41 protein-coding genes (1 of these 41 running past the window's edge) are annotated in these 57,671 nt (G+C 71.5%); 19 read left to right on the plus strand and 22 right to left on the minus strand.

What is annotated here, in order from left to right; translation table 11 throughout:
- Together ACW9J6_RS25545 and ACW9J6_RS25550 are read right to left on the minus strand one after the other, a co-directional pair.
- The coding region (locus ACW9J6_RS25545; protein WP_457119164.1) for an ABC transporter substrate-binding protein at positions 1 to 944 on the minus strand (944 nt) is incomplete at its 3' end.
- Between the two features lie 109 nt (positions 945 to 1,053).
- Positions 1,054 to 2,844 (minus strand): peptide ABC transporter substrate-binding protein, encoded by a 1,791-nt coding sequence (locus ACW9J6_RS25550; protein ID WP_457118136.1) that lies wholly within the window; start codon positions 2,842 to 2,844, stop codon positions 1,054 to 1,056.
- A 205-nt stretch (positions 2,845 to 3,049) separates the two neighbouring features.
- Here ACW9J6_RS25550 and ACW9J6_RS25555 point away from each other — a divergent pair, with 205 nt between their 5' ends.
- The gene (locus ACW9J6_RS25555) at positions 3,050 to 4,465 is read left to right on the plus strand and encodes a M20 family metallopeptidase (protein ID WP_457118135.1); all 1,416 of its coding nucleotides are present in this window, start codon (positions 3,050 to 3,052) and stop codon (positions 4,463 to 4,465) included.
- A 21-nt stretch (positions 4,466 to 4,486) separates the two neighbouring features.
- On the opposite strand, the gene flaF is transcribed toward ACW9J6_RS25555, so the two are convergent.
- Positions 4,487 to 4,858 carry a flagellar biosynthesis regulator FlaF gene (gene flaF, locus ACW9J6_RS25560; protein WP_457118134.1) on the minus strand — a complete coding sequence of 124 codons (372 nt, stop codon included), beginning with the start codon at positions 4,856 to 4,858 and terminating at the stop codon, positions 4,487 to 4,489.
- Between the two features lie 131 nt (positions 4,859 to 4,989).
- Here flaF and ACW9J6_RS25565 point away from each other — a divergent pair, with 131 nt between their 5' ends.
- Positions 4,990 to 5,268 (plus strand): hypothetical protein, encoded by a 279-nt coding sequence (locus ACW9J6_RS25565; protein WP_457118133.1) that lies wholly within the window; start codon positions 4,990 to 4,992, stop codon positions 5,266 to 5,268.
- Positions 5,269 to 5,289: 21 nt separating this feature from the next.
- On the opposite strand, the gene ACW9J6_RS25570 is transcribed toward ACW9J6_RS25565, so the two are convergent.
- Both ACW9J6_RS25570 and ACW9J6_RS25575 read right to left on the minus strand, forming a co-directional pair.
- Complete coding sequence (locus ACW9J6_RS25570; RefSeq protein WP_457118132.1) at positions 5,290 to 5,436, minus strand: hypothetical protein; 147 nt, start codon at positions 5,434 to 5,436, stop codon at positions 5,290 to 5,292.
- A 97-nt stretch (positions 5,437 to 5,533) separates the two neighbouring features.
- The gene (locus ACW9J6_RS25575; protein WP_457118131.1) at positions 5,534 to 5,854 is read right to left on the minus strand and encodes a hypothetical protein; all 321 of its coding nucleotides are present in this window, start codon (positions 5,852 to 5,854) and stop codon (positions 5,534 to 5,536) included.
- Positions 5,855 to 6,379: 525 nt separating this feature from the next.
- On the opposite strand from ACW9J6_RS25575, the gene ACW9J6_RS25580 reads away from it, so the two are divergent.
- Genes ACW9J6_RS25580 through ACW9J6_RS25590 form a run of 3 tightly spaced genes read left to right on the plus strand, consistent with a single transcriptional unit; the run spans position 6,380 to position 8,705 of the window.
- Positions 6,380 to 6,895, plus strand: coding sequence for a metallophosphoesterase family protein (locus ACW9J6_RS25580; RefSeq protein WP_457119165.1), 516 nt, complete (start codon positions 6,380 to 6,382; stop codon positions 6,893 to 6,895).
- 50 nt (positions 6,896 to 6,945) lie between these two features.
- Complete coding sequence (locus ACW9J6_RS25585; protein ID WP_457119166.1) at positions 6,946 to 7,722, plus strand: endonuclease/exonuclease/phosphatase family protein; 777 nt, start codon at positions 6,946 to 6,948, stop codon at positions 7,720 to 7,722.
- Positions 7,722 to 8,705 (plus strand): lysylphosphatidylglycerol synthase domain-containing protein, encoded by a 984-nt coding sequence (locus ACW9J6_RS25590; protein ID WP_457119167.1) that lies wholly within the window; start codon positions 7,722 to 7,724, stop codon positions 8,703 to 8,705. The genes ACW9J6_RS25585 and ACW9J6_RS25590 overlap by 1 nt, the downstream gene beginning before the upstream one ends.
- Here the strand turns inward: ACW9J6_RS25590 and ACW9J6_RS25595 are convergent.
- Together ACW9J6_RS25595 and ACW9J6_RS25600 are read right to left on the minus strand one after the other, a co-directional pair.
- Positions 8,677 to 9,399 (minus strand): class I SAM-dependent methyltransferase, encoded by a 723-nt coding sequence (locus tag ACW9J6_RS25595; protein ID WP_457119168.1) that lies wholly within the window; start codon positions 9,397 to 9,399, stop codon positions 8,677 to 8,679. The genes ACW9J6_RS25590 and ACW9J6_RS25595 overlap by 29 nt on opposite strands.
- Before the next feature lie 63 nt (positions 9,400 to 9,462).
- Positions 9,463 to 10,935, minus strand: coding sequence for a phospholipase D-like domain-containing protein (locus tag ACW9J6_RS25600; protein ID WP_457119169.1), 1,473 nt, complete (start codon positions 10,933 to 10,935; stop codon positions 9,463 to 9,465).
- A 292-nt stretch (positions 10,936 to 11,227) separates the two neighbouring features.
- Between ACW9J6_RS25600 and ACW9J6_RS25605 the strand changes: the two genes are divergently transcribed.
- The 3 genes from ACW9J6_RS25605 to ACW9J6_RS25615 all read left to right on the plus strand — a co-directional run bounded on the left by ACW9J6_RS25605 (position 11,228) and on the right by ACW9J6_RS25615 (position 17,112).
- On the plus strand, positions 11,228 to 11,497 hold the full coding sequence (locus tag ACW9J6_RS25605) for a hypothetical protein (protein WP_457119170.1): 270 nt from the start codon (positions 11,228 to 11,230) through the stop codon (positions 11,495 to 11,497).
- A 151-nt stretch (positions 11,498 to 11,648) separates the two neighbouring features.
- The gene (locus ACW9J6_RS25610; RefSeq protein ID WP_457119171.1) at positions 11,649 to 15,047 is read left to right on the plus strand and encodes a DEAD/DEAH box helicase; all 3,399 of its coding nucleotides are present in this window, start codon (positions 11,649 to 11,651) and stop codon (positions 15,045 to 15,047) included.
- A gap of 379 nt (positions 15,048 to 15,426) precedes the next feature.
- A complete protein-coding gene (locus ACW9J6_RS25615) occupies positions 15,427 to 17,112 on the plus strand; it encodes a methyl-accepting chemotaxis protein (RefSeq protein ID WP_457119172.1) in 1,686 nt (561 codons plus the stop codon).
- A gap of 387 nt (positions 17,113 to 17,499) precedes the next feature.
- Here the strand turns inward: ACW9J6_RS25615 and ACW9J6_RS25620 are convergent, their stop codons facing one another.
- Positions 17,500 to 21,339 carry a rhamnosyltransferase WsaF family glycosyltransferase gene (locus ACW9J6_RS25620; RefSeq protein ID WP_457119173.1) on the minus strand — a complete coding sequence of 1,280 codons (3,840 nt, stop codon included), beginning with the start codon at positions 21,337 to 21,339 and terminating at the stop codon, positions 17,500 to 17,502.
- Between ACW9J6_RS25620 and ACW9J6_RS25625 the strand changes: the two genes are divergently transcribed.
- Entirely contained in the window at positions 21,325 to 21,489 is a 165-nt protein-coding gene (locus ACW9J6_RS25625) for a hypothetical protein (protein WP_457119174.1), read from the plus strand. The genes ACW9J6_RS25620 and ACW9J6_RS25625 overlap by 15 nt on opposite strands.
- 714 nt (positions 21,490 to 22,203) lie before the next feature.
- On the opposite strand, the gene ACW9J6_RS25630 is transcribed toward ACW9J6_RS25625, so the two are convergent.
- The 6 genes from ACW9J6_RS25630 to ACW9J6_RS25655 all read right to left on the minus strand — a co-directional run bounded on the left by ACW9J6_RS25630 (position 22,204) and on the right by ACW9J6_RS25655 (position 30,151).
- A complete protein-coding gene (locus ACW9J6_RS25630; protein WP_457119175.1) occupies positions 22,204 to 25,338 on the minus strand; it encodes an efflux RND transporter permease subunit in 3,135 nt (1,044 codons plus the stop codon).
- A gap of 48 nt (positions 25,339 to 25,386) precedes the next feature.
- Entirely contained in the window at positions 25,387 to 26,253 is an 867-nt protein-coding gene (locus ACW9J6_RS25635) for an efflux RND transporter periplasmic adaptor subunit (RefSeq protein WP_457119176.1), read from the minus strand.
- Between the two features lie 340 nt (positions 26,254 to 26,593).
- Entirely contained in the window at positions 26,594 to 27,271 is a 678-nt protein-coding gene (locus ACW9J6_RS25640) for an OmpA family protein (RefSeq protein WP_457119177.1), read from the minus strand.
- Between the two features lie 138 nt (positions 27,272 to 27,409).
- A complete protein-coding gene (locus ACW9J6_RS25645) occupies positions 27,410 to 28,990 on the minus strand; it encodes a caspase family protein (RefSeq protein ID WP_457119178.1) in 1,581 nt (526 codons plus the stop codon).
- Positions 28,991 to 29,376: 386 nt separating this feature from the next.
- Complete coding sequence (locus tag ACW9J6_RS25650; protein ID WP_457119179.1) at positions 29,377 to 29,913, minus strand: OmpA family protein; 537 nt, start codon at positions 29,911 to 29,913, stop codon at positions 29,377 to 29,379.
- Positions 29,914 to 30,016: 103 nt separating this feature from the next.
- A complete protein-coding gene (locus tag ACW9J6_RS25655; protein WP_457119180.1) occupies positions 30,017 to 30,151 on the minus strand; it encodes a hypothetical protein in 135 nt (44 codons plus the stop codon).
- Positions 30,152 to 30,224: 73 nt separating this feature from the next.
- On the opposite strand from ACW9J6_RS25655, the gene ACW9J6_RS25660 reads away from it, so the two are divergent.
- Both ACW9J6_RS25660 and ACW9J6_RS25665 read left to right on the plus strand, forming a co-directional pair.
- Complete coding sequence (locus ACW9J6_RS25660; RefSeq protein WP_457119181.1) at positions 30,225 to 31,097, plus strand: PP2C family protein-serine/threonine phosphatase; 873 nt, start codon at positions 30,225 to 30,227, stop codon at positions 31,095 to 31,097.
- Positions 31,094 to 32,941: a serine/threonine-protein kinase gene (locus ACW9J6_RS25665; protein ID WP_457119182.1), complete on the plus strand. Its 1,848-nt coding sequence runs from the start codon at positions 31,094 to 31,096 to the stop codon at positions 32,939 to 32,941. Before ACW9J6_RS25660 ends, ACW9J6_RS25665 begins: the two co-directional genes overlap by 4 nt.
- Before the next feature lie 29 nt (positions 32,942 to 32,970).
- On the opposite strand, the gene ACW9J6_RS25670 is transcribed toward ACW9J6_RS25665, so the two are convergent.
- The 5 genes from ACW9J6_RS25670 to ACW9J6_RS25690 form a co-directional block, all read right to left on the minus strand.
- Complete coding sequence (locus ACW9J6_RS25670) at positions 32,971 to 33,243, minus strand: hypothetical protein (RefSeq protein ID WP_457119183.1); 273 nt, start codon at positions 33,241 to 33,243, stop codon at positions 32,971 to 32,973.
- 253 nt (positions 33,244 to 33,496) lie between these two features.
- Entirely contained in the window at positions 33,497 to 36,892 is a 3,396-nt protein-coding gene (locus tag ACW9J6_RS25675) for a nidogen-like domain-containing protein (RefSeq protein WP_457119184.1), read from the minus strand.
- Positions 36,893 to 37,290: 398 nt separating this feature from the next.
- Entirely contained in the window at positions 37,291 to 38,343 is a 1,053-nt protein-coding gene (locus ACW9J6_RS25680; protein WP_457119185.1) for an HD domain-containing phosphohydrolase, read from the minus strand.
- A gap of 174 nt (positions 38,344 to 38,517) precedes the next feature.
- Positions 38,518 to 39,408 (minus strand): efflux RND transporter periplasmic adaptor subunit, encoded by an 891-nt coding sequence (locus ACW9J6_RS25685; protein WP_457119186.1) that lies wholly within the window; start codon positions 39,406 to 39,408, stop codon positions 38,518 to 38,520.
- 44 nt (positions 39,409 to 39,452) lie between these two features.
- Positions 39,453 to 41,378 (minus strand): AsmA family protein, encoded by a 1,926-nt coding sequence (locus ACW9J6_RS25690; RefSeq protein WP_457119187.1) that lies wholly within the window; start codon positions 41,376 to 41,378, stop codon positions 39,453 to 39,455.
- A gap of 338 nt (positions 41,379 to 41,716) precedes the next feature.
- Here ACW9J6_RS25690 and ACW9J6_RS25695 point away from each other — a divergent pair, with 338 nt between their 5' ends.
- The gene (locus tag ACW9J6_RS25695) at positions 41,717 to 43,726 is read left to right on the plus strand and encodes a caspase family protein (RefSeq protein WP_457119261.1); all 2,010 of its coding nucleotides are present in this window, start codon (positions 41,717 to 41,719) and stop codon (positions 43,724 to 43,726) included.
- 915 nt (positions 43,727 to 44,641) lie between these two features.
- Positions 44,642 to 45,208 carry a hypothetical protein gene (locus ACW9J6_RS25700; protein ID WP_457119188.1) on the plus strand — a complete coding sequence of 189 codons (567 nt, stop codon included), beginning with the start codon at positions 44,642 to 44,644 and terminating at the stop codon, positions 45,206 to 45,208.
- A gap of 16 nt (positions 45,209 to 45,224) precedes the next feature.
- Here the strand turns inward: ACW9J6_RS25700 and ACW9J6_RS25705 are convergent, their stop codons facing one another.
- Entirely contained in the window at positions 45,225 to 46,148 is a 924-nt protein-coding gene (locus ACW9J6_RS25705; protein WP_457119189.1) for an adenylate/guanylate cyclase domain-containing protein, read from the minus strand.
- Between the two features lie 175 nt (positions 46,149 to 46,323).
- On the opposite strand from ACW9J6_RS25705, the gene ACW9J6_RS25710 reads away from it, so the two are divergent.
- The 5 genes from ACW9J6_RS25710 (at position 46,324) to ACW9J6_RS25730 (ending at position 54,700) form a co-directional block, all read left to right on the plus strand.
- Positions 46,324 to 47,454, plus strand: a complete 1,131-nt coding sequence (locus tag ACW9J6_RS25710; RefSeq protein WP_457119190.1) for a D-alanine--D-alanine ligase family protein — start codon at positions 46,324 to 46,326, stop codon at positions 47,452 to 47,454.
- Between the two features lie 34 nt (positions 47,455 to 47,488).
- Positions 47,489 to 48,853, plus strand: a complete 1,365-nt coding sequence (locus ACW9J6_RS25715) for an MFS transporter (RefSeq protein ID WP_457119191.1) — start codon at positions 47,489 to 47,491, stop codon at positions 48,851 to 48,853.
- 115 nt (positions 48,854 to 48,968) lie between these two features.
- Entirely contained in the window at positions 48,969 to 49,766 is a 798-nt protein-coding gene (locus ACW9J6_RS25720; RefSeq protein ID WP_457119192.1) for an SDR family NAD(P)-dependent oxidoreductase, read from the plus strand.
- A 613-nt stretch (positions 49,767 to 50,379) separates the two neighbouring features.
- Positions 50,380 to 51,996 (plus strand): porin, encoded by a 1,617-nt coding sequence (locus ACW9J6_RS25725; RefSeq protein ID WP_457119193.1) that lies wholly within the window; start codon positions 50,380 to 50,382, stop codon positions 51,994 to 51,996.
- Between the two features lie 1,114 nt (positions 51,997 to 53,110).
- Positions 53,111 to 54,700, plus strand: coding sequence for a porin (locus tag ACW9J6_RS25730; RefSeq protein WP_457119262.1), 1,590 nt, complete (start codon positions 53,111 to 53,113; stop codon positions 54,698 to 54,700).
- A gap of 114 nt (positions 54,701 to 54,814) precedes the next feature.
- Here ACW9J6_RS25730 and ACW9J6_RS25735 read toward each other — a convergent pair whose 3' ends face one another.
- Together ACW9J6_RS25735 and ACW9J6_RS25740 are read right to left on the minus strand one after the other, a co-directional pair.
- Complete coding sequence (locus ACW9J6_RS25735) at positions 54,815 to 55,165, minus strand: SWIB/MDM2 domain-containing protein (RefSeq protein WP_457119194.1); 351 nt, start codon at positions 55,163 to 55,165, stop codon at positions 54,815 to 54,817.
- 163 nt (positions 55,166 to 55,328) lie between these two features.
- Positions 55,329 to 56,345: an aldo/keto reductase gene (locus ACW9J6_RS25740; RefSeq protein ID WP_457119263.1), complete on the minus strand. Its 1,017-nt coding sequence runs from the start codon at positions 56,343 to 56,345 to the stop codon at positions 55,329 to 55,331.
- A gap of 327 nt (positions 56,346 to 56,672) precedes the next feature.
- Here ACW9J6_RS25740 and ACW9J6_RS25745 point away from each other — a divergent pair, with 327 nt between their 5' ends.
- On the plus strand, positions 56,673 to 57,671 hold the 5' portion of the coding sequence (locus ACW9J6_RS25745) for an MFS transporter (RefSeq protein WP_457119195.1). Its footprint extends 150 nt past the window's final position; the window shows 999 of its 1,149 coding nt (coding positions 1-999); it begins with the start codon at positions 56,673 to 56,675; its stop codon lies off the right edge, out of view.

The raw sequence follows: 57,671 nt of genomic DNA on the forward strand, positions 1-57,671 counted from the left end.
TAGGCGATGTCGAGCCGGCCCTTGCCCTCGGCCTCCAGCCGCTTGAGGATCTCGTCCTCGACCTGCAGGTTCCAGGCGAAGTCGTACTCGCCCGTCTGCAGCACCGCGCGGGCCGCCGAGACCGCGTCGCCCCCGCCCTTCATCTCGACCGAGTCGAAGAAGGGGCGGTTGGGCACGTGGTAGTCGGGGTTGCGGGTGCCGCGCACCACGTCGCCGGGCCGGAACTCGACGAACCGGTAGGGGCCGGTGCCGACCGGGGCGAGGTTCGTCGGCGCGTCGCGGGACTTGTCGCCGATATAGGGCTCGAACAGGTGCCTGGGGAGGATCATCCCGTCCGAGCCGACGAGGGGATGGGCCCAGAACGGCGTCGGCTTGTCGAACAGCACCCGGACCGTGAGGGCGTCGACCGCCTCGACGGTGAGGTCCTTGTAGGTGCCGGAAGTGGTGGTGGCCGTCGCCGGGTCGGCCGCGTAGCGCCACGTGAACACGACATCGTCGGCGGTGAAGGGCTTGCCGTCGTGCCATGTCACGCCGGGCTTGAGCTTCCAGACCACCGAGCGGCCGTCCGCCGCCACGGCGCCGTTCTCGCGACTCGGGATCTCGGCCGCGAGGACCGGGACGAGGTTCGCCTCGCCGTCCCAGGCCGCGAGGGGCTCGTAGAAGACCCGCGCCCCCTCCTTGTCCTTGGTGCCGACCGCGAAATGGGGGTTGAGCAGCGTCGGCGCCTGCCAGAACAGGAGCTTCAGCGGCCCGCCGCCGCCCGCCTTGCCGGGCGTGTAGCCGTCGCGCAGGCTGGCGCCCTGCGCGACACCCGCATGGGCGAGGATCGACCCGGCCATCGGGGCGGTGAGGCCGACCGCCAGCATCCGCCGCACGACCTCCCGGCGGGAGAGCCGCCCGGTCTTCGCCGCCTCGATCAGGGTCCTCAGGTGCCGCTCGGTCATCGTGCTCGAAGCTCCGCTCGTGAGGCCGGCAGCATGCCCGCATCACGTGCAATGACGCAAGGGAAGACGACAGCTCCCGGTCCGGTGACGCCTCGCATCGGATCCCGGCTCACGCCTCCTTGTACCAGTCGGCAAAGAAAGACAGAGAATTGTCCCAGCCGCTCAGCGGTCCCTGCAGCTTGATGTTCAGCCCCGAGATCTGCGCCCGATGCAACAGCGGCAGGACGTATTCCTTCACCGTGGCGTCGTTCATCCTGATGAACTGGGCGGCACGCTTGACCGGATCGAGCTCTTCCTGGGTGGCGCGATAGGCCGCGTCGGCCTCGGGGCTGTTCATCCGGCAGATGTTACGGCCCTGCCACTTGTTCTCCTTGGTCGCCGCCTCCCAGGACACGTATTGCAGCATGAACACGCCGGGATCGGCCTGGGTCATGTTCCAGGTATACATCTCCATGTCGGCGTAGAAATGCGGATAGGTATCCGGGTTGGCGACGTCGGAGGAGAAGAACACCGAGGCCGGGATCGATTTCAGCTCCAGCTCGATGCCGGCCTTCTGCGCGACCTGCTTGATGATCGCCTGGGTCTTCTGGCGGGGCGCGTTGATCGAGGTCTGGAACACGAACTTCAGCTTCTTCCCGTCCTTGGCCCGGATGCCGTCCGAGCCCTTCTTCCAGCCCGCCGCCTCCAGGATCTGCGCCGCCTTGTCGGGATCGAAGGCGAAGCTGGTGTTCTTCGACCGGAACTGCTCGGGGCCGTTGAGGACGTTGGCGGTGGCCCGGCCGGTCCGGCCGTAGATGTATTGCTGCACCGCCGCCCGGTTGACGATCAGGTTCACGGCCTCGCGCACGGCCGGGTCCGAGAAGGCCGGATGCTGGGTCTTGAGGGACGACCGCTCACCGTCGACCTCCGTCCAGGGGTCGGTGGCGTTGAGCAGGATGAATTCGAGGTTGCCGCCGTAGGCGATGTCGAGCCGGCCCTTGCCCTCGGCCTCCAGCCGCTTGAGGATCTCGTCCTCGACCTGCAGGTTCCAGGCGAAGTCGTACTCGCCCGTCTGCAGCACCGCGCGGGCCGCCGAGACCGCGTCGCCCCCGCCCTTCATCTCGACGGAATCGAAATAAGGCCGGTTCGGCAGGTGGTAGTCGGGGTTGCGGGTACCGCGCACCACATCGCCGGGCCGGAACTCGACGAACTTGTACGGGCCGGTGCCGACCGGCGCCAGATTCGCCGGCGCGTCACGGGACTTGTCGCCGGCATAGGCCTCGAACAGGTGCTTGGGGATCAGCATCCCGACATTGGCCACGAAGGCGTCGGCCCAGAACGGCGTCGGCTTGTCGAACAGCACCCGGACCGTGAGGTCGTCGACCTTCTCGACCTTGATGTCCTTGTAGGAGCCGATGGTGGTCGCCGCGGTGGCGGGGTTCGCGGCGTATCGCCAGTTGAAGACGACGTCGTCGGCGGTGAAGGGCTTGCCGTCGTGCCACTTCACGCCGGGTTTCAGCTTCCACACCACCGAGCGGCCGTCCGCCGCCACGCCGCCGTTCTGGCGGCTCGGGATCTCGGCCGCGAGGATGGGCGCGAGATTGCCCTCCGCGTCCCAGGCCGCGAGGGGCTCGTAGAAGACCCGGGAGCCCTCCTGATCCTTGGTGCCGACCGCGAAGTGGGGGTTGAGGAGCGTCGGGGCCTGCCAGAACAGCAGCTTGAGCGGCCCGCCGCCACCCGCCTTCGTCGGCTTGTAGCCGGCGCGCAGGTCGGCGGCCTGGGCGACCCCTTCGTGGGCGAGCATCATGCCGGCCATCGGCGCGGTGAGGCCGACCACCAGCATCCGCTGGACGAAATTCCGGCGCGAGAGCCGTCCGTCCTTGACCGCACCGATCAGGCTCCGCAGGTCCCGCTCGTTCATCGGCTTCGCCCTTCAGGTGTTGTGGCCGGCAGCATGCACCAGACGCCCGCTTCCGCAAGCCGGTGGCCGGCGCTTTACAAATCCCGGGCCATTCTCGTCCCCGGGATACTGACGATGCGCTTGGCTCCCGTGCATTCGGGAGCGTTCGCCCGGCGGCCCGCCTCCTGCATAAGGGGCGGTCACGACCCGACCGGGAGGAAATTCGATGGACAACCGCAACGGCGTCTGGCGGCAGGTCGACGCGCATAAGGCGCGGCTCCTCGCCCTGAGCGACCGGGTCTGGGGAACGCCGGAGGTCTGCTACACCGAGGAGCGCTCGGCCGCCGCCCACGCGGAGGAACTGCGCCACCAGGGATTCCGGGTGACCGAGGGCGTGGCCGGCATCCCGACCGCGCTGGTCGGCGAGGCCGGCGAGGACGGGCCGGTGATCGCGTTCCTGGGCGAGTACGACGCCCTGCCGGGCCTGAGCCAGGAGGCCGGGGTCGCCGAACACCGGCCGATCGAGACGGGCGGGCACGGCCATGGTTGCGGGCACAACCTGCTCGGTTCGGCGGCCCTGCTGGCCGCCACGGCGCTGAAGGACTGGCTCGCCGAGACCGGCCAGCACGCCCGGGTGCGCTACTACGGCTGCCCGGCCGAGGAGGGCGGGGCCGCCAAGGCCTTCATGGTGCGGGAGGGCGCCTTCGCGGATGCGGACGCGGCGATCACCTGGCACCCGGCGAGCTTCTGGGAGGTGGCGCCGCCGCTGGCGCTGGCCAACACCCGGGCCGATTTCGTGTTCACCGGCCGGGCGAGCCACGCGGCGGCGGCCCCGCATCTCGGGCGCAGCGCCCTCGACGCGGTCGAATTGATGAATGTCGGCGTCAACTACATGCGCGAGCACATGCCGAGCGACGCCCGGGTGCACTACGCGCTGCTCGACACCGGCGGCATCGCCCCGAACGTGGTCCAGGCCCATGCCCGGGTGCGCTACTCGATCCGCGCCCGCGACCTGCCCGGCATGCGCGAACTCGTCGACCGGGTGCGGCGGATCGCCGAGGGTGCCGCCCTGATGACCGAGACCCGGATGGAGATGCGGGTGGTCAGCGCGGTCTCGGACCTCGTCGGCAACACGCCGCTGGAGGAGACCCTGCACGCGGTCATGGAGGATCTCGGACCCCCGCCCTTCGACGAGGAGGACCGCGCCTTCGCGCGCGCCATCCGGGCCACGCTCACGCCCGGGGACATCGCGGCGGTGTGGCGGGCGATCGGCCTGAAGCCGACGGACGCGCCGCTCGCCGACTTCCTGGTGCCCCTCGACGCGCGGCGCAACCCGGCGATCGGCTCTACCGATGTGGGCGACGTGAGCTGGGTGGTGCCGACCGTCCAGGCCCACGCCCCGACGGTGGCGATCGGCACGCCCTTCCACACCTGGCAGGTGGTGGCGCAGGGCAAGAGCCCCGCCGCCCACAAGGCGATGGTGCAGGTGGCCAAGGCCATGGCGGCGACGGGCGCCGCGCTCGTGATGAATCCGGGCCTGATCGACGCCGCGAAGGCGGACCTGGCGGACCGGACGGGGGAGGGCTACGTCTCGCCCCTGCCGCCGGAGGTCGCCCCGCCGCTCGACATGTCGCGCGGCTGAGGCGGGCCGCTTCTCTCCCGGTCAGGGATTGGGATTGCCGCGCAGGCCGCTGGCGAGTTCGCGGTTGATGCGGATCAGGGCCGCGAGCTTCTCGGCGTGGGGCTCGATCATCACGTCGAAGGTGCGGCTGAACACGAAGGCGCCGAGGCGGGCCATCGAGTCCTTGAGATCCTGCGGCAGCGGCGCGTTGGGCTCGGTGGCGGCCGTCGAGAGCAGCGTCCAGACCTTCTGGTTGAAGCTGAGCGCCTCGTGAAGCGCCGGCTGCTGCTCGTCCCAATTGTCCTGGATCGCCTGGAGACGCGCCGCCGCCTTGATCAGGACGGCCGCCTCGGCCTCGCGGGGCGTCAGCGCCGCCTGGGAAGCCTTGGCATAGGCGTTGGCTCCATAGCTCATCGGGTGCGGTTCCTCCGGACCGGCCATTCAGGGCCGGGGAACACTCGCAGCCGAGCGTTAAACTTGGGTTGTGATCGGGGTGCCATAAGGGCGCCGCGGAACGACCGGGGCTCTGCCCTGAATCCGCTACGATGTCGGATCATGCAGCCGCCGCTATGCTGAATTTCGTGCTCGGCGCCATCGCGGGCGCCCTGATGGCTCTGGTGGCGACGATCGCGGCGGTCCGGAACCCGGACGTTCAGGTCCGCATGGGGCTGGTGCGGCCAGAGGCACCGGTCGTCCCGGTGCGCCGGCCCGAGCCCCTCTGCCCGGCGCCGCCGATCTCACCGAGCCTCGCGGCCATTGCGCCGGTCGGCCAGCCCGAGATGCTGTTCGCCCGCCGCCGCTTCTGGTCGGTGGCGCCGCGCTGAGCGGGGCGTCGCGCGGCGCCCTCAGAAGGTGCTGAGCAGGACCATCACCACGGTGGTGGCGGCCGTCGAGCCGAGGAAGCCGCACAGGGCGGCCGCGAAGGAGTGAGCGCCCGGAACGGCGGCATCGACGCGGGGAGCGGTTTCGGTGAGGGTGGACTCGGTGGCCATCGGGGTCTCCCAGGGGCACGGGTTCGTTGAGGACAGGAATGCCTGCGCGGCGGCGGCGGCGTCCGTGCGGATTCGCACCCGCGGCCACGCGGCGGGGTCAGTCACAGCGGAAGGCGCGCTTCTCCACGCGCACCGAACGCAGGGCGCCGCGCAGGTCGATGGCCGCGAGGCCGGCGCCGCATTCCTCGAAGCGGTCGCGGGCATCCTCGTAGCGGTCCTCGACATCGCCGAGCGTGTCGCAGACCCGGTCGCGGTCGCCGAGGCGGGCGTCCTGGCGGGCCTGGAACCGCAGGGCGGCGGCCTCCTCCATCTTGCGGTGGGCCGGCGCGCAGGTGGCGGGCTGGGCGAGGGCGGGGGCCGCCGCGGCCGCAAGCGCGGCCGTCAGCGGCAACAGGACGAGACGGAGGTGTGGCGTCATCGCTGAAAGCTCGATTGGGATCTGGGGCCGACCGGGGCGGCGCCCGCCCTCGGGGAGGGCGTGCCGCGCAACCCGGAGGCCTCCGAGAAACGGCGACGTCCGGCCAGGGTTCCGGCTTTTTCGCAGCTGCGAGCGCCAGCGGTCCGCGCGCCACGCCCCCTTCCTGGCATGGTGAAGCGTTCGCCTTTCGCCGAATGGAGCGGGGGAGACCGCTCTCTCCGCGTCCGGCGAGCGTGTTCACACTTCGCCTATCGGCATGAAAAAGCTTTTCTTTCGCAATTGCTTGAGCGAACTGAAGAGACCCGCGGGATCCCCTCTCCCGCACGGGAGAGGGGTTCCCCGCGCCACATCCAGGAACCATCGCGTGTCGACGCAAGTATTTGCCCTGTTTTATTTTTCGCGTTCTATGCATCCGCTAGCCGCGCCCGCTCACGCGCCGAAGTAAGACTGCGTAAGCCCGCAGAGACGGGCGGGTCCGGGCGCGCCCACCATCCCCCTGCCCGCCCGGCGCGCTAGCTCCCGCCCATGGCCATCTACTTCACCAGCGACACGCATTTCGGCGATCCGCGCATCCTGCGCATCGACCGGCGTCCCTATCCATCTCTCGCGGAGCACGATGCCGACCTGACCGCCCGCTGGAACGCGGTCGTCGGCCCCGACGACACCGTCTGGCACCTGGGGGATTTCGCTCTCGGCCTAGCCCCGGAGCGGGTCCAGGCGCTCCTCGACGGGCTCAACGGCGTCAAGCACCTCATCATCGGCAACAACGACGGGCCGGACACGCTCGCGGCGACGGGCTGGACCAGCGTCCAGCACTACGCCGAGATGACCCTCGACGGCACGCCTCTCGTCCTGTGCCACTACCCGTTCCGGACCTGGAACCGCATGGGGCGCGGCGTCGTCGACCTGCACGGCCATTCCCACGGCAAGCTGAAGCCGATGCCGCGCCAGTACGACGTCGGTGTCGACGTGTTCGGGTTCGGCCCGGTCACCCTCGCCACGGTCCTGGCCTCCCGCAGCCGGCGGCGCGCCGGCCCGTGAACTCAGGCGCGGCTTCGCCGTTGACGGATCCTGATCCAGGGTCCCGCCGCGTGCTTCGCCTCATCACCTACAACGTCCGCCGCTGCCTGGGGACCGACGGCCGGCTCTCGCCCGCGCGCATCGCCGAGGTGCTCGCCCCCTGCCGGCCGGACGTGGTCGCCCTGCAGGAACTCGATGTCGGGCGGCTGCGCTCTGGAGGCGTGGACCAGGCCCACGCCATCGCCGAGCAGCTCGGCATGCGGGCGCATTTCCACGCCGCCCTGCGGGTGATGGAGGAGCAGTACGGCAACGCCATCCTCACCCGCCTGCCCTCCCGCCTGGTGCGCGCCGAGGCGCTGCCGGGGGCGGCGGGGCGCCCGCACCGCGAACCCCGCGGCGCCCTCTGGGCCGCGGTCGCGGCGGGCGGGGCGGAGGTCCAGGTCATCGCCACCCATCTCGGCCTCGGCCGCCGCGAGCGCACCCTGCAGGCGGAGGCCCTGCTCGGGCCGCGCTTCCTCGGCGATCCCGCCTGCCACCCGCCCCTGGTGCTGGCGGGCGACCTCAACGCCGTGCCGGCCTCCGCCGCCTACCGGCGCCTCGCCCGGCGGCTCCGGGACGCGCAGGCGGTGGCGGGCGTCGGGCACCGCCAGCGCACCTTCCCGTCCCGCTGGCCGATCCTGCGGCTCGACCACGTCTTCGTGAGCGAGGGCCTGCGGGTGCGCCGCGCCGAGGCCCTGAATGGGCCGCTGGCGCGGGTGGCCTCCGATCACCTGCCGCTCCTCGTCGACCTGGAGGTGGTCACCCCGGCGGCGGACCTGCCGCGGGCGGTCGCGGCGGGGGCGGCGTGATGGCGGAGACGAGCGAGCGCCGCCGCCGCTGGACCCTGATCACCACGGCGCTCAGCGTGGCGCTCGGGGCCTTCCTGCTCTACCGGACGCTGAGCGGCTACAGCCTCGCCGACCTCGCCGCCGCCGTGCGGGCGATCCCCGCCGGCCGCCTCCTCGCGGCGGGCGGCTTCGCGGCCGGGAGCTACCTCTGTCTCACGGTGGGGGATTGGCTCGCCCTGAGGGCGATCGGCCGCCCCCTCCCCTACCGCACCGTGATCGTGGCGGCCTTCGTGGCGCTCGGCGTCGGCCACAGCATCGGCCTGTCGGGCCTGAGCAGCGGCGCGATCCGCTACCGCTTCTATTCCCGCCACGGCCTCACGCTCGCCGAGAGCGCCAAGATGGTGCTGGTCTGCGGCCTCACCGTGGCGCTGGGCCTGATGGCGCTCGGCGCCCTCGCGCTGCTGCTCCAGCCCGGGCTCGCCCAGGGCGTGACGGGGCTCGGCCGCCCGGCCCTCACCGGGGTGGCGCTCGCCGGCTTGGCCGGCGTCGGGCTCTACGTGGCGGCGGCCTTCCTGCGGCGCCGGCCGGTCACCCTCTGGCGCTGGTCGATCGAGGTCCCGTCCGGGCCGGTCGCGCTCGCCCAGGTGGCGGTGGGGTCGGTGAACTTCGCCCTGGTCTCGGCCTGCCTGCACCAGGTGCTGGGGGCGGTCTCGGACGTAGCCTATCTCGCGGTCGCCTCGGTCTTCGTGATCGCCAACGCGGCGGTGCTCGTCACCAACGTGCCGGGCGGGGTCGGGGTGATCGAGAGCGTGGTGGTGCACCTCCTGCCGAAGACCGACGTGATCGGGCCGCTCCTCGCCTTCCGCTTCGTCTACTTCCTGGTGCCGCTGGGGCTCGGGCTCCTGGTCTTCGCCGGGGCGGAGGTGGTGTTTCGGCGCCGGGGTGCCGGGAGCCCTGCCGCCCCGCCCGCGGTCGTCACGCCGGCGGCTTCTCCCACTCCATGATGTGGAAGTAGGGCACGCGGCGGTAGCGGGCGGCCTTGGCCGGATCGCCGCCGACCGGCTCGGGCTCGTCGAAGTGGCGAAGGATCAGGCCCCGCCCGAGCAGCAGCCCCAAATAGGCGGCGAGCGGCCGGTGCCAGTTGAGGATCCGAATCCCGCGCCACGCCGCCCAGTAACGGCGCGCGTCGAGGTAGTGGTCGATGCGGTAGCGGGGCTCGCCGTCGGCGTCCCGCACCCAGCCGTCCGGTGCCCCCGCGGTGATGAAGCTCGTCAGGTTGGCGATCAGCAGCGTGCCGCCGGGACGCAGAGCCGCGACGACCCGGGTCAGCGCCTCGGCCACGTCGTCGATGTCGATCAGCGTCAGGTAGCTCACCGCGAGGTCGAAGCTGCCGGCGGGCAGGTCCATCTCCTCGGCCCGGGCGAGGCGGTACTCGCCCTCCGGATCCTGCCGCCGCGCCGCCGCGAGGAGATCGGCGGTCGGGTCGATGCCGAGGGTGCGGATGCCCTCCGCCCGCATCATCCGGCAGAAACGGCCCTCGCCGCAGCCGACGTCGAGGGCCGTGCGAAAGCCGCGCCCGCGGATCCGCGCCAGCATCGGCGCGTCGAGGACGAAGCGGCGGCCGTAATCGCCCGCCTCGCCGATCTCGGTGATCCAGGCTTCCGCCGAAGCATTCCAGCCGTTCGAATCGGAGGTCATGAGGGCGCTCCCGACGAGGGCGGCCTCCATAGAGCAGCGGCTTCCGCTTGGGAAGCCAGCCCCTCAGCTCCCGAACGGCCGCTCCGGGTCGAGGAGGTCGCCGCTGCCGAGCAGCGGCTCGACGAGGCCCTCCTCCTCGGGCACCTCGAAGGGCCTGAGGCCCCGCGGGCCGGTATTCAGGCGCTCCACTGCCCGCTTGAGCGAGCCCTCCTCCCGGATCGCCGCCGTGACGGCGGCCGGATCGGTCCCGAGATGCTCGGCCAGCAGCCGGTCGCGCAGGCGCGCGATGGCGGCCCGCGTGCGGTCGTCGGTTCCCTCGATCGCGAGGTCGCACTCGGTGTCGAGGGCGACCGAGCGGTTGTTGAGGTTCGACGAGCCCACCCGCAGCGCCGTGTCGTCGGCGATCAGGAGCTTCGAATGCACCAGCACTTGGCAGGCGTCGTCCTGGCCCGGTTCCGGCGCCGGCGCGGCGCAGGGCACCGCCGGGTAGGCGAGCAGGAAGCGGCCATGCCGGTCGGCGGCGCGCAGGCGGCGGATCAGGCGGTCGCGCGGCGCCCCCATGGCGACCCGCTCGGTGAGGTTGTGGGAGCGGCGGGTCAGGACCACCACGACGTCCGGCCCGTCGGGCCGCTCCAGGATCTCGGCCAGCACGTCGCCCACGTAGCGCGCGGTGAGGTACTGCGCCTCGATGTAGAGCGCGTGCCGGGCGCTGCGCATCAGGTCCGCGGTGAGCGCCGCCGCCTCCTCGACGGAGGGCTGGTCGTCGAGGAGCGGCATGGTGCGGGCGATGGCGACCGGCACGTCCGCGAAATCGGGAACGAGGTCGCGCGGCCAGGGCGGCGCGGCCGGCGCGGGTTCGAGGACCTCCCCGGTGGCGTCCCGCCAGCGGTCCCGCACCAAAGCGGCCACCGCGGCGGCCGCCTCGCCGTCTACCGCCATGTGGGTGTCGTGGACCGGGCCGTAGGGTTCGCCGTCGGGATCGCGCCGCCGCGGATCCTCGGCCCGGTGCGCGGGCGTGTCCCAGCGCTGCACCGTCAGGTCCATGCCGCCCACGAAGGCGAGGGTGTCGTCGACGCAGACGATCTTCTGGTGATGCGCCGCGTAGAGGGGATGGCGGGTGTCGAGCTTGACCCGGATGCGCGGGTGGCGCTGCCACTCCGCCCCGAACAGCATCGGCAGCGTCTCGCCCGGCCCGTGCAGGGTGCCGACGCTCCAGATCAGGATGCGCAGCTGCAAGTCGGGCTTGCCCTCGACGAGGCCGCGCAGGAAGGGGCCGAGCGGGGGCGACTCGCTCTCCGGCGCGTCCTCCCGCAGGCGGATGCGCCCGTCGAAGTCCCAGCCCACGATGGTGATCGACCGCGCGGCGCCGCGGAAAGCCGCCTCGAGCGCCGCGAAATAGGCCTGCCCGTCGATCAGCACGGCGGCCCGGGCGGCGCGGGCCACTCGCCAGCAATTCCGGCCCGGGGCGAACAGGGTCGGGCCGGAGGGGCTCCGGGATGCGGCGAGCGGCGCGGCGCCCGCGACGGCGTGATCCATCCTCATCCTGACGACCGACGGTCTCCCTGGCCTGCCGCCTCTCCGGCGGGGCGCCCCTCCAGAACACCTCAGGCGCGGGAGCGTTGCAGGGCACTGCCCGCGGCACAGCGGCCGCGGTCCGGAGTTTTTCGCACTGCAACGAACAGGCATAATCCACCACCGAAAAGCAGCCCAACAGCCGCGCTTTCGAACAGAACAGGCTCGACTAGAATTCCTGTGTCTTTCGTATCGTCTTGAACTTCCTGTCCCGCGCCACGTTGAGACCCCCGACGGACATTGGAAAGGATCGAACATGCGGACGACAGCGATGGCGCTCGCGGGTGCCCTGGTGGTGGGCTTGGGCGGCGCGGCGCTGGCCCAGGCGCCGGCCCCGGGCGGCAGCACCGAGCGCAACATGAACAACCCGGCCAGCGTGAAGAGCAATGCCGAGAAGGGCATGCCGGGGCGTGACACCCCGGTGGCCGGCACGGCGCCGACGGCGGGTCCGGCCGCGACCGGCACCGTGACGAGCCCCGCGACCGGCACCGTCCCGAAGCCCACCGACCCGACGCCGAACCGCTGAGGCGCGGGCCCATCGGCCGACCGGATGCGGCGGCCGGGGCGCGAGCCCCGGCCGTTTCTCATGGTAACGGCGACGCGACGGGCTCGACGGAATTACCGATGACACGCCATCTTCCGGCCGGCCACGAAGGTGGAAGGATCGGGACGGGATCGTGCACTACGGCAAGTCGGACATCATCGCGGCCTGCGGCCCGCTCGCCGTCCAGAAGGGTGCGGACTACCTCCGGACCGGTCACGTCGTCGAGGCCAGGTCCGACGGGGAGGGCGCGATCGAGGGCGTGGTGGCGGGCAGCGGGACGAGGCCCTACGTCCAGGTGATCTCCGTGGCCCCCACGGCGCGCGGCCGCCGGATCAACGGCGCCTGCACCTGCCCGGTGGGCGTCAACTGCAAGCACGTGGCGGCGGTCTTGCTCGCCCATCTGGAGAAGACCGCCGGGGCGGGATCCGAGGCCGGGGGCACCGACCAGGCGGAGAAGCGTCTCCAGCGCCTGCTGGCGCCGCCGCCCGCCCGGCCGGGCCTGAGCCCCGACGGGCTGCCGCCTGCGCTGGCGGAGTGGCTCGCCCGCCTGGACCGCGCGCGGGCGACCGCGGACGAGGAATACCCGCCCGAGATCAACCAGCGGCTGGTCTACCTCCTCGGTCCGCTCGCCGTGGACGAGGGCCGCCCGCACCTCGCCGTGCGGGTGATCTCGACGCGGCTCCTCAAGAACGGCCGCTTCTCGGAGACGGGGCGGTCCTACGCGCTGCCGCCCGGCAGCGCGGAGCCGGCACGGTTCGTGCGCCCCTCCGACCGGCGCATCCTGCGCCTGCTGCAGGTCATGGGGCCGTCATGGATCCACTCCGTGAACTGGGGCCAGTCCACCGTCTACGATCTCTCGGGCGCGGAGGGCGCGGAGATCCTGGCGGCGCTCCTCGCCACGGGCCGCGCGCGCTGGGACTCCCCGAACGGCCCGCCCCTCGCGGCGGGCCCGCCGCGCCCCGGGCGTTTCGCGTGGCGCGAGGAGGGGGACGGGCTGCGGGGCGACCTCACCTGCGAGGGCCCCGGCACCGTGCTGGCGGCGACGCCGCCCGTCTACGTCGACCCGGAGGCCGGCCTCGTCGGGCCGGTCGAGACCGGGCTCGCGCCGCGGATCGCCGGAGCCCTGGCGTCGGCGCCGCCGATCCCGGCCGAGGCGGTCCCGGCCCTCGACGCCGCCCTGGCGCAGCGGCCTCCGGACCTCGCGGCCCACCGTCCGCCGACGCGCCCGGCGGAGCGCCTCGCCGTCGCGCCGGTCCCGGTGCTGCGCCTCGCCCGCGGGGACCTGATGCAGGGCACGGGCTACGGCTTCGGCGCCTACACGATCACGCATCTCGACACCGTGGGCATCGCGCAGCTCGGCTTCCGCTACGGGCCCGTGCGGATCCCCCTCGGCGAGACGCGCGCGGTGGTGCCGCGCCTCGCGGAGGGCAAGCTCTACGAGGTGAGACGCGACCCTGCCGCCGAGCGCGCGGCGGCGCGGCGGCTCCTCTCGGAAGGCTTCGTTCCGGTGGCCGACCGCTATCCCGCCGACACCGCCCACGCCCGGGACTTCGTCCCCGAGGGCGGCGAGGCGGCGTGGTCGGAGCGCCAGTACCGGGTCCTGCCCCGGCTGCAGGAGGCGGGCTGGGAGATCGAGACCGCGCCCGACTTCCCGCAGCCGCTGGTGCGGGCCGACGGCGCCTTCGACGCGGTGATCGGCGAGGGCTCCGGCATCGACTGGCTGGAGCTGCAGCTCGGCGTCGAGGTGGACGGGCAGCGGATCGACCTCGTCGAGCCGATCTTCTCGCTGCTGCGCCGGCCGGGCTTCGACCCCGCCGTCCTCGCCGGGGAGGACGGGATGCCGATCATGCTCTCCCTCGACGACGGGCGGGTGCTCGCCCTGCCGCCGGGCCGCCTCGGCGGGATCGTGGCGGCGATCCACGAACTGCTGGTCGGCCGGGGCGACATCGGGGCGGCCGGCCGGATCCGCCTGTCGCGGGCCGATGCGGCGAGCCTCGCGGCCCTGGAGGCGGCGGGCAAGGAGGGCCTGGTCTGGCGCGGCGGCGAGGCGATCCGCGCCATGGGCCGGCGGCTGATCGAGGCCGGCGGCATCCCGCCGGTGGAGCCGCCCCCCGGCTTCCTGGCGAGCCTGCGGCCCTACCAGCGCCAGGGCCTCGCCTGGCTGGCCTTCCTGCGCGAGGCCGGGTTCGGCGGCGTGCTCGCGGACGACATGGGGCTCGGCAAGACCGTCCAGGCCCTGGCGCTGGTCGCGCTGGAGAAGGCGGAGGGGCGCCTCGACCGGCCGGTCCTGGTGGTGGCGCCGACCAGCCTGATGGGCAACTGGCGGCGCGAGGCGGAGCGCTTCGCCCCGAACCTGCGCGTCTGCACGCTGCACGGGCTCGACCGCAAGGAGCAGTTCGGCGCCATCGCCGAGCACGACCTCGTGCTCACCACCTACCCGCTCGTCACCCGCGACCACGTGGTGCTGAAGGAGCAGGAATGGCACATGCTGCTCCTCGACGAGGCGCAGGCGATCAAGAACCCGGACGCGCAGACCACCCGCCAGCTGCACGGGCTGCGGGCGCGCCACCGCTTCTGCCTCACCGGCACGCCGATGGAGAACAACCTGGCGGAGGTGTGGTCCCTGTTCTCCTTCGCCTGCCCGGGCCTGCTCGGCGAGCGCCGGGACTTCGCCCGCCTGTGGCGCACCCCGATCGAGAAGCACGGCGACCCCGCCCGCAGCCGGCTCCTCGCGCGGCGCCTCAAGCCCTTCCTGCTGCGGCGGACCAAGGAGGAGGTCGCCCGCGACCTGCCGCCCAAGACCGAGATCGTCGAGCGCGTCGATCTCGGGGCGGCCCAGCGCGATCTCTACGAGTCGATCCGCCTCGCCATGCACGCGCGGGTGCGCGCCGCCATCGCCGCGAAGGGCTTCGCGCGCAGCCGCATCGTGATCCTGGACGCGCTCCTGAAGCTGCGGCAGGCCTGCTGCGACCCGCGCCTGCTCAAGCTCGACAAGCGCCCCAAGGCGGCCTCGGCCAAGCTCGACCGGCTCGACGAATTGCTGGAGGCGCTGCTCTCCGAGGGGCGGCGCGTGCTGGTCTTCTCGCAATTCACGTCGATGCTCGACCTGATCAAGCCGCGCCTGACCCTGGCCAGGACGCCCTTCCTCGAACTCACCGGCCGCACCCGCGACCGGGCCGAGGTGCTGCGCCGCTTCGAGGCGGGCGAGGCGCGCGTCTTCCTGATCAGCCTCAAGGCCGGCGGCACGGGCCTCAACCTCGTCGCCGCCGACACGGTCGTCCTCTACGACCCGTGGTGGAACCCGGCCGTGGAGGAGCAGGCGGTCGACCGCGCCCACCGGATCGGCCAGGACAAGCCGGTCTTCGTGCACAAGCTCGTGGCGGCCGGCACCATCGAGGAGAAGATGGAGCAGCTCAAGGAGAAGAAGAGCGCGCTCGCCGACGCGCTGTTCGACCACGAGGGGGCGCCGACCAGCGCGCTCACGGCGGAGGACCTCGACCTGCTGCTGGGGAGCGTGACGGGATCCGCGTGATCGACGCGGATCCCACGTCACGGGCCCGACCGGCAGAGCCTCGCTCCCCGGCGGAGCTTCGTCCGCAGGCCCGAGCAAAACCGACTTCCGCATCCCCCGCGCGCGGCGGTGACGTCGTGCCGCTGCGGCGGCCGTCGTGCCAGCACGATGATCCTCCAAAGCATCACGCTGCGTTCCGATGTCGAATGCCGCCTCGCCGAGGCACCGAGGCATTCGGGAACACAACGTACGCGTTCAGACTTAGGCCATTTGGATCTTCGATAGACACATCACACGACGTTCGTTCATCATTTCTTATACATTCTGATTGGTAGTCGAGCGGCGACACCTGCGTGCTCCCGGCCCGCAAGACTCCTCCCGAACATCCCCGAGACCTCCCATGCGCTCGCTCAACACCCTCCGGATCGTGGCGCGGCTCAGTCTCGCCTTCGGGAGCCTGGTGGCGATCACCCTCGTGGTGAACGCCCTGAACTTCGTGAATTCCCGGTCGATCGAGGAGCGGATCGGCTGGACCGAGCATACCCACGAGGTGCTCGGCGCCGTCGACGCCGTCGTGGCGGCGATGCTCAACCAGGAGACCGGCCTGCGCGGCTACCTCGTGGCGGGCGAGCCGCAATTCCTGGCGCCCTATCGCGAGGGGCGGGCGGGCTACCAGGTGGCCCTCGACGCGGCGCGGCGCCTGACGCGCGACAACCCCGGCCAGCAGGCGCGCCTGTCCGACTTCGACCGCCTCGCCCAGACCTGGATGCGCGACGTCGCCGAGCGGGAAATCGCCCTGATGGCGGAGCCGGCCACCCGCGAGCAGGCCCGCGCCATGGTGTCGAGCGGCGCCGGCAAGACGTCGATGGACGCCCTGCGGGCGAAGGCCGCCGAGATCCGGGGGGTCGAGACCGATCTCATGGCCGGCCGCCGGCGGGAGCAGGAGGCGAGCTTCCGCTTCGCCTCCGCGACGAGCCTGGTCGGGACGCTGGCGAGCCTGCTCGTTGCCGGACTGATGTCCTGGTTCGTGGCGCGCACCCTCGCCGCACCGATCCGCGCGATGACCGCGCTGATGGGGCGCCTGGCGGACGGGGACAAGACGGTGGCGGTCGACGGGCTCGACCGCGCCGACGAGGTCGGCGACATGGCCCGGGCCGTGGAGGTGTTCAAGCGCAACGCCGTCGAGGCCGAGCGCCTCGCCGCCGCCCAGGCCACCGAGGACGAGGCGCGGATGCGCCGGGCGCGCGTCCTCGACGAACTGACCCGGGAGTTCGAGCGGACCGTCTCGGCCCTGACGGGGGGCCTCGCGGGGGCCGGGACCGAGATGGAGGCGACGGCGCGCGCGATGTCGGAGGTGGCCGAGGAGACCACCCAGCAGACCGTCGCGGTGGCGGGAGCGGCCTCGCAGACCTCCACCAACGTCCAGACGGTGGCGGCGGCCAGCGAGGAGATGACGGCCTCGATCGGCGAGATCGTCCAGCAGGTCGGCCAGTCCTCCCGCATGGCCGCGAGGGCCGTGGACGACGCCCGGCGCACCGACGCGACGGTGCAGCGCCTCGCCGAGACCGCGGCGCGGATCAGCGGCTTCGTGGCGACCGTCTCCAGCATCGCCAGCCAGACCAATCTGCTCGCCCTCAACGCGACGATCGAGGCGGCGCGGGCCGGGGCGGCGGGGCGCGGCTTCGCGGTGGTCGCCTCCGAGGTCAAGGAATTGGCCGGCCAGACCGCCAAGGCCACGGACGAGATCGGCGCCCGGATCGGCGAGATCCAGGGCGCGACGCAGGAGGCGGTGGCCGACATCCGGCAGATCGGGCAGGTGATCGAGGAGATGTCGACCTTCTCGGCGAGCATCGCGGCGGCGATGGAGGAGCAGGGCAGCGCGATCCAGGAGATCGCCCGCAGCGTGCAGCAGGCCGCGCGCGGCACCGAGCAGGTCACCGAGACGATCGGCGGCGTGCGGGAGGGGGCGGGCCAGACCAGCGCTTCGGCCGGGCAGGTTCTCGGTGCCTCGCAGGAGCTGGCGCGTCAGCTCGAGACGCTGACCCGGGAGGTGGGCGACTTCCTCGGCCGCGTGAAGGCCGCCTAGAGCATTTTCTGCGACGAAGCGGATACCGGCTCGTCGCAGAAAATGCCTAAAAATCAGAGACTAGAGCAGTGTCCGATTACACCGCGATCGGTTACTGCTCCAGAGCGGTTCCCGCTGACGCGGACGCCGTCCGGCGCCGGAACAACGGCAACCGGGACGACCGACAGCAGGGTTCGCGGTTCACTTCGATCGAAGCCGCTCCCGGGAGCGCGCCGGCCCTACCGCGCGGGGCCGAGCGGCGGGTCGGGGCGGCCGGCGGGCGACGGGGAAGGTTGCCTCAGGATGCTGACGCTCTCGACTTGTCGACGCCGCGCCCAGGGCTCTGGCGTCCGGGCCTGACGAGGGCGCGCGAACGGAACCAGCGGTCAAGTCCAATGACCGCTGATCTCAGACCTCCTCGACCGCCGGCTCGGCGAGGGGCGGCGTCGCCTCCGCCGGGGCCGTGCGCATCCGCGCGAGGCTCATCTGATGCTCGCACCACCGCCAGACCTGGGGCCGGTCGTTCGCCCGGTCGACGAGCGGACGGCCGCGGTAGCTCGGCGTGGCCGTCTCGACCGGCAGCGTCCGGTTCTCGATCTGCGCCAGAACCGCGTTGGCCACGACGTCGCTCTCCCAGGCGGTCGTGCGCCGCGAGGCGACCCGCGCGCAGGTCTCCCGGCGGGCCGTCATCGCGGCCTCGTCCGTGTTCAGCGCCGTCAGCAGCGCGTGGGCGAGCGATTCCGCGGATTGATAGGCCAGGAGTGCAGTGCCGTCCTCGTAATCGAAGAGATTGTTGTACCGGTAGAGGTCGACCGGAATACATCCGGCCGCCATCATCTCGAACGGGATCCGCGACGGATTCGTCAGGCTGAGGCAGAGCCCGACGGAGCAGCGATTGTAGAGGAGATTGATCTCCTTGAGGTCGAGGATGAGACCGAGATTCTCGATGCCGAGCGATGAGTGGATCGCGTCGTTGCTGCCATAGGCGTAGATCTTGACGCTCGGATCGACCCTCTTCACGAGCTCGAGCGCCCCCAGGGCCATGCGGGACAGGCGCCGCGGCTTCTCCGGCTGGTATAGGAAGCAGATCGCCCGCTCCCTCTCGACCGTCTCGACCCGTCTGTAGACGGTGGGATCGATGCCGAGGCCGGACGACACGGCCACGCCGCCGCACAGGTTCGGGATGACGTGCGACAGCCAGCGGCCGATGGTGTGGTGGGTCAGGCCGTAGGAGTAGCTGTTCTCCGCGTCGACGTAGATGTCGTTGACGGGATTGAACGAGGCCTCGAAGTCCTGAACCAGGTATCCCCGGTGGGCTACCGAGGGCAGCTCCGCGACGAACCGCGCCGAGTGCGCGATCGTGGCGAGCGCGTAGTCGGCCGGGATGTGCCGGTGCCAGCGCGAGTGGATGAAGGCCGGGGTCTCGCCGAGCCACTCCTCGACGAGGTGCAGCCCGTCCCCCTCGCCTTCGACGAAGCAGTGGAGCTCGAATCCCAGGTCCTGGATCGCCTTCGCGGCCTTGTAGATGGTCCGGTGGCCGCCCGAGCCCAGGAGCGGCGACGGGGCGTAGACGTTGACGCGGCCGAAGCTGCGCCGCGCGCGCCGCGCCTGGATGGCCGACAGCGCCACCGGCACGGTGAGGCGCTGCTCGATCCGGCCGCGCTCCCAGAACGCCGACACCTGGCTGCAGCCGTAGAGCGCCTCCGGCCAGCGCATGCCCCGGGCGGCCGACCACAGGCCGTGATGCAGCTCCGCGCCCGGGGGCATCTCCAGGAGCCCCTCGACGCTCTGGTCCTTCGACAGGACGTCGACTTCGCCGGTTCCGAAGGTCTCGTTGTGCTCCAGGGCCAGGAAGGCGTCGGCGACCACCGCGGGCGGCGTCTGCGTGAGCGCGACGATGAGGGCCTGCGCGAGGCCCCGGAGGTCGGCGGCCGTGAGCCCGTGGAGCCGCACGTAGTCGGCGATCGGGCGCACGGCCGCCAGCATGCCGCGCTGGATGGGCGCGATGAACTCGGTGATGACGCGCTCCTCGGCCTCGACGACCGTGCGCCGCGCGTGGAACTTGCCGTCCACCTCCTCGTAGGCCGCCACTGAGCCGCCCGCGGCGTTGAAGATCATCTCCAGGGGGGCGACCTCGGAGACGAACGAGGACAGGTGGTCGTGGTTCTCGTCGTAGAGCCAGCCGGATTTCCCGCAATTCTGCGGCTGCCGGTTCAGGAACTTGAGCAGGCCGAGATAATGCCCCCGCACCGGGGCGGTCGTCAGATGGGCGACGTTGTCCTGGATCGTGCCGCGCCAACCGATATCGACGATGACGACGGGCTCGCGTCCCTCGGCCGGGACGCCCCTCTCGCGCAGGTAGCCGCCGAGCGTGCGCCGCTGCTGCGCCAGGCGCTCCGCGAGATGCCGGCCGAAGGCCTCGTCGGCCAGCAGGGCGCGAAACCGCTCGTCCGCCCAGGGATACACGACCTTGGTGCGGAACGGGAGGCCCACCCTCCGGCAGGCGGCCTGCGTCTCGGCGGGATCCAGGTTGAGCGAGACCGCGAAGGCCTCCGGCGACTGCGTGCTGTAGAGGCTCCACATCCGCATGAGCTCGTCGATGGAGCCCGTGGTGAGCGAGGCCGCGAAGGTGGCGCGCCGGCTGACCTCCAGCAGTTCGACCTCGGGATAGGTCGTGCAGTAGGGATCCGCCCGAACGAGCTCGGCGGCCACGTCCCGGAAGAACTGGCCCTCCCGGGTGAAGAAGTGGATCCGCGGCGCATTCTCGGCGAGCGCGTCCTCCAGGGCGCTGAGCACGAAGCCGACGGCGATGGGAGCGAGGCGCGCGCCGGCGGCCTCGAGCCGCGACCCGGCTCCCTCGAAGGCCTCGGCGAGGTCCTCCGTGATCGCCCGCAGGCGCACCTCGTGCAGGTCGGTGCGGCCCTGCTGGAGCGCGTCGAACGCCTCGCCGAACCACCGCGTCCGGCGGATTTCGGCCGGGTCGGCGTAGAGGCGCGCGTCGATCCCGCGGGCGCGCGCCATGGCGATGTCCGCGTGCGGGTTGTCGCCGACATGGACCCAGCCGTCCGAGGCGGCCACGTCGAGATCGCTCGCCACGCGCCCGTAGAGGGTGCCGCTGCGCTTGGTCTCGAACGTGTCCGACGACACGAACCCGCCCGCGAACAGCCGGTCGACCCCGTGATGGGCCAGGAGGTTGAGGATGAACTGCCGCGACGTGTAGAAGTCCGACACGAAGTAGGTCGGGCGCTTGCGGCGCGACAGCGCCTCCACGCAGGGGCGGTCGAGCCGCGTCGCGCGCGCCTCTGCCCGCAACTCGTGGTCGAGAAGGCGCTCGACCATGGCCGCCTGCTGCTGCTCGGTCACGCCGCGCGACAGCGCGATCTGCAGCCAGCGCCAGAAGACGGACTGGATCTGATACTCCCAATCCTCCGTCGCGACTTCGCGCTCGGCCTCGAAGCGGGCCCGGAGCAGGGACACGGCGCTGCGGAAATGCGGCCGGATGACGTTCCTCATGTAGGCGAGGAGGAAGCGCGCGGTCTGAAGCTTGATCTCGTCGGGATGGCAGTCGCGACGCAACAGGGTGTCCCAGACGTCGACCGTCAGGACCGGCGCATCCGCGATATCCGGGAAGGCGACGCCCGCCTGGTCGAGAGCCGGAACCGCCGCCTCGGCGCGGTCGAGCCGGGCCAGCGAGATCTCGGTGGCGACCCGCTTCTGGACGCCTGCGCTGATGGTCCGGAAGCCGAAACGCTGGCTGAAATCCTGGTCGGACAGCGCCTTCGCCGGATAGCTGCGGACCAGATCGCGCAGAACGGCGGCCTTCGGCTCCCCCGGGAGACCGTATTTCCACGCGTACCAGGCCAGGTCGACCGTCGGGGAGGGCGGACGATCCTCCTCGATCCCGTGCTTCAGGTAGTGGAAGAGCGGGTTGATCCCGCTCTGCGCGACGTCGGGGTTATTGCTGATGTACCAGTCCGTCTTGAAGAAGGGGCTGGGATCGAAGCCCTTCTTCCAGCCGATCGTCAGGTAGTGGAGGAAGGGCGGGGTCGATTCGAAATCGATCTGATCGGTCGCCGCCGATTCGCGCAACTGCCGGGTGTAGTGGTCGGTGGAGAACAGGGCGGACGGGTCGCGCCCCTCGTGCTGGCCGAAGGCGATGAAGTGGCGCAGAGCCTGAAAATCCGATCCGACGATATCGACATACTTCTCGCGATAAAAAATCGGGTCGAACAGATGAAAAACTTCCACACGTTGACTCTCAACGTAATCCATCATCGTATTGATGTCGCGGAAGGCATTCTTCTTCGTGACGCGATGTCCACTGATATCGATGAGCAGCTTCAGCAATGCCTTGCTGATATCACCATCGGCCGTCGTGACTCTGGTATTCAACCGTGAAATGAACATCGCCATCAGCCTTGTCTCCACAGTTCCAACAATCAAGAAACGTGCCGGTGCCGGCAAATCTCAGGCTCGACCGAGAGTATGACGTGTTGGTGCCGGGCTGGGATGTGGAGAGGATCCCGCATCGAGCGAATGAGGCGCATGGACTTGCCCGGTCATGAGATGCGAGCCGACATGGACGTATAAGCCTCTATCGCCAAGATGTCAGAAAGTATTCAGGGACCCTTTCGGCTCCCGCGGAAGCATGCGGCGACGTCCCGCGCCGCGCGCCTTGTCGCCGACCGGGGTGGCGCTTGTCAATGGATCGCTCGCCTCAGCACGGGCGGCCCCCTATCAAACCGGTCGCTCCCCGTCGGCTTTCACAGTCATTGCAGCTTTCGGGCCACATAGGCGAGCTTTCGAGACAAACAATAACAATCTTAGTAGCTTATATCAGCATATCATCCAAGTTTCTCGGTACGAACGCGTAGATCCCCGGCTCACGACACCGCTCGCAGCGCGAAAGAACAGGCTTTCTCTGTTGTTCCAGCAACAGCTGTGCTGGAACGTGCTGAAATGACGACAGACGTACGGCGGTTCGATCCGGCCTCGTGCTCTCGCGGCGGCGCGGCGGTCGCTCGCGCCCTCGAACGCTACGGCAGGGTCGGGTGTGGGCCTGGACTTGGGTCGGCGGGGGTCGCCTGCGGAACCGCGCCGGGTGCCCCCCGCCTATTCTCCGGGCGCCGCCGGGCTCGCCATGCCGCCATGCGGGGGCGCTGCGGGGACGGTCACTGCCGGGACGGGCTTGGCCGCGCGGGCGCGCAGGCGCGCCAGCAGGCGCTTGGGGGCGTCCGAGATCACGCAGACGAGGCAGAACACCGCCGGCACGAAGATCAGCGACAGGACCGTCGAGAACAGGAGCCCGCCGATCACCGCGATCGCCATCGGCGCCCGGAACTCGCCGCCCGCCCCGATGGCGAGCGCGGAGGGCACCATGCCGGCCACCATGGCGATGGTCGTCATGACGATCGGCCGCGCGCGCTTGCGGCCCGCGTCGATGATCGCCTCGTTGCGGCCCATGCCGTGGCGCATCGACTCGATCGCGAATTCCACCAGCATGATGGCGTTCTTGGTGACGATGCCCATCAGCATCAGGATGCCGATCCAGACCGGCGTCGTGAGCTGCTTGCCGGTGACGAGGAGCGCCATCACGGCCCCGCCCAGCGACAGCGGCAGCGAGAACAGGATGGTGATCGGGTGCAGGAAGGACCCGAACAGCATCACCAGCACCGCGTAGACCATCAGCAGGCCCGCGCGCATCACCTCGGCGAAACCGTCGGAGAGTTCCGCGAGGTTCTCCGCGTCGCCCGACTGGTTGACCTGAACGCCCTTCGGCAGGTTCTTCATCACCGGCAGCCGGTCGATGGCCGACAGCACGTCGCCGAGCGCCGCGTCCCCGACGAGGTCCGCCGCCACGGTCGCCTGCCGCTCGCGGTCGTAGCGGGCGATGTTGGCCGGCCCGTCCTGGAAGCCGAGATCGGCCACCGCCGAGAGCGGCACCCCGCCCTTGGCGGCCGGGGTCGGGATGCGCAGCTGCTCGACGATCTGCCAGTTGAGCCGGGCCGAATCGTCGAGCTGGACGCGCACCGGCACCAGCCGGTCGCCCGCGTCGAACTTCGCGAGCGCCGGGCCGACATCGCCGATGGTGGCGACGCGGATCGTCTCCGACAGCGTGTCGGCGGTGATGCCGAGCCGCGCCGCGAGGTCCATGCGCGGGCGGATGCGCAGTTCCGGCCGGTTGAGGGTCGCCCCCGAGATCACGTTGGCGACCGTCGGCAGCCGGCGCATCTGGTTGGCGAGCTCGTTCGCCACGCTGCCCACCGTGCCGCTGTCCTGGCCGTTGACGACGAGCGAGATCGCCCGGAGCCCGTTCTCGTCCACGAACCAGTAGCGGATGTCGGGGATCTGCTTGAGCCGCGCCTCGACCTGCTGCTCCAACTCGCGCTGGGTGATCGTCCGGTGGGTCTTGTTGGTGTAGTTGAGGATCAGCGAGGCGCGCCGCACCTCGATGGTGCCGCCCGCGATGCGCCCGCCATCGACGAAGATGCTCTTCACCTCCGGGATCTTGCGCAGGTCCCGGACGATGTCGTCGGTGACGCGCTGGGTGTCGGAGGCCTGGCTCCCCGGCGGCAGTTCGATGGACAGCAGCGAGCGCGCCGTGTCCTGCGCCGGCAGGAAGCCCTGCGACAGGAGCTTCATGCTGAGGATCGAGCCGGCGAAGATCGCGATGCCGAGGATCACGGTGAGCCCGTAGAAGCGCACCGACTTCGAGACCAGCCAGACATAGGCGCGCTCGACGCGGCCCGCCGGCTTCTCCTCGTGGACGTGCGGCTTCATGATGTAGGCGGCCAGCATCGGGGTCACGAAGCGGGCCGCGAGCAGCGAGAACAGCACCTGCACCGCGATGGTGATGCCGAACTGCTTGAAGAACTGGCCGGCGATGCCGCCCATGAAGCTCGCGGGCGCGAAGATCGCCACGATGGTGAGGCTGATGGCGATCACCGCGAGCCCGATCTCGTCGGCCGCGTCGATCGCCGCCTGGAAGGGCGACTTGCCCATCCGGATGTGGCGCACGATGTTCTCGATCTCAACGATCGAATCGTCGACCAGGATGCCGGTCGAGAGCGTGACCGCCAGGAAGCTCACGAGGTTGAGCGAGAAGCCGAGCAGGTCCATGGCCCAGAAGGCCGGGAAGATCGACAGCGGCAGCGACACCGCCACGATCACCGTCGTGCGCAGGTCGCGCAGGAACAGGAACACCACGATGACGGCGAGCGCCGCGCCCTCGAACAGGGTCTTGATCGCGGCCTCGTAGTTGCCGAGCGTGTAGTCGACCGAGGTGTCGATCAGCGAGAGCTTCACGTCCGGGTACTCGGCCTCGATCTGGTCGATCTTGGCCTGCACGGCCTTGGCCACGACGACGTCGCTCGCCCCCTTGGCGCGCTTGACGCCGATGGCGACGACCGGCTTGGCGTCGAGGCTCGCGAAGGTGCGCCGGTCCGCGACCGTGTCGGTGACGACGCCGAGATCCTGCAGGCGGATCTGCCCCCCTGAGGCGAGCGGGATCATCGTGCCCTTGAGCGAGTCGAGGGAGCGCGCGCCCGCGAGCGCCCGGATCGCGAAGTCGCGCCCGCCGAGCTGGGTGCGCCCCCCCGCCACGTCGACGTTGATGCCCCGCAGGCGCCGGCTCACGTCGAGGGCGGTGAGGCCGAAGGCCTGGAGCCGGTCGGGGTCGAGCGAGACCAGGATCTCGCGCTCCGAGCCGCCGATCGTCTCGACCTGGGCGACGCCGCGGATGCTCTGGAGGCGGCGCTTGACCACCGTGTCGACGAAGTAGGAGAGCTGCTCGGGCGTCTTGTCGGGGGCGAGCGCCGCGTAGGTGACGATCGGCAGCCCGACCACGTCGACGCGCTGGATCAGCGGCGCCTCGGCGGAGCGCGGCAGGTCGGCCTGGATGCGGGTGATCGCGTCCTTGACGTCGTTGAGGGCCCGGTCGGTGTTGGTCTCGAGCCGGAACTGCACCGTCGTCACCGAGACGCCGTCGGTGACGAGGGAGGCGATGTGGCGCACGCCCTCCACGCCCGAGACGCCGTCCTCGACGGTCTTCGTCACCTGCGCCTCGAGCTCGGCCGGGGCCGCCCCGAACTGCGCCACCGCCACCGAGATGATCGGGATGTCGGCCGAGGGCAGGCGGGTGATCGGGAGCTTGCCGAAGCTCATCCAGCCGAGGATCAGGAGGATCAGCGAGATCAGGATCGAGGGCAGCGGCTTGCGGATCGCCCAGGAGGAGACGTTCAGGGACACGGACGGGCTCACCTCGGTTCGGATTGCATCGGGAGCCTCGCGACCCGCTCAGAAGGCCGTGCCGGCCTTGGCCACCACCGTGTCGCCCTCGCTGAGGCCGCCGCGGATCTCGACGTCGTCCTCCGAGGAGGAGCCGACGGTGACGCGCCGGGTCTCGATCCGGCCGCCCCGGACCACCTGGACGCTGGTCGTGTCGCTGCGGCGCAGGATGGCGGCGCGAGGCACGGCCACGCCGCAGCTGCGCGCCGTGTCGATCACCGCACGCGCGAACATCCCGGGCCGCAGGTCGGGATGGGCCGGCACCGACAGGTAGGCGCGGCCGAACTGGGTGGCCGGGTCGACGTCGGTGGCCGGCACTCGCACGTCGCCGCGCAGCTGCAGGTCGTTGCCGATCAGGATGCGGCTCTCGGCCCCGGCCCGGATCGTCGCCACGGCGAGGCTCGGCACCTGCACCACGAGGTCGAGGTCGCGGTCCAGCGCGATCTGGAACAGCGGGTCCATCTGGGGGCTGATCAGCATCCCGACCTTGGCGGTGCTGCGCGTGACCGTGCCGGCCGCGGAGGCCTTGAGGCTGATGGAGTTGGGCAGCTTGGCGAGATTCGACGGGGCCAGCATCTGGGCGACCGAATCGTCCGCGCCGATCTTGGCCACCCGGGCCAGTTCCTGGCCCGCGGTAACGCCGTCGCCCTCCTGCACCAGCACGTCCGATACGCGGTAGCCCTCGATGTTGATGCTCACGTAGGCGGGGCGGCGGGGCATCAGGTAACCGGTCACCCGCATCGTGTCGGAGAAGCAGGCGCGGCGCGCCCGGGTCGTGTCGGTCGGGGCCTCCTCCGCCCGGGCGGGCGCGCTCAGGGCCAGCACGAGGAGGAGGACGGGGCTGCGGCGGCAGGCCTCGGGGCGGTCGGGACGCATGCAGCGGACTCGGCGCAGGAGAGTCGGGGAAGCCCCCCGGCGTCCCGCGCGGAACCGAGGAGGCGCGGCGCGCACCCGTCGCCGGGCCCGCGCCGCGGGATCGGGTCCGCGGCTCCGGCGCGGACCGCGGCTCACGAGAGCAGGCCTCGGTCAGAGTGAAACGTGAAGCCTGCTCTCGGTCTTTGATTGTGCCGCATGTCCTCCGCTGAACCGGCAACCCCTTCAGCGGGACATACTCTCGAGCAGGATCCGATCACGTCGCCATCGGACACTGCTCTAGGTCCTTGTGTTTTAACGCATTTTTTCCGACGAACCGGTCTCCGCTTCGTCGGAAAATGCTCTAGCGCGAGGCCGACTTGACGCCCGACATGTTGACGGCCGTCACCCGGCGGTTGGCCGGCGAGAGCGGGTTCGTCGCGTCCTTGAGCTGCGCCTTGCCGTAGCCGACGCTCACGAGGTTGGTGCCCGGCACGCCGTAGTTCTGGACGATGTAGTCCTTGACCGCCTGGGCCCGGCGCTCGGAGAGGGCCTGGTTGGTCTGGTCCTTGCCCTTGCCGTCGGTGTGGCCGACGATCAGGAAGGTGTTGCCCTTGAGCTCGTTGCGGGCGAGCGCGGCGCCGAGGCTCTTCACGATCGGCAGCGCCTTCGGGCCGATCTTCGCCGAGTTGTACTCGAACGGGATCTCGAGGTCGATGCTCGGCTTGTCGGCCGAGACCGCCGCGAGCTTCGTGCGCTCGCTCGGCGTCAGGGAGGTGCGGTTGCGCAGGGAATCGAGGAAGGTGCGATCCTCGCTCACCACCGGGGCGCCGCCCGCCCCGTCGTTGCGCGTGCCGACCGAGAGGCTGCGGCTCACTCCCATCGGGGCGGGCGCGGCCGCGCCCCCGCCGAGCGCCTTGACGATGTCGGCCTCGCTCGGGGCCTGGGCGAGGGCACCCGCCCCCGTGCCCAGGATCAGCCATCCGGCGAGGCATGCGGCCCGCGCGGCGCGGCGCGGGAAGGTGTCGGCAGAACCAGTCATCGTGTCACTCCTCTTGTCCGATCGTAGTTCCTCGCCAGACGCTCACCGTATCGTTTTCGGTTGCCGCCCGTTCAGGCGCGTCCGCGCGCAAGAGGCGACACCGTCTTCTCGCCTCATCCCCGATCTCAGCGCGGGGCTTCAGCGAATCCCGTACTGAGCGAACTCGTTCTCGAGGCCCGGATCCATCCGGAGCGCATCGGTGATGTCGCTCTTTCCCTCCTCCGTCTCCCCGGTCCGGACCCGGGCCATCCCGCGTCCGTACAGGGACGAAGCTTGCTTTCCATTGCCCTTCAGCGCGGCATCGTAATCGCGGATGGCGAGGCCGGGAAGTCCTATCTTGAGGTTGACCAGTCCACGACTGTCCAGGGCATCGGGGAAATTGGGCCTCAGCTTCAAGGCCTCATTGCAGTCGCGCAGGGCGCGGTCGAGCTCGTCGAGCATGGCGCGCACCCAGCAGCGGTTGTTGAGCGCCTCCACGTCGAGCGGGTTGATGCGGATCACCTCGTCGAAATCCGCGAGCGCCGGGGCGTAGTCCCGGTGCACGGCGAAGAGCTGCCCGCGCCGGTAGAGGGCCGCCGTGTCCGTGGGGCTGCGCTCGAGCGCCCGGTTGAGGTCGGCCCTCAGGCGCTCGTCGTCGCGGCTGTAGGGCAGCGGCGGCAGGATCACCTTGGCGGTCACGGCGGGCTTCGCCTCGAACCGCTTGAGCTCCGCCCGGCCGCGCTCGCCCCAGGCCCCGTCCGGGTACTTGGCGACGAAGCGCTCCATCGCCTCCCGGGTGCCGGCCCGCTTGGCCACCGCGAACTCGGCGGCCGCATCGGCGCTCGGGCTGACCCAGGGCTCCCGGTTGTCCTTGACCTTGTCGTCCCGATTGTTGGCGATCCGGCCCTCGTCCCGGGCGGGCCTGTCGTCCCGCGGGGGACGATCGTCCCGGGCGGTCTTGTCCTCCCGGGCGGGCCTGTCGTCCCGCAGGGGCCGGTCGTCCTTGAGCGTCGCGTAGATCCACGGGCTCTGCCCCGGCTGGCTCGCCGCCACCGCCGTGCGGGTGGCGTCGAACACCGCCCGCGTCACCCCGTCGGCGGCGCCGATCTGCTTGACCAGTTCCTCGGCGAAGGGGCTGCGCGCGGTGGTGATCTGGCGCAGCATCTGGCCGGGCTGCGTCGAGTAGACCACCAGGGCGTTGGGCGGCGCCTCGGCGAGGGGTGCGAGCCCGTTGGCGAAGCTGCGGAAGCGCCGCTCGAACGGGTTGCGGTTCGCCGCGTCGAGGATCACGACCTTCAGCTCGGCGCCGCGCTTCTGCATCTCCCCCAACACCGCATCGAGGTTGAAGCCGTCCCGGCGCAGGTCCGGCTCGGTCCAGATCTGCGCATCGACCGGGATCAGGTAGTTCTGCTTGCTCGACTGGATGCCGTACCCGCCGAAGTAGAGAAGCGCCGTCGAGCCGGCCTTGATCTTGTCGTAGAAGCGCGCGAGCGCGGCCTGCATGGCGAGCTTCGCCACGTTCTCGGCCACGTCGACGGCGTAGCCCTTCTGCTGGAGGACCGCCGCCACCGCCCTGGCATCCGCGACCGGCGTGGTCAGGGCGGTGTCGCTGTCCGGGTACTGCGCGTTGCCGATCACCAGGGCGATCCGCTCACCGCCCCTGCCCTGCGCGAGGACAGGTTGAATCGCCTGGCACGCACTGAACGCGAGCACGATGCCGACAATCCACAACGCACGCATGCCGTCCTCAGAAACTTGCACGACTGTCACGATGCACCTTCGGAAGCTTAAGACCTCTTCCGCGCGCTGACAAGTTTAACAGCGGCGCGCGACCGCCTCCGAGTCGCCGGACCGGCACTCGCTTCCGCAATGCGAAGACTGCATCCCCGTGACGAGTTCAAGTTCCTCCGCGTCACTGACCCAGAAGCTGAACTTCCGGCGTCAAGTCCTTCCAGGACTCGGATCCGAGATCAGATGGTCTCTCGGCCAGATGATGAGCGCAGGAACCTGCCGACGCTCACGTTCTACATCCGATCGGCGGATGCGCGAGTGCGGACCCGCACGCCCGCGACGGGCGGATGCCCCGGACGACGCCCGTCCGGGGCGGCGGGTCGCGGGGGCGCCGCCTACTCGGTCGCGAGACGGGTCTCGACGCGGCGGTTGGCCGGGTCGAAGGGGTCGCCCCCCAGCGGCCGGCTCTTGCCGAGACCCTTGGCGGCGAGTTGGCCGGAGGACACGCCCCGCTCCTCCAGGTACTTCACCACGGCGCCGGCCCGGCGGGCCGAGAGGTCGAGGTTGAACCCGTCGCCGCCGCGGGCGTCCGTGTGCCCCTCGACCACGAAGTTGGCCGCCTTCAGCCGCGCATCGCGCAGCGCCTTGGCGAATTCGTCCAGGTTCTGCTTGGCGGCCGGCGTCAGCAGGTCCGAATTGTACTCGAAATTCACGACGAGATCGAAGTTTCCGACCGGCTTCGCCCGCGTGTCTACGTTCTGGTTGCACTCGCTGTGCGTGCCGATGCAGAGGCCCCGGGTTTTGCCCAGCGGCTCGGCCGGCGCGAACTTCTTGACGATGTCCTCGGCCGTGTAGGCCGGCCCCGCGAACGCCGGAGAGCTGGCGACGACCGCCATGAGTGCGAGAAACGGGATCGTGATCTTGGCCTGCATTTCCGAAATCCCCCGCGACCCTGCGCTTATGCCGCAATCATAGTCTAGCGTCAATCGGTGCGGCGGGTGATTCAGGCGGAAACTGCAGGCCGACTCGGCTTGATCAGTCCTGGCGAGTCGTGTCGCGGCGCGGCGGCACGATCCTCTTGATGACGACCGGAATCGGTGGCCCGCCGGGGACGACGCCGGTGCGGCCCTTGCCGAACGTTTCCGCCTCGGTCAGGGTGACGTGGGCCATCCCGGGCGCCCGCCGTCCCGCGGCCGTCCCGTCCGGGGCCCGGCGATTCGCGGCCCGAGAGACCGGTCGGACCATGAAGAGAGACGCCTCCGCGCCGCGTCCGGGATCCGCCCGGGCGGCGCTCGATCTGGGCTCGGCCTGCCACGCGGGGCGGGTTCGGGCGCTCAACGAGGACCGCTTCCTGCTCGCGCCGGAGAGCGGCGTCTTCGCGGTGGCGGACGGCATGGGCGGGCATGCCGCGGGCGAGGTGGCGAGCACGGCGGTGGTGGAGGCGCTGGCGGCGGTCGGTCCCGCGGGCTCGCCCGGGGAGCTGCTCGCGGCGCTCAAGGGGCGGCTCGCCGCCGCCAACGCGGATATTCGGGCGGTGGGCCGGGCGCGGGGCGCGGTGGTCGGCACGACGGTGGCGGTGCTGCTGATCCACGCGCCGCACTTCGCCTGCCTGTGGTCGGGGGACAGCCGGATCTACCGGGTGCGGGCGGGGGCGATCGCGCAGCTCTCCCGCGACCACACCGAGATCCAGTCGCTGCTGGAGCGGGGCGCGATCACCCCGCAGGAGGCCCAGGCCTGGCCGCGCCGCAACGTGATCACCCGGGCGATCGGCGTGCAGGCGCAGGCGGAGATCGACCTCGACCACGGCCTGCTGGAGCCGGACGACCTGTTCGTCCTGTGCTCGGACGGGCTCACCCGCCACGTGGAGGATGCGGAGATCCTCGCCGCCGCGGCGGGGCCGGGGGCGGCGCCGAGCGCGCAGGCCCTGTGCGACGCGCTCCTCGCCCTGACCCTGCAGCGGGGGGCGGCCGACAACGTCACGGTCGTGGCGGTGCGCTACCGCGGCGGAGGCGCCACCCCGCCGGGCGGCCTCGCTCGTCCGCCGCAGGAACCTGGCCCACCGGAGGAACCCGGCCCACCGGAGGAACCTGGCCCACCGGAGGAACCTGGCCCATGAGCGAGGAGACGGTCTTCCTCCCGCCCCAGTCCCGGTCCTTCATCGCGCCCGGCACCCGTCTCAACGACATCTACGTGATCCGCAGCCTGATCGCGGCGGGCGGCATGGGCGAGGTCTATCGCGGCGAGGCGCTGGCCACCGGGGACGCGGTGGCGATCAAGGTGATCAAGCCGGACCTCGCCCGCAACGCCGCGGCGCTCGCCCTGTTCCGGCGCGAGGCGTCGGCGCTGCACAACCTCAACCACGAGGCGATCGTCCGCTACTTCGTGTTCTCGATCGACCCGAAGCTCGACCTGCCCTACCTCGCCATGGAGTTCGTGGACGGGGTCTCGCTCTCCGACCGGCTGAAGGAGGGCCCCCTCGACGGGCCGACCCTGAGGCTGCTGCTGCGGCGGCTCGCCGCCGGGCTGCAGGCGGCGCACGATCTCGGGATCATCCACCGGGACGTCTCGCCCGACAACGTGATCCTGCCGGGCGGCAACGTCGTGCGGGCCAAGCTGATCGATTTCGGCATCGCCCGGGCGCCGAGCACGGACGGGACGGTGATCGGCGGGGGCTTCGCGGGCAAGTATGCCTACGTGTCGCCCGAGCAGCTCGGCCTCTACGGGGGCGAGGTCACGCCGCAATCGGACATCTACAGCCTCGGCCTGCTGATGGCGCACGCGGCGCGGGGCGAGCCGCTCGACATGGGCGGCAACCACGTGGACGTGGTCGAGAAGCGCCGCCGCCTGCCCGACCTGTCGGGGGTGGCGGAGCCGGTGCGCGGCGTGCTGCAGGCCATGCTGCAGCCCAACCCGAAGGACCGGCCCGCCGACATGGCGGCGGTGGCGGCGCTCGCCGCCGCCGAGCCCGCCGGGCCGCGGCGCCTGCCGGTGGCGGTGCTGGCGGCGGCGGGCGGGGGCCTCGCGACCGCCGCGGTGGCCGGCCTCGCCGTGATGGTCCTGTCCGGGCACCCGCGCGAGGCGCCCCTCACGACGCCGGTGCCGCAGGTGGTCTCACCGGCCGGCCCGGTGGTGACGCCCCAGGTCCCCTCCCCTCCGCCCGAGCCGCCCCGGAGCGACACCAAGCCGTCCGCCGATCCGTCGGGTCCCTCCGGCACCAAGACGCCGGGCGGCGCCCCGGCCAACCCGCCGATCATCGCCCTGCCCGATCCGGGCGAGGACCCGGACACGCCGCCGCGCCCACCCCGCCCGTCGCCGTCCGCGCCGCCGCCCGCCGCCACGGCGACCGCCGAGGAGGTGGAGAGCTTCATCCGCAAGTACGACGGGGGCGACTGCTTCTTCCTCACGCCGGTCTCGACCCAGCCGCCGGACGTGACCCTGGACGCCTTCGGGCGCTCGACCCAGCCCTTCCTCGACTTCGACAAGGCGTTCCAGAACACGCTCGGGGTCGAGCCGCAGATCAGCCTGCGGCAGGTCAGCGACGCCCAGTGCCCGGTGGTCGGCTTCCTGGCGCGCCACTACCCGCAGCGCGACGCGCGCGCGGCGAGCATCACGATCACCTCCGACCTGCTGCATACGGGGCAGGACCTGGTGGGCGTGGTGGAGACGCGGGGCGAGCGCAGCGTCGACCTGCTCCTGGTGGCGGATGACGGGCGCGTGACCAATCTCGGCCGCTACGGGAAGCGGACGGGCGACACCCTGCGCTTCTCGGCCCGGATGGAGGGCAGCGGCACGCCGCGCCCGCAGCTCGTCCTGGTCATCACCAGCCAGAAGCCGCTCACCAGCCTGCGCTCGGGGATCAACGGCCGCGCCGAGCAGCTCTTCCGGCAGATCAGCGACGAACTCGACCGCGACCCCCGGCCGGCGGGGATCGCGGTGGCGTATTTCAAGCTGGGGACCTGAGCCGGCCCGCCTCGGGGCCGGCGGGCGCCTCAGGGCATGCGGGTCATCAGGCGCAGGCCCTCGATATCGAAGCGCGTGAAGGGCCGCGGGCCGTAGGCGCGCCAGCCGTAGGGCGCGACCGCGACCGGGCCGAAGACCTCGTCCGCGAAGGCGACGCGGTACGGATGTGAGACGCGGGGCGCGACCCACGCGCATTCCTCGGGCGTCAGGCCGCGGCAGGGAGAGGCTTGCGCCGGCAGTGCGGCCGCGAAGGGGGCCGCCAGGACGAGGGCGGCGAGAACCGGGGCAGCGCGCAGCGTCATCGAGAATCTCCGTCTTGTCCGTGGCGTCGGCGAGGGGTGATCGCGTTGTCTGACCCTGATGTGGGTGTTCGATCCCGCCACCGCAAGGTCTGGTCTTGCTCGTCTAGAGCAACGGCCCGGCTGAGACTGTGCGACCGCACACCTGAACGGGAGCTGATTGGTTCTGCTCTCGACGGATCTTGTCTTCCATCCACCCTCCCCCCTCAGCCCAGGGCTGTCCGGGGGGAGGGTTCGCACCCCCGGCCCGACGGACTCAGAAGGTCGAGAACTGGTAGCGGATGCCGGCGCGCCCGCCGCCGCCGACCAGGTCGCCGCCGATCCGGTAATCGCCGCGCACGAAGCCCGACAGGCCGGTCTTCAGGTTGAAGAAGTTGATCGAGGCCTGGACCTCGCCGCGCACCTTCCCCTCCTCGCGCAGGCCCGTCACGCCGGTGATGCCGTTGAAGGCCCCGACCGTGCCCGTCTCGGTCAGCACGGTGTAGACGTAGCCCGTGATGCTCGGCTCGATGCGGATGTTGTCCTCCACCATCTCGGTGCCGATCCGCGCGCCGATCCGGCCCCGCAGCGCCTCCCCGTCCCGCAGCGGCACCGCGCCCGCCGCCAGCGCGGCATTGCGGTCGAACACCGTCGAGACGTATTCCAGCCCCGCCGTCGGCTCGACGTAGATGTTGTGCTCGAGCGGGATGCGGTAGCCGACATTGGTCGTGTAGTTGTAGTTCTGCAGGCCGGTGCGCTGGCGCAGCCCCGGCGCCGTGATGTCGAGGCCGAGCAGGTCGACCTTGAACAGGTTGTCCCAGAACCAGGGGCCGTTGAGGTAGGTGGCGTAGACGCCGACCGTGCCGCCCTCGTAGGATTGCCGGCCCGCATTGGCGTTGAGGTCGACCCCCGCCACGGTGTAGCCGCCCATCACGCCGACGATCAGGCCGTCGTCCGGCTTGGTCAGCCCGCTGAACACGACGTCGGCGCCGCCCAGGAAGCCGCCCGAGGACTGGCTGTAGCCGAGGTCGCGGCTGAAGTTCTGGCCCGCGAAGGAGAAGTTGCTGAAGCCGGAGCGGCTCTCGAGATCCCCGAAGGCGCGGGCCCAGACCGCCGGGCGCGCGCTGGTCTGCGGCGCGGGCTCGGCGAGGTTGGGGGCGATCGGGTCCTTGCTGACCAGCGCCGAATAGGCCGAGAGCCCGTTGTACTGCATCACCTGCGGGATGGAGGGCTGGCCGGCCGGGGCTTTGAGGCTGTCGCGGACCTGGGTGAGGCGGTCGAGCACCGCCGACCCGCCCTGGAACGCGATGGTGCGCGCCGCGACCACCGCGGTCTGCGCCGAGAGCCCGACCGCGGTCGGCACCGCCCCGAGCGCCACCGAGGTGCCGCCGCTCTGCGCGGGGGTGGAGACCAGGATGGCCTGGAGCGAGCCGAAATTCTGCGCGCCCGTGAGCGTGAAGGCGTTGGCGGCGGTGGTGCCGTTCACCGTGACGATCGGCGCCCCCGTGGTGAAGGGGACGGCCTGGGTCAGGTTGGTGACCGTGATGCCGGTCGTGCCCGAGGCGTTGCCGGTGATGATCACCCGGTCGCCGGTGCCGGTCTGGGTGCTGAACTCGGCGGCGATCTGACCGTTGCGGCCGACGTAGTTGCCGTTGATGGTCAGCGTGTCGCCGGCCTGCCCGTTCACGAGGCTGATGAGGCCCGCATTGGTGAAGGTGGTGGGCCGGGTGGCGCTGCCGATGCTGCTGCTGCCGGTCGCGACCAGCAGGCCGGTGGCCTGGTTGTCGAAGCTCGACAGGTTCTGGAACCCGGTCGAGGCCAGGGAGACGCCGCCCTGGTTGGTGAAGGTGCCGCCCCCGAAGCTGCTCTGGCCCGTGACGTTGAAGCGGCCGCTCGCCGCGTTGGTGAAGGTCGAGCCGGTGGAGAGGAGGACGGAGCCCGTCAGCGTGCCCGCATTGGTCACCTGCGTCGGGGCCGCGCTCGCCGCCGTGGTGATGGCCGCGCCCTGGGCCGTGATCGTGCCGAGGTTGGTGATGCTGAGCGAGCCGAGGGTCGCGGCGGCCGGCACCGTGGTCAGACCCGGCGCCGCGGTCAGGACCGCCGCGTCGATGCCCGTCGGGCCGGTGATGGTGCCGCCCGTGTCGTTGAGGATGCTGATCGCGCCGCCGCCGCGGGCGAGGATGCCCGCCGGGCCGGTCGTCTGGAGGAAGCTGGCGACCGCCGAGGGCAGGCCGCTCGTCGGCGGGGCCGAGGCGGTGCCGGTCTGGGTCAGCGCGCCGCCGTTGGTGATGGCGAGGGGACCCGCCACGGCGCCGCCCGCGATGCCGAACTGGCCGAAGGCGACCGTCCCGGTGTTGGTGAGCGAGACCGGGCCCGTGAAGGCCCCGGCAACGAGGCCCGCGTAGGAGGCGTTGAGCGTGCCGCTGTTCGACAGCGCGGTGTTGGTGCGCGAGGCGCCCGAGACGCCGACCGGGGCCGTGATGGTGCCGGTATTGGCGATCGTCAGGGCGCCCGTGTTGGCGTCCGCCTGGATGCCCGCGGTGGTGGCCGTGATGGTGCCGGCGCTCTTGACCGTGACGGCGCCCGACCCCGAGCTCGAATCGATCTGGATGCCGGCGCCGGCCGTCGCCGTGATGGTCGCGGAGGCCGCGACGTTGACGGAGACGCTCCCGGTGGGGCTGCCGCCCGTCGTCAGCGTGGTCGGCATCACCAGCACGGCCGCGCCGGTCGAGGGGCCGGCGATCGTGGTGGTGTCGAGCACGTTCAGGGTGAAATTGTTGAGCGGCGTGTAGAAGATCCCGCCCGTGTAGTTCCGGTTCGGCCCGCAATTGGCCGTGGTGGTGGTCGAGGCGTTGTCGCCCGCCTGGCAGAGGCTGGCGACCAGGATGACGCCGTTGCGCACCGGGAACAGGAACTGCCCCGGGACGCCGTTGTTCGAGCTCGACACCAGGGCGTTCGGCCCGCCGTCCAGGAGGGCGCCGTTCACCAGCGAGCCGGCGATCTGGAAGTAGGTGCCGTCCGCGCCCGTGCCCGCGGAGTAGCCGGCCGAGGCCGAGGTGCCGCCGAGGCCGTTGGTGCCGCCGCTCGCGTCGCCGGTCTCGAACTGGATGCGCTGGTAGTTGAAGTAGATGTCGAAGTTGCCGGTGCCGGTGTCGCCGCGGCCGGCCAGGATGACCTGGAAGGTGTTGGTCTTGTCGACGTGCGAGCTGTAGTAGCCGACCGACGGCCAGGTCACCCCGAAGGCGGTCTGGCCCGCATAGGTGCCGGTGCCGTAGGAGGTGAGGCCGCTCGCCGGGTTGCGGGTGTCGACGTCGGAGAAGAACGGGGCGATGATCGGCGCGCCCCGGTAGGCGGCGCCGAGGCCCACGGGCGTGAACTGGCTCAGCGGCTGGCCGAACGTGACGTTGCCGTTGTTGTTCACGTAGAGCGACGTGTAAGTCGTGCCGAAGAAGTTGGCGCTGAAGGGCAGCGCCACCGCGGCGGTCGAGCCGTCGTCGTTGGCGGCGAGCTGGTTGGCGGTGAAGCCCGGCGCCACGGTCTGGGCGAGCGCGGCCGTCCCGAGGACCGGCAGTCCCACGGCGGGCAACCCCGCGAAGGACGCGCCGAGCATGAGCAGGCGCCGCATCCGGGCGAGGCCCCGCCCGCGGCTCGTTCCATCACTCCGCTTCACCATTCCCACCCCCCACCCGGTCATGACCAATGGCGACCGCTCGATGGCCACCCGCGGCCACCGATGCGACGCCGATCGTCGTGCCCACCCCGAATTGTCCGCCACAGGGCGCAATTGACCGCAGACGATCGGGGTGACGATAACTGCTAAGCTCGACCCGAGTCCATGATGGAATTGGTAGCTCGCTTCATCCCCACTCGTCCGTTGCCTGGAGGCCACAGATACCGACAACAACGGCGGGGATTATGACTTTACAGAGTGCCTAAAGTGAAATGCTGCCACTCAATAGATGACGTCGCGCTACCGCGCATCTGATCCAGGCTGCCGTGACTGCGTCAGCAACCTGGAGATTCACAAGGTCTGTTGGAGCCCGACGGCCGTGGCCCGGGGGAGACCGGCGCTCAGGAGGCCATCGCGCGGCCGAAGGACTGGACGAGACCGGGTTCGAGCTTGCCCTGCATGGCGTCGAGCACGGTCATCGCCTCGCGCATCGGCATCGGGGTCTTGTAGGGGCGGCGCTCGGTGAGCGCGGCGTAGATGTCGCAGATCGTCATCAGCCGCACGCCGTCGCTCACCGCCTCCCCCGACAGGCCGTCCGGGTAGCCCGACCCGTCGAGGAATTCGTGGTGGTGGCGCACGATGTCGAGGGTGAAGGCATCGCACTCGCCGCCGGCCTTGAGGATGTCGTAGCCGATCGCCGCGTGGGTGCGCATGATCGCGGTCTCGTCCGCCGTGAGCCGCCCGGGCTTGTTGAGGATCGGCAGCGGGATGCGGGCCTTGCCGACGTCGTGGACCAGGGCCGCGCGCACGAAGCGCTGCTGGTCGTCGTGGCGGAAGCGCAGGTGCACGGCGAATTGCGCGGCGAGCCCGGCCACCAGCAGGCAGTGCTGGTAGGTGGCGTCGTCGTGGGACCAGACCTTGTCGAGCCAGAGGGCGAGCCCGCCCTCGCGCACCGCGGTGAGGATCGGGGTCAGGCCCGCCTCGACGGTCTCCATGCGGATCTGGCTGCCGGAGCGGGCCTCGGCCAGGAGCGAGGTCAGCGCCTCGCCGGCCCGGGCGACCCCCTTCGCGACCGCCCGCTCGCCGACCGGACCGAAGGCGTCGATCTGGTTGGTGAGGGCCGCCACCACGGTGTCGGGGGGCACGTAGGCCGGCAGGCACACGGTCGCGCCGAGGGTGCGCGCGTGGCGCAGGGCCTCGGACGAGGTCCGCCGCAGGAGCCCGATCACCGGCAGCGACCGGCCGCGGTAGCGCCGTTCGAGCGCCCGCAGGCAGGAGGTGGCTTCCGGCCGCGTCAGGGTGAGGTCGGCCACGACCCCGATCAGCGCGGTCTCGCCGACCCAGCGCTCCTCCGTCCCCACCACCGCGCAGGGACCCACCGACCGCAGCGCCTCCGCCAGCGCCGCGGAGCGGTCGGGCCGGTCGGTGACGAGCACGATGGTTGCGTCCTGCATGGCAGGCCCTTCCGGCGGAATGGCGGCGACCCGGTCTCGACACGTATACGGTGAGTTGCGAAGGAATCGCTTACGCGATCGACAAGTTGCCGTCGCGCTGCGGGCGAGATCCGGCCTGTCTCGGACCGGTCCCGTCCGTGAGGAAGGGGCCGCTCGGTGCCGCGACCCGGGGGATCAGTTCTGGACTTGGCCCTCGCCGACGCGGATCGGCCGGACGAGGTCGCCCTCGCGCAGGAACGGCGCGGCGCGCACGACCACGAGATCGTTCTCCGACAGGCCGGTGCGGATCTCGACCTCGTCCTCGGAGAACAGCCCGACCGTGACCGGGCGCGCCTCGATCTGGTTGCCGCTGGAGACGTACACGGTGGTGCCGTCCTGGCCGCTGACCAGCGACGAGAAGGGCACGGCGATCCCGCAGCTCTCCCCCACCGAGACGGTGCCGCGGGCATACATCCCGAGCCGCGCCTGGCCGGCATTGGTGAGGAGGATGCGCACCTGGCCGAGCTGGCTCGCCGCGTCGGCGGAGGGGGAGACCAGCCGCACGCGGCCCGGGAGCGCCGAGAGGCCGAGCGGCTTGACGCTGACCGGCTGGCCGGGGGCGATCTTGCCGAGGGCCGTGATCGGCGCGTCCGCGGCGAGCTCGACCTCGCCCTGCCCGATGATCACGAAGAGCGGGTCGGAATGGGCCGGGGCGGGCCCGCCCGCGGTGGCGGTGCTGCGGCCGATGGTGCCGGCGGCGGGGGCGCGGACCGGGATCGGGGTCGGGTTGACCGAGCCGTCGTCCGGGACGAGCTGGGCCAGCACCTGGTTCTGGCGGACCTCGTCGAGGGGCCGGGCGAGCACCTGCTGCACCCGCAGCCCGTCCCGCTCGGGCCGGATCTGGATCTCGTTGCGGGCCGCGAGCACGCCGGTGACGTCGACCTTGTCGTCGAAGCAGCGCCGCTTGGCCGGGGCGACGCTCACCGCGAGGCCGGCGCCCGGGGCAGGCTCGGCGGCGGCGAGGGACGCCGTCAGCGGGACGGCGAGGGCGGCGATGAGGAACCGCGGGAGGGAACGCTCGGACACGCGAAGACTCCGGGGACGTGGATCGGGGCGGCGGGGGCGAGGCGTCACGGACGGCCCCCCGGCCGCGGCGGGGCGGCCCGCGGGGCCGTGCGGCCGCGCGGGGCGGGGGCGCCCCCGCCGCCACCGCCGCCGCCGAGGAACGAATCGAGCATCCCGCCGAGGGGAGAGCCCTGGCCGCTCTTTCCGTTCCCCAGCATCTCGGCGCCGAGGGCGCCGAGATTCGACAGGGTCTGTCCGTTGAGGACGGCGCCGAGATCGACGCCGACCTGCGGCGCGTCCCAGGAGCCGGCGATCGTCACCGGCAGGCTCATGTCGAGGAGCTTCGGCAGCGACTTGGCGGCGCTGCGCGTCAGGCGCGGCTCGATGCGGAAGGAGAGGCTGCGGGCGGCGAGGTCGATGGTGCCCGCGCCCTTCGCGGTCACGAGGGGGCCGGCGAGCGCGAGATCCTGCGTGCTCGCCCGCCCCTCGGCGATCCGGAACCGGGCCGAGATCCGGTCGAAGGCGGTGGCGTCGGAGGCGCGCAGCCGCGGGTCCGGGGAGAGCTGCTGGGCGATCGACTGGACCACGCCCGGGATGTCGATGCCGGTCAGGCGCCCGTTCTCGACCTGGATCGCCGCCTCCCCGGAGAGCGAGCGGGCGAGCGCCTCCCGCTCGGTCCCGGTCGCCCTGAGGTCGATGGCGGCGCCGGCCGTGCCGTCGAGGAGCGCGAAGCCCGAGACGGCCCCGAGGAGCGGCAGGCTGCGCACCTGCGTCAGGTCGAGGTGGAGCGCGTGGCGCGGCGCCGCCCCGCCCCGGTTCTCGCGGGCGATGTCCGACGTGAAGGTGCCGCGGACCTGCCCTCCGGCCAGGCCCGCCTGGGTCAGGGCGGCCTCGACCGCCCCCTCGGTGAGCCGGCCGTCGACGGCGAGGTCGCTGAGCGCGAGACCGCCCGCCCGCAGCGACGCGACGCGCAGCCGCGCGCGCCCGTCGAAGCTGCGCAGGAAGCCGGGATCGATCTCCGGCGCGCCGGGTCCCGGCGCGGGCGCGGCGCCCGTGTCGGGCGCGGGGCCCGGCGCCGGCAGATCGAGCGCCTGGGCGGCGAGGTCGAGGCGGACGAAGGGCTTGGCGGCGAGGTCGACCACCACGGCGCCCGTGAAGGACGCCGGCGCGGCCCGGCTCCCGGCCTTGTCGGCCCTCTGCCCCGCGACCTCGCCGGAGAGGCGGGAGAGGGTCACGACCGCCCCGTGGCGGGCCGCGTCCGCCCGCCCTTCGAGGAGCGCGTCGCCGAAGCGCGGCAGGCGGCAGCGGTAGGTCAGGGGGGCGGCGTCGCCCTCGGCGGGCGGCGCCAGGGCGATCTCGCAGGAGGCGGCGCCCCCGCCGGTGCGGCCGCTCGCCGTGACCGAGACGCCGCCCTCCCCCGGGCGCGCCTCGGCGGTGACGTCCTCGACGGAGGCCGTCACGGTCTCGCCGTCGACGAGGAGGAGCGCCCCCCCGGTGACCCGCACCCGCTCAGGCCGCGGTCCGGGAGAGGCCTCGGCCGCGGCGGGCGCCTGTGGAGAGGGCGGCTCTTGGGTGGTCGACCCCTGGGCGGCCGACCCTTGCGTGGGCGACCCTTGGGCGGCCGGCGCGGCGCCGGCGCGCCACCACTCGGACGGCCAGCGCAGCACCGGATGCTCGACCTCGACCTCGCGCAGGCCGCGCCCGGCGATGAGGTCGAGGGGCGCACCGGTCGCGCGCAGGCTCCCGATGTCGAGGCTCGCGCGCCCGACGCCCGGAAAATCGCTGCTCGTGCCGACGTCGCGCACCACGACCGCGAATCGGGGCCAGAAGGAGAGGCTCGCCCCGCCCCGCACGGTCCAGGGCCGGCCGGTCTCGGCGGCGAGCTGCGCCTCGACCGCCCTGACCACCAGGGCGCTGCCGGTCGCGGCGACCGCGCCGACGACGAGGCAGCCGGCGGCCGCCACCAGCAGGGAGAGAGTGCGCAGCTTCATCCTGTCCTCGCAACCGGCGGCGGCGCGCGCGAAAGCAGACCGCACAATCCACGCAAAATCAATCGCGACCGGACGAGCTGGCTCGACCGGCCGGTCCAGGCGGCGTCCGGATCGCCGCGACCGACGCAACGGCAAGACACCGGATGTTCATCGACTTGGCGAATCAGGCTTGCCCTTCCCGCATGATCTCGCGCGGGGGCCCGGGCCGGGGCGCATGACCAGTACAGACCATGTCGAGATCGGCCCCGATGTGTGCCTCGGCACTTGCTCGCGGGAGGCTGCGGCAGTAGGTTTCGGGCATGACACGCTCGCTTGCCGGAATGATCGCGCTTCTGCTCATGGTTTGGGCAGGGGCAGCCGCGTCGGCGGACCGGCGCGTCGCCCTGGTGGTAGGCAACTCCGCCTACGAGAGCTTCGGGAAGCTCGCCAATCCGGGCAACGACGCGGAGGATCTGGCGGGCGTCCTGCGCCGCTCCGGCTTCGAGGTGATCGACGGCCGCGACCTCTCCCGGCGCGACATGGACCGCAAGCTGGCGCAGTTCTCGCGGATCGCCACCGACGCCGACATCGCTCTCGTCTACTACGCGGGCCACGGGCTGCAGTATCAGAGCCAGAACTACCTGGTGCCGGTCGATGCGCAGCTGCGGGACGGCTACGACGTGCCGTTCGAGACGATCTCGGTGGAGTTCGTGATCTCGGCCCTCGACAACGCCAAGGGCGCCCGGGTCCTGATCCTCGACGCCTGCCGCGACCTGCCGCTGAAGGACGCCGGCAACAACGCGGCCGGGCACGGCCTCGCCCGGGCGGTGGGCCGCAAGGGCCTGATCATGGCCTACGCCACCCAGGCCGACAGCGTGGCGTTCGACGGCACCGGCCGCAACAGCTTCTTCGCGGGCGCCCTGCTGAAGGCGCTGCAGGAGCCGGGCCTGGAGATCGGCCAGGTCTTCCAGCAGGTCGCCTCGACCGTCTCGGGGCTGACGAGCGGCCGGCAGCTCCCGGAAGTCACCCGCTCCTACCCGGGCGAGGTCTTCCTCAACCACGACGAGACGGATCTGCAGGCCTGGACGCGGCTGCGCCGGAGCACCCAGCTCGACGAGCTGCGCCGCTTCATCGCCAAGTACCCGAACAGCCTGCTGGTGGACGACGCGACCACGCGCATCCAGCTCCTGGAGGCGCGGGCGATCCCGGTCCCGGCCGAGCGCAACGAGCAGCGCGAGCCCGCCCTGCCCCGCCCGGACATGGTCCGGCGCGAGGAGGACGAGCGGCTCGCCCGCCCCGGGAACCAGGACGACGCCAAGCGCCAGGATGAGGCGAAACGTCAAGACGAGGCCAAGCGGCAGGAGCAGGCGCGGCTGGAGGCGGCCCGGCAGGTGGCGGAGCAGGTGGCCGAACAGGCCCGGCTCGATCCCGGCAAGGACGCGGTCCTCCCGCCCGAGACCCCGGCGCGGCCCTCGACCTACACGGCCCTGCCGGGCGGCGACCAGGCGGCCAAGCCCGCCGCCGCGCCGGCGCCGACTCCGTCTCCAGCGACACCCGCCGCACCCGCCGCGCCCGCCCCGGTGACGATGGCGGCCCTGACCCCGCCGGCTCCCGCCGAGGGGACCTCGCCGAGCGTCGTGCGGGCCGTGCAGCAGCGCCTCGCGGATCTCGGCTGCTACGGCGACAAGCCCGAATCCTCCTGGGGCAAGCAATCCTCGGACGCGCTGGAGCGGTTCCTCCGCCTGTCGCAGGCGAGCGACCCGTCGAAGACCCGGGCGGTCAAGATCGTGTCGCACATGCCCGACCAGGCGACCCTGGAGGTGCTCAAGAGCTTCGACAAGCCGATCTGCACGATCTCCTGCCCGGCGGGGACGGAGGCGAAGGGCGACGTCTGCGTGCGGATCACCTGCCCGACCGGCACGGAACTCGACGGCGACCAGTGCCGGCCGGCCCGCAAGCCGCTCCAGGCGACCCTGCCGGACGGCAAGGAGACGGCGGAGCCGGCCGCGAAGGCACCGGCCGCCCACCCCGAGGCGGCCAAGCCGAAGGCGAAGGTCGCCCGCCGGCCCGAGCCGGTCGAGGAGGTGCCCGAGCCCGTCCACAAGTCCCGGACCAAGGCCGTGTCGCCGCCGCCGGAGCGCAAGCCCGCGCGCGAGGCGGTCCAGCCGAAGCCGGTGCGCGAGGCGGCCCGCCCCCCGGTGGTGAAGCCGAAGGTGCGGGTGGTGGAGCCGATGCGGATGCGCGCGCCGGTCCCGCAGCTCGCCCGCTCGCCGCGCAGCTACGCCCCGGCGCCCGCCTCGGCCTCCGCGGCGCCGAGCTACACCCCGGCGGAGATCGGCGCGTCCCGGATGATGAGCCGGATGCCCTGAGGGTCGGCGCCGCCGACGACGCGAGGCGGCGCCTTCCGGGCGCCGTTCGCGTTTCGGGCGGGGCGCGGACGATCCCTTCTCGCCGGGCGGCCGTGTGATACCAACGGCCCAGGATGCTGACGCATCGACTCGATCGCGGGCAGGCCCGAGATCGACGGGGCCGTTGACCATCTCGAATTTTCGACACCAAGCCAAAGGCTTGGCGAAAATTCGAGAGCGGAACCAACGGTCATCAAAAATGACCGTTGGTATGAGTTCGTCACCGGCCTCGGCGTCCCTTGCCGACGAACGCGTGTTCCGATTGACGACGAAGGCATTCAATACTTGATGTAGGCACGTCCAGACCGGCGCGGGATCCCCTCTCCCGAGTGGGAGAGGGGTAGGGGCGATCGAAGATCGCGCAGGGTGGCTCGGATTTAGCAAATGGGCTGAATCGTCGAGCTGCCAGCGGCACGGTTGTGTCTTCTTGCTGAAGCGTCCGTCCCTCACCCCTGCCCCTCTCCCACTCGGGAGAGGGGTTCCCCGCGCCATGATCTCCAAAACGGCCTGCCTCAAACCTCTCAATAAAAACAATGCCTTGCGAGAGCGTTCTATTTAGCGTGCGCGGGGATGGAAGCGCCTGTCACCGCGGCGGGCGGGGGGTGGCCTCGAGAGGAATCGCGGGCTCCGCTCCCGGCTCGCGAAGCGATGCGCCTCGGCCCAGCCCTCACCGCTCATGATGACGCGGGGGCCGCATGCCCACGCGCGCCGCCCCGCGGAGCGCAGTTCGGAGACCGGACCGACACGTCCCCGCATCAATCGAAACATTTGAGAAATCAGTCGATTAATCGCACATTAACCACCCTGGGCCAGATTTTTCGTAACGGAAGTCAGGGACCGGCCCGTCCCGCCCGTCATTCGGAAAGTCAGACCCCCATGTCCATCGGAAGCGTGTCCTGGGGCTCCTCGCCCTGGGATCCGATCGCCGCCGCGCGCCAGGCGCAGACGTCCTCGGCGGCGTCGAGTTCGACCGCGTCGAGCACCGCCTCCTCGGCGACGCCGGCGGATGCCGGAACCGGGAGCGACTCCACGAGCGCTGCCGCGACCCTGACGGCCTCGTCGATCGGCAACGCCCTGCTGGCGACGCTGCTGCAGCTCCGCCTCAACCCGCAGGATGGATCGTCCTCCGGCCAGGGGACGCCGACCGGGACGCCGACCGCCCCGGCCGCCGATGCCACGGGCGCGAGCGGCACCACGGCGACCGCCGGGGCCCATCACGGCCACCATCATCACCACGCGGGCGGCACCGGCGCCGCGTCGAGCGACGCCGCCGGAACGTCCTCCGCGATCGGATCCTCCACGGCCTCGACCAGCGGGACCACCGGGTCGGACGATGGTTCCGGCGACCTCGCCTCGGACGTGGCCGGGATCCTCAAGCAGCTCTCCCGCGTCCTCGACGCCTACGCGGAGAACGGCGCCCGCACGGGCTCGCCGACCGCCTGACGGGGCGCCCGGACCGCTACTCCGCCCCGCTCACGGTGAGCGCGAAGTCGAGGCCGCTGGCGTGGTCGTGGCCCACCGAGCGGCCGATGCCCAGCACGCCGACGTCGCGCAGCACCAGCTCCTCGCGGCGCATGCAGAACTCCTCGGCGCCGAACTGGGTCACGTAGGTCCCGTTCGTGCTGTGATCGACCAGCACCCACTTGTCGCCCCGCCGCTCGATCGTGGCGTGGCGGCGCGACGCGTAGTCGTTGTCGACCACGATGTCGTTCCCGGGCTCGCGCCCGAGCGAGATGGTGCCGTGGCGCCCGTCGAACAGGAAGCGCTGGCCCCGGTAGGTGATGCGCAGGTCGCTGCCGCAGACGACGCCCGGCTCGGCGGCGGGCAGGAAGGAGAAGACGGTGGTCTGGTTCTCGGCGAGGTGCCAGAGCAGTTCCGCCACGCGCAAGTCGTCGCCCGCCCCCTTCACGAAGACGCCGAGCAGGCTGCGGGTCGCCGCGCGCAGGACCGGCGGCAGCCGGTCCGCCAGGGCACCCGTGGTGATGATCTGGCCGCCCTTGGCGATCGCCACCATCCGGGCCGCCATGTTCACGGTGTTGCCGAAGTAATCGCCGTTGGTCTGGACCGCGGTGCCGAAGTCGAACCCGATCCGCAGGCGCAGGCGCTGGCCCTCGATCTCGCCCAGCCCCTCGCCCTCGAAGCGGCGCTGCACGGCGACGGCGGCGTCGCACATCGGGCAGATGTCCTCGAACACCGCCATGAACTCGTCGCCGATCGTCTTGACGACGCGGCCCCCGTGCTCCTGCACCACCGCGCCCGCGCAGGCGAGGCAGCTCTCGACGATGCGCAGGGCCGCGTCGTCCCCCACCTCGCGGTAGAGACGGGTGCTGCCGGCGACGTCGCAGAACAGGATGCCGATCGGGCAGGGTTCGGTCGTGCTCATCTGGAGGAGCGATCCTCGACGGGCCGGCGACACAATGGCGCCAGTGCTTCCGTCTATGCAAGCGTCGCGCGAGGCACGGGTGCGAAATCGCACAGGGTGCAGCCGGACTGCTCCGGTTGGTGGGATCCGGCGGCGGCCCTATGGTGGGCCGCGGCGAGGCGGGAGGATGAGGCCGATGCGGAGGAATGTGGCGCTGCTGTTCGGAGGGCGCTCGGCGGAGCACGAGGTGTCGATCCTCTCGGCCGCCAACGTCGCGCGGGCGCTCGATCCCGACCGCTACGCGGTGACCCCGATCGCCATCGACAAGGAGGGTGTGTGGCGCCTCTGCCCGGCGCTGGAGCCCGGCGCGGCGCCCGCCCTGACGGCGCAGGGGCCGCGGGTGGGCTTCCTGCCGGGCGGGGGCGGGCGCCTCGCGGTCCTGTCCGAGGCGCCGCACGTGTCCGAGCCCTTCGACGTGGTGGTGCCGGTGCTGCACGGCCCCAACGGCGAGGACGGGACCGTGCAGGGCGCCCTCGACCTCGCGGGCGTACCCTATGTGGGTTCCGGGGTGATCGGCTCGGCGGTGGCCATGGACAAGGACGTGGCCAAGCGCCTGATGCGCGACGCGGGGCTGCCGATCGTGCCCTTCCTGGCCGCCCGGGCGGCGCGGCCGGTCGCCTACACGGAGGCCGTGGAGGCGCTGGAGACCCGCACCCTGTTCGTGAAGCCCGCCAATATGGGCTCGTCGGTCGGCGTCTCGCGGGTGACCGACGCCGCCCAGTTCGACCAGGCCCTCGCCCACGCCTTCGGGTACGACGAGAAGGTGCTGATCGAGCGCGCCGTGCCGAAGGCCCGCGAGATCGAGTTCGCCGTGCTGGAGACGCCGGAGGGCGAGGTGCGGGTCTCGGGCGCGGGCGAGATCGCCCCGGCCGAGGCGCACGGCTTCTACGGCTACGACGCCAAGTACGTGGATCCGGACGGAGCGGCCCTGCTGATCCCCGCGCCCCTCGACCCGGAGGTCGCCGCCCGGATGGGGGACCTCGCGGGCCGCGCCTTCACGGCGCTCGCCTGCGCGGGGCTCGCCCGGGTCGACCTCTTCCTCGACCCGCAGGACCCGGACGGGATCTTCGTCAACGAGGTCAACACCCTGCCGGGCTTCACGGCGATCAGCATGTACCCGAAGCTCTGGGACGCGGCCGGGCTCGCCCCGCCCGCCCTGATGGACGCCTTGATCGCCCACGCGCTGGCCCGCCACGCCCGCGGCGTCGCCACGGGCCGGGCAGCCCCGCGCGCCGGGACGGATGCGGCCGCCGCCCCGATGCGGTAGGTCACACGCCCGGAGACGGGACGAGGACGACGACATGACGGGTGCGGCCGGGACGGTGCCCGCGGAGGCGGCGGACGGGCTGCCCCAACCGGAGCGGTTCTGGGCCATGGCGGCGATCGGCGTCGCCATGACGCTCGCGGTGCTGGACGGGGCTATCGTCAACGTGGCGCTCCCCGTCATGGCCCGCGACCTGCAGGTCAGCCCGGGGGCGGCGATCTTCGTCACCAACGGCTACCAGCTCGCCGTGACGGCCGCCCTGCTGCCGCTCGCCTCGCTCGGCGACATCCTGGGCTACAAGCGGGTCTACACGCTGGGCCTCGCCCTGTTCACGGCGGCCTCGCTCGGCTGCGCGCTCGCCCCGAGCCTGCCGCTCCTGGTGGCGGCGCGGATCGTCCAGGGGCTCGGCGCGGCCGGGATCATGAGCGTCAACATCGCGCTCGTGCGCTTCATCTACCCGCACCGGATGATCGGCCAGGGCGTCGGCACCGTGGCGCTCATCGTCGCGGTCGCCTCGGCGGCGGGGCCGACGGTGGCGGCCGCCGTGCTCTCCGTGGCGCACTGGCCCTGGCTGTTCCTCGTCAACCTGCCGCTGGGGCTGCTCGCGCTCGGCACGGCCCTGCGCACCCTGCCGGCAACGCCCCGCAGCGGCGGGCGCTTCGACGCCCTGAGCGCGCTCCTCAACGCCCTGTTCTTCGGGCTCCTGATCACCGGCGTCGACGGGCTCGGGGAGCCGGGGGGCGGCCGGGCGCCGGCGCTGCTCGCCGGCGCGCTCGCGGTCGGCGCGGTCTTCGTCTGGACCCAGGTCAGGCTGCCCGCCCCGCTGCTGCCGGTGGACCTCCTGCGCATCCCGGTCTTCGCGCTCTCGATGGCGAGCTCGGTCTGCGCCTTCTCGGCCCAGATGATGGCCTACGTGGCCCTTCCCTTCTACTTCCAGGACGTCCTGCACCGCACGAGCAGCCAGACCGGCCTGCTGATGACCCCCTGGCCGATCGCCATCGCGGTGATCGCCCCGGTGGCGGGCCGGCTCTCGGACCGGCTGCCGCCCGGCCGCATCGGCGGGGTCGGGATGCTCGGCCTCGCCGCGGGCCTCGCCCTGATGGCGAGCCTGCCGGCCGACCCGGCCACGGCGGACATCGCCTGGCGCCTGACCCTGTGCGGGCTCGGCTTCGGGCTGTTCCAGTCCCCCAACAACCGGGTGATCATCACCAGCGCCCCGCGCGAGCGCAGCGGGGGTGCGAGCGGCATGCAGTCGACGGCGCGCCTCGTCGGGCAATCCCTCGGGGCCGCCATGGTGGCGGTGATCTTCGGCCTGTTCCACACCGCCGGCACCGTGACCGTGCTGTGGCTCGGCGCCGCCCTCGCCCTCACCGGGGCGGTGACGAGCACGCTCAGGGGCTGAGACGCGCTCCGCGCGAGCGATGCGCAGCATCGCCGCGCATCGCCGCCGTGCCGCCCTTTTCATCCGGGATCGCGATCACATCTCCTGGGCCGACCCTGTCGCCAAGGAGGCCAGCATGGACATGGATCTCACCGGCCGGCGCGCCCTCGTCACGGGCTCGACCGCGGGCATCGGCTACGCCATCGCCAAGGCGCTCGGCGACCTCGGGGCGAGCGTGGCGGTGAACGGGCGCTCCGCCGAGCGCGTGCAGGCCGCCGTCGCGGCCCTCGAGCACGCCGCCCCGAAGGGCCGCTTCCTCGCGGCGCCCGCCGACGTCGCCACGCCGGAGGGCGCCGACTCCCTGCGCGCCGCCTTCCCCGACCTCGACATCCTCGTCAACAACACCGGGATCTTCGAGCCCAAGCCCTTCTTCGACATCCCGGACGAGGATTGGCGGCGCTTCTTCGACGTGAACGTGCTCTCGGGCGTGCGGTTGTCGCGGCTCTACGCGCCCGGCATGGCGACGCGCGGCTGGGGGCGCATCGTGTTCATCTCCAGCGAATCGGCCCTGCAGATCCCGGTGGAGATGGTCCATTACGGGGTGACCAAGACCGCCCAGCTCGCCGTCGCCCGCGGCCTCGCCGAGACGCTGGCGGGCAGCGGGGTCACGGTGAATTCCGTGCTGCCGGGGCCGACCCTGTCGGAGGGCGTCGCCACCTTCATGCAGCAGATGGCGGCGGGCGTCGCCGACCCGGACCTCGACGCGATGGGACGCGCCTTCGTCAAGGAGCACCGCCCGACCTCGCTCATCGGCCGACTCGCCTCGCCCGACGAGGTCGCGAATCTCGTGGCCTACCTGTGCAGCCCGGCCGCCAGCGCCACCAGCGGCGCCGCGATGCGGGTCGATGGCGGCGTGGTCCGGGCGATCGTCTGAGCGGCCGACGGCTCCCGTCGCACGCGCGGGCCTAGGCCATCCGGACGGGTTTGTAACGCAGAGTCAATGTGCTTGACTCTTCGTCAGTCCAAAGCACCTGCGGCCCGCTTCCCCCGAAGCGGGCCTTTTTTCTGACAAATCAATCCAATTTTTGATGTTCTTCCTCGAATTTTCGGCCGGCAATCCGAGATAGATGCTGGCTCAGCGGTCGACAGCAGCAATCTCAGTCACGAGTCGCCGTCGTGGAAGCTTGCGACGGACGCGAACTCATCCGCCTTGAGCTTGGTCCCGACCGGGGAGGAGTGGAGACGGGGCGGTGGACGACGCAACCCGAGCGCGATCGATCGTCCAAGCGCACCCTGACGTAGAAGATTTAGAGCCTTACCCACGTACTCCTTCGAACTGATCGCACCATGTCGCAGAGTCTTTCTAGGCTATTTGGATTAATCCGTTCGACATATTGTACGGCAGACACACGGAGTGGCTTACCGGCCTCACTACGGTCAAGCTCCCTATACTTTTTCGGCATCGCCGCCTACGCCTTTGCCCTGGGTCAAGCACTGCTTCGCGGCAGTTGTCTTCGTTTCTTTCCCAAGGTGAAGGGGTGAACACCGTGTCGATCGTCTCTCGTGCCACGCGGGCCTCGTCGGCCTCCAACCGCGCCGTCAAGCGGCTGCTCCTGACCTCCGCGGCGGGCCTGACCGTCGTGGGTGGCGCCCAGGCGGCGGACCTGCCCGTCAAGAAGGCTGCGCCCGTCGAGTACGTGCGGGTCTGCTCGGCCTACGGCGCCGGCTTCTTCTACATCCCGGGCACCGATACCTGCCTGCGCGTCGGCGGCCGTGCCCGCTTCGAGGTGGCGTACGTGCAGCCGCTGATCCGCGATAACCTGACCGGGTATCGGGGCCTCGGCCGTCTCAACCTCGACGCCCGCACCCAGACCGGCTACGGCACCCTGCGCGCCTTCGTCCGCTTCGAGATCGCCAGCCGCACCGGCGCGTGGCTCTACTCGGGCACCCAGGTCCGCGCCGCCAACGCCTTCTCGGGCACCGGCATCGACACGGCGGGCCGCGTCCAGCAATACGTGAACGTCGACAAGGCCTTCATCCAGTTCGCCGGCCTCACCGCCGGTCGCGCGGCCTCGTTCTTCGACTTCTACGCCCACGACTTCGAGCTGATCGGCGGCACGCCGGGTTCGGACCTCGGCTCGACGAACCTGCTGGCCTACACCGCCACCTTCGGCGAGGGCTTCTCGGCCACGATCTCGGTGGAAGACCCGAACTTCCGCAAGACCCCGATCTACGGCTCCGGCACTGCGCCGATCATCGTGACCGACGCGACGGGGGCGCCGGTCGGCTACCAGACCGCCGACGTGGTGCAGCGCTCGCGTCTGCCCGACTTCGTCGGCGCCCTGCGCTACGACGCGGCCTGGGGCTCGGCGCAGATCTCCGCGGCGGTGCACGAGCTCAATACCGGCCTGACGAGCGCCGGCGGCGCCCTCACGGCCACGCAGGTCGGCCTGCTGCCGGCCACGGCGACCCCGACCGCCCGCGTGCCCACCGAGTACGGCTGGGCCGTGCAGGGCGGCCTGAAGGTCAACCTGCCCTTCATCGCCGCCGGCGACGCCCTCTACCTGCAGGGCGCCTACGGCGAGGGCACGACCTACTACACCGGCTACAACAACTACAACGGCGCCTATACGTCGGCCAGCAACATGGCCAACGGCTTCTTCAACGCGTCGCTCAACGACGCGATCGTCGACCCGGTCACCGGCAAGTTGAGCCTGTCGCAGAGCTTCACGGCGGCGGCGTCCTACCTGCACTACTGGACCCCGGAGTGGCGGTCGGCCTTCTTCGGCGGCTACGGCGAGGAGAGCTTCAACAAGACCGCCCGCACCAACAGCGCGCGGCTCGGCGTCGGCGGCCTGCCGGTCCCGAGCTCGGCGGCCGGCGTCGCCGCCCTGGCGATCAGCCCGCTGCTGCGCGACACCAACCAGCTCGTCGCCGGTGCGAGCCTGATCTGGTCGCCGGTGAAGGACCTCGACATCGGTGTCGAGGGTCTCTACGCCCGCCAGGCCGTCAACAGCGGCCGGGTGATCAACCCCAACAAGGCGGCGAGCGCCCTGACCGGCAACTTCGGCAGCACCCCGACGCTGGCCAGCGTCGCGGCCACGCCGACCGTCGCCGCCCAGGACACGTTCAACCTGCGCTTCCGCGTCCAGCGCGACTTCTGATCGCCGCATCACTGCGATCGACATCAGGGGGTCCCGGTTCCGCTGGGACCCCTTCTTCGTTCGCGGATGCCCGGCGATCCGCGAGTGCGGTCCGACTCCCCGCGCACGGGACGACGCCGAGTCGCGGGATCCCCCTCTCCCGTGCGGGCTGCCGCGTGCGCACGGCGACCGAAAAACCGCGCCATGTCGAGACGATGGTCAATTCCGCCGGTGGACTCGCGGACGGCACCGTGGCCGCTCAGCCGCGTCAACTGGGCAGTGGCTGGCATGACAGCGCGAGACTTGCTCACCGTCGATGAGGCTGGTGATCAGCACCTCTCCGCCACGGGGGCGTTGGCAAACCACAGCATCAGCTCCGAACAAGGGCCGTAAACCCATCTCCCCATTGCTGAGGTGAGACCGGAGGGAGCCTGTGGCGGGCCGCAGGCCCGCACCCGCCCCAGAACAGCCTATCCAAGTCTCTCTTCTGTTGGATCCACCGTCGGGGGTGCTTCGAGGCTGCGGGCGATCTTCGATCGCCGCAGCACCTCAGCATGAGGAATGTTCTGTCTTCCAGAAGCTTTCTGCTGATCAGACGGCTACAGAGATGTGTGCACACGGTCGCCCGTGCGGGAGAGGGCATGCGCAAGATCCGGGGTGTGAAGCCGCAAGCCGCGCCGGCCGGGCGAGGAGACCAGCGCCCTTCCGTCCTGGGTGTCCTCCAGTGCGGCCCATCGCGGGACGGGTCCCGTCAGCTCCCCGGCGGCGGGCCCTGTCGACCGCCGTCTCCCCTCGATCGAAGCGGATGTCGCGCTGCCCAACCGACAGGGCGGTCGCGCCGAGCCCGCGACCGCCGCTCCGGAGGCGTCGGGCGAAGTTCGGTCTGAATTGACGCATTCGCAGCGCCTGTCAGAACCTTGCGGCATGCCTGCCTCATTCCCTCGCGGGCGGCGGCCTCCCGCCGTCGGAATATGGCACGAATGTCACATCTTCTTCCCTAGGGTTATGGGAGCGCTGCCATCGCTTGAAATTGTCTGACATTTGTTTCTAGACCTTCCCCAAGGGGAGGAGATTTAATGCCCGAGACAACGCGCACCCTCCCTTTCGTTAGGAGAGGGGACAAGCGATGATGATCATGAACAGAGCGGCGACCCGAGCGGACGGGTCCCGCCTCGTGAAGCGTTTTCTTCTCGCATCCGCGGCCGGCCTGACGGTCGTGAGCGGTGCGAAAGCGGCGGATCTTCCGGCCAAGAAGGCGGCGCCGGTCGATTACGTGCGGGTCTGCACGGCCCACGGCGTCGGCTTCTTCTACATCCCGGGCACCGACACCTGCATCCGTCTCGGCGGCTTCGTCCGCGTCGAGGCGAACTACGCCAACAGGCTGTCGCGCGCCACCGGCGACCTGAGCGGCTTCGACGCGATCGGCCGCCTGAACATGGACGCCCGCACCTCCACCGGCTACGGCACCCTGCGCGCCTTCGTCCGCATGGAACTCGGGAGCCGCACCGGCAGCCTGTTCCTGGGCTTCCTTCCGACCTACGGCATGGCCTACGGCGCCACGGGCATCGACACGGCGGGCCGCGTGCAGCAATACGCGAACGTCGACAAAGCTTTCATCCAGTTCGCGGGCCTCACCGCCGGCCGCGCCTCGTCGTTCTTCGACTTCTACGCGCACGACTACGAGATCATCGGCCAGACCTTCAACTCGGACATCACGACGAACCTGCTGGCCTACACGGCCCAGTTCGGCGGCTTCTCGGCGACGGCCTCGATCGAGGACCCGAACCTGCGCACCATAGCGACCTTCGGCGGCGGTGCCGCCGGCACCGGCTTGACGGGCAGCCAGGCCCCGGGCGCGAACTACGCGCCGATCGTCGTGCGGGACGGCACGGGCGCGCCGATCGGCTTCGTGTCGCAGGACGTGGTGCAGCGCTCGCGCCTGCCCGACTTCGTCGGCTCGCTGCGCTACGACGCGGCCTGGGGCGCGGCGCAGCTGTCGGGGGCCGTCCACAACGTCAACGCGGGCCTCAACTCCGCCGTCGTGACGGGGCTCACCAACGACCAGATCGCGCTGCTGCCCGCGACCGTCAACCCGGCGGCCCGCGCCGCCACCGCCTATGGCTGGGCCGTGCAGGGCGGCATCAAGGTCAACCTGCCCTTCATCGCGGCCGGTGACGCCCTCTACCTCGAAGGCGCCTACGGCGAGGGCGCGCCGGGCTACACCGGCTACTACAATTTCGGCTGGCCGGCCCCCGGCAGCGTGGTCAACCCGGTCACCGGGAAGATCGACCTGTCCAAGAGCTTCACGGTGGTCGGCTCGCTGCTCCACTACTGGACGCCGACCTGGCGCTCGGCGGTGTTCGGCTCCTATGGCGAGCAGTATTACGCTCGCAACGTGCGGTTCAACAACGCCCTGTTCGGCGTAGCGGGCCTGCCGGTGCCGACCACGGACGCGGGCGTGGCGGCCCTGGCGGTCAGCCCGCTCCTGCGCGACAGCAACCAGATCACCGCCGGCGCGAGCCTGATCTGGTCGCCGGTGCGCGACCTCGATATCGGCGTCGAGGGCGCCTATGTCCGCCAGGCCGTCAACAGCGGCAACGTGCTCGACACCAACAAGTCGGGGCTGAACCTCGCGAGCGCGACGGCCGCGCAGATCGCCGCGGCCCCGAAAGTGTCCTCGCAGGACACGTTCAACATCCGGATGCGCATCCAGCGCGACTTCTGATCCGGATCCCCGGTCAAAACGAAAGGGCCCCGGCAAGCGCCGGGGCCCTGTCTCGTGTCCGCACCGGACGGAGGGGATCGCCGCCCGCCGGGGGGCGGCGCGGCGCCGGCCGGCCTACTTGAGGTGCTGGGCGAGGTACTTGTTCATCTCGAACATTGTCGCCTTGTCCTTGCCGAAGACCTTCTTCAGCTTGTCATCGGCGAGGATCTCGCGCTTGTTCTCGGGGTTCTGCAGCGAGTGCTTGCGGATGTACTCCCACACCTTGCTCACCACCTCGCCGCGCGGGATCGGCTTGGTGCCGACGATCGCGCCGAGTTCGGCCGAGGGCTGCAGGGGCTTCTGCAGGGCGTTGGGCTTGTCGCCGGTCTTCGGCGCGGCCACCTTCTTGCCCTTCGCGGCCGGCTTCTCGGCCTCGGTCGCCTCGGCCTTGGGAGCCGCCTCTTTCTTCGTCGTCTTGGTCGCCATCGGTCTCCTCCGGTGTCCCCTGGGGCCCATGAAGCCGGATATACCGCCCTGACGGGCATAGAGCGTCAACAACTAAGCCTTGCTGGTCGCGTTCCAAGCGGAATTCGGACACGCGCCCCGATCATCCACACCCGAAGGCGTAAACGAAAGCTCAAGAGCGTGTCTATCCGGCCGTGACCCAGGGGGCACGGCCCTCCAGCGGGTAGGCCGGGTCGGTGTAGCCGGGGGTGGAGGGGTGGCCGGCCGGCACCAGCCGGTCGACCAGGGCCTCGTCCTCGGCCGTGAAGCGGTAGGCGAGCGCGTCCCGGTAGCTCTCCCACTGCGCGACGGTGCGCGGGCCGGCGATGACCGCCGTGACCGCCCGGTTGTTGAGCACCCAGCCCACCGCGAAATCGACCGGGGAGGCGCCCCGCTCCCGCGCATGCGCCGCGATCTCGCGGGCGATGGCGAGGCTCTCGGGCCGCCACTCGGTCTGCATCATGCGGGTGTCGCCGCGGCCGGCGCGGCTGCCCTCGGGGGGCGGGGCGCCGGGCTCGTACTTGGCGGTGAGCACGCCGCGGGCGAGCGGCGAGTAGGGCACCACGCCGAGCCCGAAATGCGCGCAGGCCGGCAGGTGCTCCACCTCCGGCATGCGGTTGAGGGCGTTGTAGTAGGGCTGGCTCGCCGCCGGCCGGTCGAGGCCGAGGTCGTCGCAGATCCGGCAGATCTCGGCGACGCGCCACGCCCGGTGGTTCGACACCGCGAAGTAGCGGACCTTGCCGGCGCGGATCAGGTCGCCCATCGCCCGCACGGTCTCGTCGAGGGGCGTCCCGTGGTCCTCCTTGTGGAGGTAGTAGAGGTCGATGCGGTCGGTCCCGAGCCGCCGCAGGCTCGCCTCGCAGGCCCGGATCACGTGGAGCCGGGAGAGGCCGCGGTCGTTGGGGCCTGGCCCCACCGGGTTCGCCACCTTGGTGGCGAGCACCCAGGCGTCGCGGTCCCCCGCGATGGCGCGGCCCACCACCTCCTCGGAGCGCCCGTCGTTGTAGACGTCGGCCGTGTCGATGAAGTTGATCCCGCGGTCGCGGGCATCCGCGACGATGCGGGCGGCCTCCGGCTCCTCGGTCTGGCCGCCGAACATCATGGTGCCGAGGCAGAGGGGGGAAACCTTGAGACCGGACCGGCCGAGCGTGCGGTACTCCATCGCGTCGCAATCCTCCGATGGTGGCGGATCCATGGCGCGCGGCCCTCATGGGGCGCGCGGATCGACGCCGTGTGGAAGCCGGGGTTTTCCTCCCATTCACCCTGTTCGGCAATCCCCCGTTAAGCACGCGACCGCAGAACTTCTCCCATGTTCATCGCAGCAATCTCCCTCGCCTTCGGCGCCGCGGGCGCCCTCATCCTCGGCCTTCGGGCCGCGGTGTCCTCCGAAACATCAGAAGAGAGCTTTCCCTCGTCCAGCTTGTTCTGATCCGGCGATGTCCGGGCGGCGGCGCGACCGCGCGAGCGGGCGCCGCCGCCCGGCCCCGCGATGCTGAGCCGCTTCCTCCTCGTCGCGGCGGCGCTCTACGCCGGGTACGGCGTCACGACGCCCTACCTTCCCGCCCTGCTCGCCGAGCGCGGGCTCGGCCCCGACGCGATCGGGCTCGTGCTGGCGGCCGGCCAGGGTGTGCGGCTCGCGGCCGGGCCCCTGGCCGGGCACCTCGCGGACCGGCGCGCCGCGCCCCGGGGGGTACTGGCGGCCTGCGCGCTCCTGTCGGCCCTGACCGCCCTCCTCCTGCTCCCCGCGCAGGGCCTCGCGCTCCTGCTGGCGGCCTTCGTGGCCCACGCGGCGGCGACGGCGCCGCTGGCGCCCCTGGCGGATTCCCTGGCGCTGCCGGCGGCGGAATCCGGCCGCTTCTCCTACGGGTGGGTGCGCGGGGCGGGCTCGGCGGCCTTCATCGGCGGCACCCTGCTCGCCGGCGCCGTGACGCCGCGGGCGGGCCGCCCGGCGCTCCTCCTCTGCGGCGCGGTCGCCTTCGCGCTCCTCGCCGCCCTGGTGCCGCGGCTGCCGGCCACCGCCCGGCCCGGCCCGTCCCCCGAGGCGGGACCCGGCCCCCTCCTGCGCTCCCCGGCCTTCCGCCGCCTCGTCCTGGTGGCCGCCCTGGTGGTGGGGAGCCACGCCCTGCACGACGCCTTCGCGGTGATCCGCTGGCAGGCGGCCGGGATCGGGCCCGGCACGGCGAGCCTGCTCTGGGCGGAATCCGTCGCCGCGGAGGTGGCGGTGTTCACGCTCCTCGGGCCGCCGCTCCTCGCCCGGCTCGGCCCGGCGCGGGCGCTGATGCTGGCCTCCGCCGCCGCCGCCCTGCGCTGGGGCGTGAGCGCCATGACGGCGGCCCTGCCCGTGCTGGCGGCGCTCCAGGCCCTGCACGGGCTCACCTTCGCGCTCCTCCACCTCGCCTGCATGCGGGTGCTGCTCGCCATCGTGCCGCCCCACCTCGCGGCGACCGCCCAGACCCTCTACGGGACGCTCGGCCTCGGCCTCGCCACG

It is taken from the genome of Methylobacterium sp. JK268, from assembly GCF_054052225.1.

Excerpts from the sequence above, each read along its gene's own strand:
- ACW9J6_RS25710 (WP_457119190.1), top strand. The coding sequence starts at position 46,324 with ATGCGGAGGAATGTGGCGCTGCTGTTCGGAGGGCGCTCGGCGGAGCAC.
- ACW9J6_RS25565 (WP_457118133.1), top strand. The coding sequence starts at position 4,990 with ATGTCGGATCATGCAGCCGCCGCTATGCTGAATTTCGTGCTCGGCGCC.
- ACW9J6_RS25675 (WP_457119184.1), bottom strand. The coding sequence starts at position 36,892 with ATGGTGAAGCGGAGTGATGGAACGAGCCGCGGGCGGGGCCTCGCCCGG.
- ACW9J6_RS25625 (WP_457119174.1), top strand. The coding sequence starts at position 21,325 with ATGAAAAACTTCCACACGTTGACTCTCAACGTAATCCATCATCGTATT.
- ACW9J6_RS25605 (WP_457119170.1), top strand. The coding sequence starts at position 11,228 with ATGCGGACGACAGCGATGGCGCTCGCGGGTGCCCTGGTGGTGGGCTTG.
- ACW9J6_RS25640 (WP_457119177.1), bottom strand. The coding sequence starts at position 27,271 with ATGACTGGTTCTGCCGACACCTTCCCGCGCCGCGCCGCGCGGGCCGCA.
- ACW9J6_RS25650 (WP_457119179.1), bottom strand. The coding sequence starts at position 29,913 with ATGCAGGCCAAGATCACGATCCCGTTTCTCGCACTCATGGCGGTCGTC.
- ACW9J6_RS25670 (WP_457119183.1), bottom strand. The coding sequence starts at position 33,243 with ATGACGCTGCGCGCTGCCCCGGTTCTCGCCGCCCTCGTCCTGGCGGCC.
- ACW9J6_RS25720 (WP_457119192.1), top strand. The coding sequence starts at position 48,969 with ATGGACATGGATCTCACCGGCCGGCGCGCCCTCGTCACGGGCTCGACC.
- ACW9J6_RS25595 (WP_457119168.1), bottom strand. The coding sequence starts at position 9,399 with ATGACCTCCGATTCGAACGGCTGGAATGCTTCGGCGGAAGCCTGGATC.
- ACW9J6_RS25580 (WP_457119165.1), top strand. The coding sequence starts at position 6,380 with ATGGCCATCTACTTCACCAGCGACACGCATTTCGGCGATCCGCGCATC.
- ACW9J6_RS25735 (WP_457119194.1), bottom strand. The coding sequence starts at position 55,165 with ATGGCGACCAAGACGACGAAGAAAGAGGCGGCTCCCAAGGCCGAGGCG.
- ACW9J6_RS25635 (WP_457119176.1), bottom strand. The coding sequence starts at position 26,253 with ATGCGTCCCGACCGCCCCGAGGCCTGCCGCCGCAGCCCCGTCCTCCTC.
- ACW9J6_RS25730 (WP_457119262.1), top strand. The coding sequence starts at position 53,111 with ATGAACAGAGCGGCGACCCGAGCGGACGGGTCCCGCCTCGTGAAGCGT.
- ACW9J6_RS25695 (WP_457119261.1), top strand. The coding sequence starts at position 41,717 with ATGGTTTGGGCAGGGGCAGCCGCGTCGGCGGACCGGCGCGTCGCCCTG.
- flaF (WP_457118134.1), bottom strand. The coding sequence starts at position 4,858 with ATGAGCTATGGAGCCAACGCCTATGCCAAGGCTTCCCAGGCGGCGCTG.
- ACW9J6_RS25665 (WP_457119182.1), top strand. The coding sequence starts at position 31,094 with ATGAGCGAGGAGACGGTCTTCCTCCCGCCCCAGTCCCGGTCCTTCATC.
- ACW9J6_RS25690 (WP_457119187.1), bottom strand. The coding sequence starts at position 41,378 with ATGAAGCTGCGCACTCTCTCCCTGCTGGTGGCGGCCGCCGGCTGCCTC.
- ACW9J6_RS25600 (WP_457119169.1), bottom strand. The coding sequence starts at position 10,935 with ATGGATCACGCCGTCGCGGGCGCCGCGCCGCTCGCCGCATCCCGGAGC.
- ACW9J6_RS25590 (WP_457119167.1), top strand. The coding sequence starts at position 7,722 with ATGGCGGAGACGAGCGAGCGCCGCCGCCGCTGGACCCTGATCACCACG.
- ACW9J6_RS25705 (WP_457119189.1), bottom strand. The coding sequence starts at position 46,148 with ATGAGCACGACCGAACCCTGCCCGATCGGCATCCTGTTCTGCGACGTC.
- ACW9J6_RS25700 (WP_457119188.1), top strand. The coding sequence starts at position 44,642 with ATGTCCATCGGAAGCGTGTCCTGGGGCTCCTCGCCCTGGGATCCGATC.
- ACW9J6_RS25715 (WP_457119191.1), top strand. The coding sequence starts at position 47,489 with ATGACGGGTGCGGCCGGGACGGTGCCCGCGGAGGCGGCGGACGGGCTG.
- ACW9J6_RS25555 (WP_457118135.1), top strand. The coding sequence starts at position 3,050 with ATGGACAACCGCAACGGCGTCTGGCGGCAGGTCGACGCGCATAAGGCG.
- ACW9J6_RS25570 (WP_457118132.1), bottom strand. The coding sequence starts at position 5,436 with ATGGCCACCGAGTCCACCCTCACCGAAACCGCTCCCCGCGTCGATGCC.
- ACW9J6_RS25740 (WP_457119263.1), bottom strand. The coding sequence starts at position 56,345 with ATGGAGTACCGCACGCTCGGCCGGTCCGGTCTCAAGGTTTCCCCCCTC.
- ACW9J6_RS25645 (WP_457119178.1), bottom strand. The coding sequence starts at position 28,990 with ATGCGTGCGTTGTGGATTGTCGGCATCGTGCTCGCGTTCAGTGCGTGC.
- ACW9J6_RS25655 (WP_457119180.1), bottom strand. The coding sequence starts at position 30,151 with ATGGCCCACGTCACCCTGACCGAGGCGGAAACGTTCGGCAAGGGCCGC.
- ACW9J6_RS25680 (WP_457119185.1), bottom strand. The coding sequence starts at position 38,343 with ATGCAGGACGCAACCATCGTGCTCGTCACCGACCGGCCCGACCGCTCC.
- ACW9J6_RS25575 (WP_457118131.1), bottom strand. The coding sequence starts at position 5,854 with ATGACGCCACACCTCCGTCTCGTCCTGTTGCCGCTGACGGCCGCGCTT.
- ACW9J6_RS25615 (WP_457119172.1), top strand. The coding sequence starts at position 15,427 with ATGCGCTCGCTCAACACCCTCCGGATCGTGGCGCGGCTCAGTCTCGCC.
- ACW9J6_RS25660 (WP_457119181.1), top strand. The coding sequence starts at position 30,225 with ATGAAGAGAGACGCCTCCGCGCCGCGTCCGGGATCCGCCCGGGCGGCG.
- ACW9J6_RS25550 (WP_457118136.1), bottom strand. The coding sequence starts at position 2,844 with ATGAACGAGCGGGACCTGCGGAGCCTGATCGGTGCGGTCAAGGACGGA.